At 70.2% G+C, this 57,671-nt stretch carries 40 protein-coding genes (2 of these 40 running past the window's edge); 19 read left to right on the top strand and 21 right to left on the bottom strand.

Features of this window, described 5'->3' with window-relative positions; all coding sequences use genetic code 11:
• Positions 1-4,922 carry the 5' portion of an RHS repeat-associated core domain-containing protein gene (locus G6O69_RS33580; protein ID WP_176397245.1) on the bottom strand. Its footprint begins 2,305 nt before the window's first position, so 4,922 of the gene's 7,227 nt are visible here — the first part of the coding sequence; it begins with the start codon at positions 4,920-4,922; its stop codon lies off the left edge, out of view.
• Between the two features lie 147 nt (positions 4,923-5,069).
• Positions 5,070-5,303: a hypothetical protein gene (locus G6O69_RS33575; protein ID WP_172307555.1), complete on the bottom strand. Its 234-nt coding sequence runs from the start codon at positions 5,301-5,303 to the stop codon at positions 5,070-5,072.
• Between the two features lie 125 nt (positions 5,304-5,428).
• Here G6O69_RS33575 and G6O69_RS33570 point away from each other — a divergent pair, with 125 nt between their 5' ends.
• Complete coding sequence (locus tag G6O69_RS33570) at positions 5,429-5,812, top strand: transposase (RefSeq protein ID WP_172307554.1); 384 nt, start codon at positions 5,429-5,431, stop codon at positions 5,810-5,812.
• Positions 5,760-6,383: an IS630 family transposase gene (locus G6O69_RS33565; RefSeq protein WP_172307553.1), complete on the top strand. Its 624-nt coding sequence runs from the start codon at positions 5,760-5,762 to the stop codon at positions 6,381-6,383. Before G6O69_RS33570 ends, G6O69_RS33565 begins: the two co-directional genes overlap by 53 nt.
• 26 nt (positions 6,384-6,409) lie before the next feature.
• Here the strand turns inward: G6O69_RS33565 and G6O69_RS33560 are convergent, their stop codons facing one another.
• Positions 6,410-9,043, bottom strand: coding sequence for a serine/threonine-protein kinase (locus G6O69_RS33560; protein ID WP_172307552.1), 2,634 nt, complete (start codon positions 9,041-9,043; stop codon positions 6,410-6,412).
• 288 nt (positions 9,044-9,331) lie between these two features.
• Here G6O69_RS33560 and G6O69_RS33555 point away from each other — a divergent pair, with 288 nt between their 5' ends.
• A complete protein-coding gene (locus tag G6O69_RS33555; protein ID WP_172307551.1) occupies positions 9,332-10,942 on the top strand; it encodes a caspase family protein in 1,611 nt (536 codons plus the stop codon).
• Between the two features lie 39 nt (positions 10,943-10,981).
• On the opposite strand, the gene G6O69_RS33550 is transcribed toward G6O69_RS33555, so the two are convergent.
• Complete coding sequence (locus G6O69_RS33550; protein WP_172307550.1) at positions 10,982-13,060, bottom strand: ATP-binding cassette domain-containing protein; 2,079 nt, start codon at positions 13,058-13,060, stop codon at positions 10,982-10,984.
• 243 nt (positions 13,061-13,303) lie between these two features.
• Between G6O69_RS33550 and G6O69_RS33545 the strand changes: the two genes are divergently transcribed.
• Positions 13,304-13,846: a hypothetical protein gene (locus G6O69_RS33545; RefSeq protein ID WP_172307549.1), complete on the top strand. Its 543-nt coding sequence runs from the start codon at positions 13,304-13,306 to the stop codon at positions 13,844-13,846.
• A 35-nt stretch (positions 13,847-13,881) separates the two neighbouring features.
• On the opposite strand, the gene G6O69_RS33540 is transcribed toward G6O69_RS33545, so the two are convergent.
• The 5 genes from G6O69_RS33540 to G6O69_RS33520 are packed head-to-tail and all read right to left on the bottom strand — an operon-like array spanning position 13,882 to position 21,814.
• Entirely contained in the window at positions 13,882-15,873 is a 1,992-nt protein-coding gene (locus tag G6O69_RS33540; protein ID WP_172307548.1) for a DNA methyltransferase, read from the bottom strand.
• 2 nt (positions 15,874-15,875) lie between these two features.
• Entirely contained in the window at positions 15,876-16,289 is a 414-nt protein-coding gene (locus tag G6O69_RS33535; RefSeq protein WP_176397244.1) for a cytochrome c, read from the bottom strand.
• Between the two features lie 25 nt (positions 16,290-16,314).
• A complete protein-coding gene (locus G6O69_RS33530) occupies positions 16,315-17,226 on the bottom strand; it encodes a hypothetical protein (RefSeq protein WP_176397243.1) in 912 nt (303 codons plus the stop codon).
• Positions 17,227-17,258: 32 nt separating this feature from the next.
• Positions 17,259-19,136: a ribonuclease H-like domain-containing protein gene (locus tag G6O69_RS33525; protein ID WP_255216750.1), complete on the bottom strand. Its 1,878-nt coding sequence runs from the start codon at positions 19,134-19,136 to the stop codon at positions 17,259-17,261.
• Between the two features lie 5 nt (positions 19,137-19,141).
• A complete protein-coding gene (locus G6O69_RS33520) occupies positions 19,142-21,814 on the bottom strand; it encodes a DEAD/DEAH box helicase (RefSeq protein WP_172307544.1) in 2,673 nt (890 codons plus the stop codon).
• A gap of 671 nt (positions 21,815-22,485) precedes the next feature.
• Between G6O69_RS33520 and G6O69_RS33515 the strand changes: the two genes are divergently transcribed.
• On the top strand, positions 22,486-22,947 hold the full coding sequence (locus G6O69_RS33515) for a hotdog fold thioesterase (protein WP_172307543.1): 462 nt from the start codon (positions 22,486-22,488) through the stop codon (positions 22,945-22,947).
• A gap of 66 nt (positions 22,948-23,013) precedes the next feature.
• Positions 23,014-23,334 carry a PilZ domain-containing protein gene (locus tag G6O69_RS33510; RefSeq protein WP_172307542.1) on the top strand — a complete coding sequence of 107 codons (321 nt, stop codon included), beginning with the start codon at positions 23,014-23,016 and terminating at the stop codon, positions 23,332-23,334.
• 130 nt (positions 23,335-23,464) lie between these two features.
• On the opposite strand, the gene G6O69_RS33505 is transcribed toward G6O69_RS33510, so the two are convergent.
• A complete protein-coding gene (locus tag G6O69_RS33505; RefSeq protein ID WP_172307541.1) occupies positions 23,465-23,830 on the bottom strand; it encodes a hypothetical protein in 366 nt (121 codons plus the stop codon).
• A gap of 371 nt (positions 23,831-24,201) precedes the next feature.
• Here G6O69_RS33505 and G6O69_RS33500 point away from each other — a divergent pair, with 371 nt between their 5' ends.
• The 3 genes from G6O69_RS33500 (at position 24,202) to G6O69_RS33490 (ending at position 30,227) form a co-directional block, all read left to right on the top strand.
• Positions 24,202-25,398: an efflux RND transporter periplasmic adaptor subunit gene (locus G6O69_RS33500; protein ID WP_172307540.1), complete on the top strand. Its 1,197-nt coding sequence runs from the start codon at positions 24,202-24,204 to the stop codon at positions 25,396-25,398.
• A gap of 16 nt (positions 25,399-25,414) precedes the next feature.
• Positions 25,415-28,591: an efflux RND transporter permease subunit gene (locus G6O69_RS33495; RefSeq protein ID WP_346017117.1), complete on the top strand. Its 3,177-nt coding sequence runs from the start codon at positions 25,415-25,417 to the stop codon at positions 28,589-28,591.
• Between the two features lie 67 nt (positions 28,592-28,658).
• On the top strand, positions 28,659-30,227 hold the full coding sequence (locus G6O69_RS33490; RefSeq protein ID WP_176397242.1) for an AMP-binding protein: 1,569 nt from the start codon (positions 28,659-28,661) through the stop codon (positions 30,225-30,227).
• Between the two features lies 1 nt (position 30,228).
• Here the strand turns inward: G6O69_RS33490 and G6O69_RS42520 are convergent, their stop codons facing one another.
• From G6O69_RS42520 to G6O69_RS33465, 5 genes are all read right to left on the bottom strand, one after another.
• Positions 30,229-31,872, bottom strand: a complete 1,644-nt coding sequence (locus G6O69_RS42520) for a MopE-related protein (protein ID WP_172307537.1) — start codon at positions 31,870-31,872, stop codon at positions 30,229-30,231.
• Between the two features lie 152 nt (positions 31,873-32,024).
• Complete coding sequence (locus tag G6O69_RS33480; RefSeq protein ID WP_176397241.1) at positions 32,025-32,531, bottom strand: hypothetical protein; 507 nt, start codon at positions 32,529-32,531, stop codon at positions 32,025-32,027.
• Positions 32,528-33,151: a hypothetical protein gene (locus tag G6O69_RS33475; RefSeq protein ID WP_217909967.1), complete on the bottom strand. Its 624-nt coding sequence runs from the start codon at positions 33,149-33,151 to the stop codon at positions 32,528-32,530. The genes G6O69_RS33480 and G6O69_RS33475 overlap by 4 nt, the downstream gene beginning before the upstream one ends.
• Before the next feature lie 45 nt (positions 33,152-33,196).
• Entirely contained in the window at positions 33,197-34,510 is a 1,314-nt protein-coding gene (locus G6O69_RS33470; protein WP_172307534.1) for a cytochrome c, read from the bottom strand.
• Between the two features lie 201 nt (positions 34,511-34,711).
• Positions 34,712-36,142 carry a cytochrome c gene (locus G6O69_RS33465; RefSeq protein ID WP_172307533.1) on the bottom strand — a complete coding sequence of 477 codons (1,431 nt, stop codon included), beginning with the start codon at positions 36,140-36,142 and terminating at the stop codon, positions 34,712-34,714.
• A gap of 294 nt (positions 36,143-36,436) precedes the next feature.
• On the opposite strand from G6O69_RS33465, the gene G6O69_RS33460 reads away from it, so the two are divergent.
• From G6O69_RS33460 to G6O69_RS33425, 8 genes are all read left to right on the top strand, one after another.
• Complete coding sequence (locus tag G6O69_RS33460) at positions 36,437-37,132, top strand: sigma-70 family RNA polymerase sigma factor (RefSeq protein WP_172307532.1); 696 nt, start codon at positions 36,437-36,439, stop codon at positions 37,130-37,132.
• Positions 37,125-37,913 (top strand): hypothetical protein, encoded by a 789-nt coding sequence (locus tag G6O69_RS33455; RefSeq protein ID WP_172307531.1) that lies wholly within the window; start codon positions 37,125-37,127, stop codon positions 37,911-37,913. Before G6O69_RS33460 ends, G6O69_RS33455 begins: the two co-directional genes overlap by 8 nt.
• A 38-nt stretch (positions 37,914-37,951) precedes the next feature.
• A complete protein-coding gene (locus G6O69_RS33450; protein WP_172307530.1) occupies positions 37,952-40,723 on the top strand; it encodes a CHAT domain-containing protein in 2,772 nt (923 codons plus the stop codon).
• Between the two features lie 75 nt (positions 40,724-40,798).
• Complete coding sequence (locus G6O69_RS33445; RefSeq protein WP_176397240.1) at positions 40,799-42,856, top strand: S8/S53 family peptidase; 2,058 nt, start codon at positions 40,799-40,801, stop codon at positions 42,854-42,856.
• A gap of 187 nt (positions 42,857-43,043) precedes the next feature.
• Positions 43,044-43,898, top strand: coding sequence for a hypothetical protein (locus G6O69_RS33440; protein ID WP_172307528.1), 855 nt, complete (start codon positions 43,044-43,046; stop codon positions 43,896-43,898).
• Positions 43,895-44,893 carry a hypothetical protein gene (locus G6O69_RS33435; protein ID WP_172307527.1) on the top strand — a complete coding sequence of 333 codons (999 nt, stop codon included), beginning with the start codon at positions 43,895-43,897 and terminating at the stop codon, positions 44,891-44,893. Before G6O69_RS33440 ends, G6O69_RS33435 begins: the two co-directional genes overlap by 4 nt.
• Positions 44,894-45,006: 113 nt before the next feature.
• The gene (locus G6O69_RS33430; protein WP_346017116.1) at positions 45,007-46,581 is read left to right on the top strand and encodes an FGGY-family carbohydrate kinase; all 1,575 of its coding nucleotides are present in this window, start codon (positions 45,007-45,009) and stop codon (positions 46,579-46,581) included.
• 98 nt (positions 46,582-46,679) lie between these two features.
• On the top strand, positions 46,680-48,176 hold the full coding sequence (locus G6O69_RS33425) for an aminotransferase class V-fold PLP-dependent enzyme (protein WP_172308390.1): 1,497 nt from the start codon (positions 46,680-46,682) through the stop codon (positions 48,174-48,176).
• A gap of 9 nt (positions 48,177-48,185) precedes the next feature.
• On the opposite strand, the gene G6O69_RS33420 is transcribed toward G6O69_RS33425, so the two are convergent.
• The gene (locus tag G6O69_RS33420) at positions 48,186-49,196 is read right to left on the bottom strand and encodes a diacylglycerol kinase family protein (RefSeq protein WP_172307526.1); all 1,011 of its coding nucleotides are present in this window, start codon (positions 49,194-49,196) and stop codon (positions 48,186-48,188) included.
• A gap of 370 nt (positions 49,197-49,566) precedes the next feature.
• Between G6O69_RS33420 and G6O69_RS33415 the strand changes: the two genes are divergently transcribed.
• Together G6O69_RS33415 and G6O69_RS33410 are read left to right on the top strand one after the other, a co-directional pair.
• The gene (locus G6O69_RS33415; protein WP_172307525.1) at positions 49,567-50,124 is read left to right on the top strand and encodes a sigma-70 family RNA polymerase sigma factor; all 558 of its coding nucleotides are present in this window, start codon (positions 49,567-49,569) and stop codon (positions 50,122-50,124) included.
• A 152-nt stretch (positions 50,125-50,276) separates the two neighbouring features.
• Complete coding sequence (locus G6O69_RS33410) at positions 50,277-51,317, top strand: glycoside hydrolase family protein (RefSeq protein ID WP_176397239.1); 1,041 nt, start codon at positions 50,277-50,279, stop codon at positions 51,315-51,317.
• 108 nt (positions 51,318-51,425) lie between these two features.
• On the opposite strand, the gene G6O69_RS33405 is transcribed toward G6O69_RS33410, so the two are convergent.
• The 5 genes from G6O69_RS33405 to G6O69_RS33385 form a co-directional block, all read right to left on the bottom strand.
• A complete protein-coding gene (locus tag G6O69_RS33405) occupies positions 51,426-53,315 on the bottom strand; it encodes an AMP-binding protein (protein WP_172307523.1) in 1,890 nt (629 codons plus the stop codon).
• A gap of 365 nt (positions 53,316-53,680) precedes the next feature.
• Positions 53,681-53,830, bottom strand: a complete 150-nt coding sequence (locus G6O69_RS33400) for a hypothetical protein (protein ID WP_172307522.1) — start codon at positions 53,828-53,830, stop codon at positions 53,681-53,683.
• A gap of 35 nt (positions 53,831-53,865) precedes the next feature.
• Positions 53,866-56,562, bottom strand: coding sequence for a ParA family protein (locus G6O69_RS33395; protein WP_172307521.1), 2,697 nt, complete (start codon positions 56,560-56,562; stop codon positions 53,866-53,868).
• 40 nt (positions 56,563-56,602) lie between these two features.
• The gene (locus G6O69_RS33390; protein ID WP_172307520.1) at positions 56,603-57,163 is read right to left on the bottom strand and encodes a hypothetical protein; all 561 of its coding nucleotides are present in this window, start codon (positions 57,161-57,163) and stop codon (positions 56,603-56,605) included.
• A gap of 16 nt (positions 57,164-57,179) precedes the next feature.
• Positions 57,180-57,671 carry the 3' portion of an FAD binding domain-containing protein gene (locus G6O69_RS33385; RefSeq protein WP_172307519.1) on the bottom strand. Its footprint extends 537 nt past the window's final position, so 492 of the gene's 1,029 nt are visible here — the last part of the coding sequence; its start codon lies off the right edge, out of view; it ends in the stop codon at positions 57,180-57,182.

The raw sequence follows: 57,671 nt of genomic DNA, 5'->3' as shown, positions 1-57,671 counted from the left end.
GTCTGGTTTGGGCTCCAGCCGTAGCGCAGGTTCTGGAGCGGATCCGTGTCGGTGTTGGCGTTTGGGTCGAAGGTCCGCAGGCCGATCAGCTGGCCGAGGGCCGGGTCCCACTCGCGGGCGCTGACCAGGCCGTTGGCGAAGCGCTCCTCGGTGATCCGCCCAGCTTCGTCCGCTTCGGTGATCGACCACAGGGCCTCGGGGTCGTCGCCGAGGTGCACGGCGCTCAGGCTGCCGTCGGCGGCGTAGCGGTTCTCGACGCGGATCTGCGGCAGGTTGGGGTGCTCGGGGTAGCGCAGCGCGCTCGGGCGGCTGTAGGCGTCGTAGTCGATCTCGAGCGCGAGGGCGTCGTCGTCGATCCACTGCTCGATCCGGCGCAGGCGGCCGAAGCTGTCGTAGTCGTAGAGATCCGCGACGCCGCCGGGAGTCTTGGTGCTGCTCAGGTGGCCGGGGAGCTGCGCGTCCCAGCTCCACCAGCTGTCGCCCTCGTCATCGCTGCGCCGGATCTGGCGGCCGAGGGCGTCGTAGGCGTAGGTCACGAGCTGGTCCTCGCCGTCGAGGGCGGCGATCAATCCGCCCCAGGCGTCGTAGGCGTAGTCGCGCAGGCCCTCGGCGGGGTCGTGGCTCGAGACGAGGCGGCCGAGGCGGTCGTAGGTGTAGCGCTTGACCAGCGCCGGGGCCTCGCCGGCGGTGGCCTCGGTGTTCGTGCTCTCGCCGCTCGGGTCGTCCTCGACGCAGCTGGGCCGGGCGGCGACGAGCCACGAGAAGTGGGCGTAGTCGAGGCACAGGCGCTCTTCGTCGGCGGTCCCCGGGGCGCTGATCGTCTCGACGACTCGACCGGCGCCGTCGCGGCGGATCTGCCTGCGCCGACCTTCGAAGCCGACGTGCTCGACCGCGAGGCCGGCGTGGTTCCAACGCTCGACGCTGCCCTCGGCGAGGGTGTGCTCGATGACCCGACCAAAGGCGTCGTGGCGCCAGCGCTCGCTGCCGAGCTCGGGGCCGTCGAGGCGGTGGGCGAGGCTGCGCTCGACGAGCTGGCCCTCGCCGTCCCAGCGCTGCCACTGCCGGCGCGGTTCACCGTCGGCGCCCAGCCAGCGCGCTTCGGTCTCGCGGCCCAGGCGATCGAAGGCGCGGGTCAGCTCGCCGTGGCCGCTGACCTTGGCGAGGATCTGCAACCCGCCGGCCGCGGGGTCGAGGGCCGGGAGGTAGTGGATGCTGAGGTCGTCTCCGCGGGCGAACCACTGCGAGAAGGTGCGCGCGCCGGTCAGCCGGCCAAAGCCGTCGTAGTCGAAGACCTGGCGCTGGCCGTCGATCGTCACCAGGGTGTGGGGGACGCCAAGGTCCTCGTGCCAGGCCAGGGTGCTGACGTGGCCGAGGGCGTCTTGGATCTTCACGGGGAAGAGCCCGCGCTCGTCGTAGGCGATCGTGCCCCCGCGGGCCTGCGCGTCGGCGTCGTAGCTGGTCACGGCCACGCGGTTGCCGAAGGCGTCGTACTCGTAGGTGGTGTGCAAGAAGAGCGCGCTGTCTTCGGGCTCGGGCTCGCGCAGCTCGCTGAGCAGCGCGCCGGTCTCGGCGGCGTAGCCATGGACCCAGCGCCGCTCGATCACCTGGCTGTCGTGGATCCCCGCGAGGCGCTCGTCGACGACCTGATCGAGCAGCCAGCGCTCGAGGTCGTGCTCGACCACGCGCCGACGATCGAGCACGAGGCTGGGGCCGTCCTCGACGGCCGTACTCATGCGCTCGTGGGTGGGGTGGGCGAGGGCGTCGCGGGTGAACACGGTGCTGACCTGGGAGGTCAGCGGGTCGTGGTCCTGGACCTCGCCGAGCTCGCAAAAGCCCGCGCAGTCCCACAGCTCCCAGGTCCGCGCGACGCTCTGGCTGTCGGCGGCGTGGTAGCGGCCCGGGCCGGTGTGCAGCACGTCGTGGACGATGGTGGCCAGGCTCACGCGCACGCGCCCGTCCTCGGGGTCGCGGCGCTGCTCGAAGATCATGGTGGTCAGCCCGGCCGTGGGCGCGGCGGCGAGCTCGGGGTCGTAGTCGAGGTTGCCGGTGTACTCGCTGCGCTTGGCCAGGGCGACGCGCTGGCCGTCGCGCCACACGAACTCGGTCTGGTCGTGGCGGTGAAAGCCGAGGCTGCGCCGCGCGAGGCGATCGCGGCGCAGGCCGGCGTAGCGATGCTCGAACTCCCGCGCGCCATCGTCGAGGCTCGCGCCCAGGCCGGCGTCGAGGCGGTGGCGGGCGACGACGACCACGGGCGCGCGGCCGCAATCAAAGGGCCACGCGCAGGTCGCTTGCGGGCCGTCCTCGTAGAGCTCGGGGCGCTCGTAGTCGGTGATCGCGGCGTACTCGAGCTCGATGACCTGGCCGAGGCCGTCGCGGATCCTCGCCACGCGGTCGGGCTGCTCGCCGCGGCGGCGCCAGATGTCCCAGACGCCGCCGAGCTCGTAGCTCCAGTACACCGGGTCGTGGAGCCCGTCGCCGTCGACGTCCATGGCCGCCAGGGCCCGGGTCGGGACGCTCGCGTTTGTCTGCCAGGCGGGCGCGTCGACGAGCGGGGCGTTGACGAGGGTGCCGTCGCCCAGCGGACGCCACTGCTGCCAGGTCCCGGTGGCGCTGTCGGGGATCATCAGATCCGCGACGCCGTCGCCCTGGAGATCCAGGACCGCGCTGCTCACGAATTCACGAAAGAGCGCGTCGCCGGCCTCGCCGGTGGTCAGCCAGCCGCCGTCGACGAAGCGGCCGCCCTGGTTGATCCAAAGCCGCAGGCCGCCGAGCTCCTGCGAGGGGGGATCCGCGGGCAGCACCGCGGCGGCGATGCTCGAGCTCTCGTCCACGTCGTCGCCGGACTGGAGCTGATAGCGGACCAGATCCGGGAGCCCGTCGCCCTGGACGTCGAGCACGCGATCGATGCCCAGGTTGGGGCCGTGGGAGGGCGCGCCCGCGTCGGGGACGTTGAGGGTGCCGTTGGTCAGCGAGGGCCGCCAGCGCTGGGCGACGTCGGGGGGCAGGCCGGTGTCGACGAGCGCGGCGCTGTCCCAGGTCGGGGCGGGGCGCAGGGCCTTGTAGTTGCCCCATTTGGTCACCGGCAGATAGTCCTGGGCCTGCGCGGACCAGCGCGGGATGACCAGCAGTGAAGCCACGCCGTCGCCGTCGTGATCCAGGATCAGCAGGGCGTCGCGGGCCGAGCAGCCGACTTGGGTGTCGACGCGCGCGGCCACGTCGAAGCCGAAGCCGGGCTCGTTGACGAGCAGCTGCCAGGTCCCCACCCAGGTGCTCTGATCGTCGATCTCGAGCTCGCCGCCCCAGCAGTAGAGGATGTCGCTCAGGCCGTCCCCGGTGAAGTCGGCGGCGGCGTAGGTGTAGGCTGGTTTTTGCAATTCGCCGACGTCGATGTGCTGCTCGACAACGCCCTCGAGGCCGGGCTCGACGATCGCGAATTCAGTGATCGCAAAGAGCATCGCGCTGCCGCCGAGCGGGGCGATCGCCTCGTCGCTGCCGTCGGCGTCGTAGTCGATCGCGAAGAGGGGCTGGTCGAGGCCGGTGAACTGCGGGTTTGAGGTCGAGAGGATCCCGGCGCGCGGGCCCTCGATCAGCGAATAGATGCCCTCGGGGCACTCGCTGGGATCGGGGAAGTCGTCGTTGAGGCTGCAGATCTTCCCGGTCACCGTCACGGCCTCGGGCTGGGTCCGCCAAAACTCCCAGCCGCGGTCCTCGGAGGCCGGGAGCCCGCCGTTGCCGTTGGCGGCGAGCAGGTCCGAGCGCCCGTCGCCGTCGCCGTCGAGCACGACCTGGCCGAGCAAGCTGGGGTCGTAGGTCTGGAGGTCGAAGCCGTTGGGGAAGGGGGCGCCGCCGAAGGACCAGGCCTCGGCGGGCATGTTGTCGGCCCCGTCCTCGCCGAGGATCCACTCGAAGGTGGTGGGCGCCCGGCAGACCCCGTCGGCGGCGCACTCGCCCACGGAGACCAGGCGCGAGCGCCCGGTGACGCTGGCGGGATCGGGATCATCGGGCGCATCGGGATCATCGGCGTAGGCCAGCGGCCAGCGGCGCACGAGGGTCTCGTCGACGAGGCTGCGCAGCGCGGCCAGGCGGTAGCTGCTGCGCGTGGGCAGGCCCGCGAAGTAGCCGCGGCGGGGATCCGGGCGCGGGGCCCAGTCGAGGACGATGGAGCGCGTGGGCGGGAGCGCCGGAGCCTGGGCGTGGGCGCCGTAGTGGATCGCCGCGAGCCGGTGGTCGACGCGGGCCCAGCCGTCGTCGAGGGTCTCGTGCTCGTAGGCGTATTCGTAGCGGATCGTGTTGCCAAAGCGGTCGGCGCGGCTCGAGCGAGCCCAGCGGCGCACGCCGAGGTGCGAGCTGAGCACGGCGTCGTCGCTGCACCCGTAGGTGTCGATCAGCCCGTCGCGGCGGCGGACCTCGAAGGTCAGCGCGCCCGGGCACTTGCTGGAGTCGAGGATCCGGACGCGGGAGAAGTCGTCGCGGCGGGGTCGATACTCGGCGCCGGGCTGCCAGGCCTGGCCCGCGCTGAGCAGCAGGCGCTCGCCGTCGAGGCACAGGGCGTCGTCGTCGCTGAAGTCGACCGGGGCCACGCGGCCGTCCACGGCCAGGGAGGGGGCGCAGCGCTCGATGGCGGACTCGCCGACGAGGCGCCAGCCGACGCCCAGGGGGCCGTCTCCGGCGGCGCTGTCGTAGCGCAGGGCGAGCTCGGGGACGAGGGCGCCGGTGGCCGGGGGGAGGCTCAGGGGGAGGTGGTAGACGGCTGCGCCGTCCTTGCTGACCTCGAAGTGAGCCTGGAGCGCGCCGACGGGGGCGGTGGGGGTGCGCGTGGGGGCCACGGCGCCCAGGGGCAGGCCAGGCAAATGTTCCAGTATTCTGTTTGTATATGTGCCTGATATTGCGTTGGCCGGTGAAGACGCGAGGAATGCGGCCATGCACAGCGTGAATACAGACGAGAGGTTGTGAAGTTTGCGACGCTCTACCATGGCAACGACGCATGCACTCTCTCAGAGGACAGGTGGTCGTGAATAGATGAATATTGAGAGTGAATTGTGAAAAATTAAAATCATCTGAGAGCTTAGTCATGGAGTGGCGCTCGCACTCGTGCTCGCGCAGGATGCTGACGCGATGCCCTCGAGTTGTCGTGGCGTCCTCGTGCCCTTGATTCGGATGCTCGATCCGGGGTCCTCGGCCTGGAGGGCGTCGCCGTTGTCGACGAGGTTGCCGCTGGTGTGGCCGATCTGAAGGAGATCATTGCTGTCGAGGTAGGGGGTCAACACGATCGTCGACTCGTTTTGAACGAGTAGGTACTCCATTTTTCGATTGTCCTTTCTCGCCACGCGCATGGTTGCGCATGGTCTTCTAGCGGGTTTGCTAGTGTCCGATCCAGAGGACCGGAAGGGGGATCGACATCGAGTCCCCATGGTGATCTACTGGCCGGGTGACGACGCCAATCTCCGTCGACCTCCGCACCCGGATCGCCGAAGCCATCGAAGCTGGCGAAGAAAGTCAGCCCCTCATCGCCGAGCGCTTCTCCGTCTCGGTCACCACCGTCGAACGCATCTCGCGGAAGCTGCGCCAAGGCGAGAGCTTGGTGCCGAAGAGTCCACCTGGCCGGACGCCCAAGTTGAAGGAGCGCCACCTCCAGTGGATTCGTGGCGAGATGGAGAAGGACCCCTACCTCGGCTCCTACCACCTCTCGGCGCGCTTCAATCGACGATTTCCCAAGAACCGGGTCCATCGCTCGACGATCCTCCGGGCGCTTCACCAACTTGGCCTCAGCTTCAAAAAAAACTCCCTACGCTCCCCAGCGGGACCGAGCTGACGTCGCCGAGGAGCGCGCCCAGTTTCGGTTGCGACAGCGGCGACTCGACATCGGACGTCTCGTCTTCGTGGACGAATCGGGCACGCATCCAGGGATTGGTCCGCGCCGGGGCTGGTCCCCACGCGGCGAGCCGCTCTACGGACCGCACGAGCCCTATTCCCGCGGTCGCAACGTCTCGATGATCGCGGCCTTGCGCGTCGACGGCATCAGCGCCTTGATGACGACCGATGGCGGGGTCAAGACCGCTGACTTTCTGCGCTTCGTCCGACAGCGCCTGGCTCCCACGCTCGAGCCGGGCGACATCGTTTGCTGGGATAACATCAACATGCACAAGAATGCAGAGGTCGTGGCTGCGGTGCTCGAGACGGGTGCGAAGGTCGTCCGCTTGCCCCGGTACAGTCCCGACTTCAACCCGATCGAGGCCGCTTGGGCGAAGGTCAAAGCTTGGATACGCCGAGCGATGCCCACGACCGTCAGCGAGCTCAAGAAGGCGATGCGTAGGTCCCTGCGTCGGATCCGAGCCTCGGACGCACTCGGCTGGCTCAAGTACTGTGGATATCGCCTTCCGTGATTCTGATCCGTACACTAGTGGTTTTTCTAGCGGTTGGAGAAGGGCGCGTGTTGGCAGTCGTGACGCTCACGATTGCCGCGCCAGCTCAGAAAGTCATCGTCGACGAGATCGTGCGCGCGGACATGGCCGTCGAGTTCGGCCAGGGCCGACGCGGCCTTGATGCAGTCGTCTCGGTCCTCGAGCGCGCGTACGCGGCTCTTGTGGAAGTCGAGGCTGCGGGAAGGTGTGTCCTCGCGGGCGAGGAGCTCGTCGAATAGCGCCTCGCCTTTGGGATCTGCGAGAAGGACGAGGGCCGTCGCCACGTTGGCGCGGGCGTGGCGATTCAGCGAGAGCTGGGACTCGTCGCGAGGCTCGAGCTCGGCGAGCGCGAGCACGCGCGGAGAGAGCGATCGGATGTGTGCCTCGTCGTCGAGGTTCAAGGCGAGCTGGAGCGCCTGGTTGAGGGCGCTGAGCTTGCGCCTGCCGTCGCTATGTTCGATGACTCGATCGAGGATCTCGAAGGCGAGGGGGTGGCTCGCTTCTGCCTCGAGGATGCCGAGGGCGAGCTCGACGTCGAGCAAGGTCGCGTGGCTGGGCGGCACGCCGGCGCTCTGCAGCTGCTCGAGCGCGCTGCGGTAGGCCTCTCGGGCCTCGTCGTTGCGGTCGAGCATGGTGAGCGCGTTGGCGCGGCTGATCTGAATCTTGGCGCGGAGCTCCGGGAGCTCGAGGTCGCCGAGCAGCGCGAGGGCGCGCTCGTGGTGGGCGAGGGCGTCCTCGTAGGCGTCGCGCTGGTAGTCGACGACGCCAGCCGCGTCCTCGAGCTCGGCCGCCAGCTGGGCGCGAAGGGGTTCGGGCTCGATTCCGGGAAGCAGCAACTGCTTGGCCCGGATGGCGTCGAGGGCCCTGTCGTAGTCGAGGAGGTCGCGAGTGGAGATTGCGAAGACCTTGGCCCAGAGCACCTGGTTGCTGAGCTCTTGTTCGAGTTCTCCGGACAGGTGTGCTTGGGTGTCGGCCATCTCGAAGCTGTGCAGTGCTTCCGTGTAGCGACCCGCGCGGGTGAGGACCTCTGCGCGGGTGGCGTATGCCTGAGCCAGATCGGGGGTGCCCTGGTCCCGCTCGGCGAGATCGACGGCCTCTCGAGAGAGGGCGTCGGCTCGCTCGCTGAGCCCGATGAGCGCGGCTGCGCGAGCCTGATCGGCTCGTACCCAGATGTTGAAGTCGACCTTCGCTGGCGGGACGAAGGCGCAAAAGTCGTTGGCCGGAGGGCGGAGCCGATCGATGAGCTGCCCCGCTCGAGCGGCGACCTCGGGCTCCTCGAGGTCGGTGAGGAGCTCGATGTAGCCCGAGGCCACGGAGAACCAGCGGCCTGCACATGCGAGGCGCTCGTCGTCGAAGCGCAGCCCGCCCGCCTCGGCGCAGATCTGCTCGGTGGCGCCGACCCACTCGTTCATGAGGTCGTCGAGCTGCTCGACGACGCCGGGCAAGGTGTTGGGGGCGAGCTCGGTGTTTGCGAGCACCGCCTGGCGCTGGTCCTCGCCCCAGACGCGCTCGGCCACGGCTGCGACGCCCGTGCACGAGACTTGGGTGTCGAGCTCGAGCTTGGCGGCGCTGCGGATGGCGAGCATGAGGCCGAGCAGCGCGAGCGCGCCGACGAGCAATGTGGAGATCAGGATGCTTCGTCGCCTGCGACGCAGCGCTCTGCGCCGCTCGATCGCGCGGATGAGCGCGTTCATGCTCGGAAAGCGAGCCTCGGGGTCGACCCGCAGGCCGCGACGAAGCAGCGGGCGCAGCCACGCGGGGATCTTGCTCGCCCCCGCTGGTGGGGCTCGAACCCGGGCGAGCAGCTGATCGATGGTCTGCGCAGGAAAGGGGGGCTCGAGGGCGATGGCCTCCCACAGCGCGACGCAGAAGCTGAACTGATCGCTGGCGGGGCTCCCGGACAGGGCGGCGCGCGCTGGGCCGGGGATCCGCTCGGGGGCGATATAGGGCAGCGTCCCGAGCAGCGCGCCGGTCCTGGTCAGGCGTTCGTCTCGAAAGCTGGGGGCGTCGAGGCCCTCTGGCGGCGTGTCGGTCTTGGTCACGGCCTCGGCGATGCCGAAGTCCGCGACCAGGGCTCGGTGGTCCTCCGTGCGGATCAGGACGTTGGCGGGCTTGAAGTCGCGGTGGACGATGCCGAGGGCATGGGCCGCGGCCAGCCCCCGCGCGGCCTGGAGGTAGAGATCGAGGAGTTGATCGAGATTGTGCGAGCCTCGCTCTTGCCAGCGGCGCAGGTCCTGCCCGCGGACGAAGGGCATGGTGAAGTAGACGCGCTCGCCCGTCCGCCCGACGTCGTGGACGCTGACGATGTGGTCCTTGCCCTCGAGCTTGGCGAGGGCCTTGGCCTCGCGCTCGAGGCGATCCTTGAGGCGCTCGTCGTCACGAAAGAGGCGGTTGCGGACGAGCTTCAGCGCGACCTCGCGGTCGAGGCGGAGGTCTCGGGCGCGATAGACCACGCCCATCCCGCCTTGGCCCTGGCGCGCGATGATCTCGTAGCGGTCGGCGATGAGCCGCTTGGGCGCGCCGTCGATCAGGCCGAGGGAGGCCTGGAGGCGCTGGAGCTCCTGCTGGGCCTCTTCGTCGAGGTCCTCGGTGCCGTCCCAGTCATCGGGTGGCGTGTCGTCTCTTTCCCCGTTGGCGGTCATCGGCTGTCTCGGGCGAGGCAGCCTAACAACCCTGGGGTTGCTGAGGGGGTCTGTCATCGTGGGTGGAGTGGTCGCTGGGCGCTGTTCGATCGAGGACGAAGTAAAAATAAATTCACGCGCTCACTGCGCGGGGATATTTCTTGGCTTGGGCGTGATCGAAGAGGGAGCACGGACCACTCCTCGCCCATGAAGACGAACAGGGACCCGCTACGGAGGCGCGCTTTTCTAGTTGGTGTTGGGGAGGAGAGGGGGTCCGGAGCGCTGGTCATCGGGGAGGCGATCGACTTGGTGGCGCAGGCTCTGGAGGCGCGTTTCGACTTCGAATTCGAGCGCTGCGTCGGGCCGAGCAGCACACGCGAGGGCATCTTGACGGGCCTCGACGAGTGGATCGATCGCTGTCGGCGAGATCAGGCCGAGGTGTGTCTCTTCTACTACTTTGGCCATGGGGGACGCGCAGAGTTCGGGGATCTCGAGGCGCTGGCCGGGGAGCGCCTGGGCTACGTGACCTGTCGCCGGGAGTCGGCTGGGGAGGCACAGAGCAGCTTCGAGGCGGTCTTGGGGATCGAGCTGAGCGCGAAGTTGAGCTCGCTCGCCGATGAGGGGAGGAGCGTCGTCTGCGTCCTGGACTGCTGCTATGCCGGGCAGGTCATCCGCGAGGGGCGGGGCGCGAGGACGCTGCGGCGCACGGACGCGCCGGCGTGGGCGCGAGCTGTCTTGTCGCGCGAGTACGCCCTCGCGGCCGACTCTCACCCGGGGATGATTCGACTCGTGGGGGGCAGCGCCAAGGCCGAGTGCTACGCGAAGGCGACCCCAAGCGGTCATATTGGCCACTTCACACAGGCGCTGCTCGACACCTTCGAGGAGTTTGATGCGCAGCGAGAGCGGCTGACTTGGGGCGGCCTCGCGCGACGGGTCCGGCAGCGTGTCTTCGAGAAGATTGGTGAAGGCCAGTGGGTGTGCTTCGCGGGGCCACACGAGCGCTTGCTCTTCTCCTCGCAGGACTCGCTGCGTGTGCACAGCGTGGGGATGAGCGCGGACGCGGAGGATCATCGGAGCGCTTGGCTGCGCGCCGGGGCGCTCCAGGGGGTCGTCGAGGGGCAGCACTGGGGCGTGCTCAGCCCCCTGGCAGAGGTCGGGGGAAGGCCAGCGTTGCTCGCCGAGGGGCAAGTGGTGAACGTGGAGCTCAATCGCTCGCGGCTTCGCTTTGCCGAGGGGATCGATGTGAGCGAGCTGAAGTCGAACGCGGCGATGTTGCTCTTCGATGTCGAGGGGGGCGAGGGGGGCGAGGGGGGCGAGGAGGAAGAGCGGCGGGCGCTGGAGGTGGCCTGGCTGTCGGGGCTGCGTGCGCTCTGCGATGGCGAGGGGCCCTGGCCGCGCAGCGAGCTGCCCTTCGCGTGGACCTGGGCCAGGGGAGACGGGCAGCGCCTACCCCACGAGGGCGCGCGCGTATCTGTGGACGATCGGATCTGGCTTCGCTTCGACGCCCGAACGCCACGGGCGACGCACTGGTTCATCAACGTGATCTACGTGGACGCGAGCGGGCGACCCTGGCAGCTCAACTCGCGCTTGCCTCAGGGGTTGGAGATCGAGCGCGGGGATCGTGAGGCCCTGGGTTGGCGCGTGGGTGCTGGTGAGCAGGGGTTGAGGCTGCCCTCGGCTCTGCCCGGTCGGGCCCAGCTCGTTCTCCTGGCCACGACCTCGCCCCTCGAGCTCGGACATCTCGTGCATGCGCCGGCGCACTCGAGCGAGGATGCGTTCGCGATGCAAGGGCTGCGTGTGCGGGCCTCTGGGCTGCGAAAGGGGCCCTCTGGGCGAGAGAAAAAACGGGGAGAGCCCGCCCCGCTCATGCACTGGGCCTGCGAGATTGTGCCCTTCGAGGTGGTCGCGCGCAGCCGCTAGAAGGGGGGTGTTCCCCACCGACGAGCCGCTCTGCTCCGCTCAGTCTTCGAGCCCCTCGCGCGCCTCCTCCAGCTCCAAGGACGCAAACTCCCACCGTCCATTGAGCTCCTCGAGCTTCGCCGCCCCCTCCTGGTACGCGTCCAACAACCCTCGCCGGCGCTCTTCGTCCTCATAGACGCCCGGATCCGCGAGCTCCACGGAGCGCTGCTTTTGGGCGTCTTCGATCTCGGCGATGCGGGCCTCGAGCTCGCTGACCTTGCGCTCCAGCGGCTTGAGGCGCTTGGCTCGGCGCGTGCGCTCTTCGGCCTCCTTGCGCTTGCGCTCGCGCTCGGCGGCGCGGTTGCGCTTGGGCTCGGGCTCCTGGGCCTTGGCGCTGGCTTTGGTGCTGGGCGCGGGCTCGCTGGTGGGCGCGACGGCGGAGCTGGGCTGCTGGGTGGGGCGCTCGACCTTGCCGGCGGCGACGGCCTCGAGCTCGTCGCCGCGCTCGGCCGCGCTGTGTAGATATTCGTCGAGGGTGCCGGGGTAGATCTCGACGGTGCCGTCGTGGACGTTCCAGATCTTGGTGGCCAGCTTGCGCACGAAGCTGCGGTTGTGGCTGACGAAGAGCAAGGTGCCGTCGTAGGTGGCCAGGGACTCGGCGAGGCTCTCGCTCGACTCGAGGTCGAGGTGGTTGGTGGGCTCGTCCATGAGCAGCAAGTTGCCGGGCCTGATCAGCAGCTTGGCCAGGGCCACGCGGGCCCGCTCGCCGCCCGAGAGCACGCCGACCTTCTTGTCGACGTCGTCGCCGGAGAACAAGAACGAGCCGAGGATGGTGCGCACGCGGGTCTGGCCGGCCTCGGGGTCGGCGAGGGCGACCTCTTGCTGGATCGTGAGCTCGTGGTTGAGGGACTCGGCGTGGTGCTGGGCGTAGTAGCCGGGGTCGACCTTGTGGCCGAGCTCGAGCTCGCCGCCGTCGTGGGGGATCTCGCCGGCGATCATCCGCAGCAAGGTGGTCTTGCCGGCCCCGTTGACGCCGATGATGCCGATCTTGTCGCCGCGGGCGACGCGGAGGTCGAGGCCGGGGAACACCACGTGGTCGCCGTAGGCCTTCTTCAGCCCGCGGATGCTGATGGTCTCGGCGCCGGAGCGGCCGCAGGGCGGGAAGCGAAAGCGCATGATCTGGCGGCGCTCGAAGACGGGGACCTCCTCGAGCTTCTCGAGCTGCTTGACGCGGCTCTGCACGGCCTTGGCCTTGTTGGCCTGGGCCCGGAAGCGCTCGATGAACTGCTCGGCCTTCTCGCGCTCGCGGGCGATGTTGCGGGCCTTGTTCTCGAGGATGATCTCTTCTTCTTCGCGGAGCTTGCGGTAGGCGGTGACGTTGCCCCGGGCCTGGCGCAGGCCCTCGGGCTCGAAGCTGATCACGCGATCGATCTGCTCGTCGATGAACTCGAGGTCGTGGCAGATCAGCAAGAAGGCCTTGCGGTAGCGCTTCAAGAACGCGCCGAACCAGGCCACGGAGGGCATGTCGAGGTGGTTTGTGGGCTCGTCGAGGAGCAGCAGGTCGGGGCGCTGAAAGAGCAGCGCCGCGAGCACGGCGCGCATCTTCCAGCCGCCGCTGAACTCGCCGAGGTCGCGCTGATGATCGGCGTCGGCGAAGCCGAGGCCCGCGAGGATCTGCAGGGCCTCGTGCTCGGAGTAGTGGGTCTCGAAGTGGGTGCGCAGCTCCTGGAGGTCGGCCATGCGCGTGGCGAGGTCCATGAGCTCGGGGTCGTCGAGGGGGCGCTCGCCGGCCTCGACGGCGCGCTGGGCCGCGTTGAGATCGGCCTCGACGGCGATCAGTTCCTCGTCGAGGGACTCGCGCCCCGGCACGCTGGCGCGGATGAATTCGATCAGCGAGCGGCCGCCCTCGAGGGCGATGTCCTGGGGCAGGTAGCCCAGGCGCAGGCCGCGGGCCCGGGTCACGCGACCCTCGTCGGGGCGCATCTGATCCGCGAGCAGCTTGAGCAGGGTCGACTTGCCCGAGCCGTTGGGGCCGACGACGCCAAGGCGATCGTGCTCGCCGATGCGCAGGTCGAGTTCGTTGACGATGGTCTTCTTGCCGAAGCCCAGCGAGACCTTTTCAAAGACGACGAGGCTCACGGCGGCCGTAGATAGCAAAGGACGCGGCCGGGCCAAAGTCGGGGGGCGCCAGGCTTCATCCGCGGGCTGCTAGTGTGCGCGCCAGAGGACTTGAAGGGTCTCAGGCGCCGGACCGCCGGTCGCTGACGAGGCGCGAGGAGGGAGTTTGTCGGGCACAAATGACTGACGAGCAACGAAGTCAGCGGCCGGTGCTCCAAGCCTGGGGCTCTTCAAGTCCTCCGGCGCGCACACTAGACTGCGACCATGACCGACGAAAGCGCGCCCGCGGCCCTCGGTGGCCTGGATCCCGCCGTGCTCGAGAAGCTCCGCCGAGGCTTCCCGCTGCGCATGGATCGCCAGGGGAACTTCAATTTCGAGGGCGACGCGATCACCCACCCCGGGGTTGTCGACTTCTTCCGCGCTTGCCTCGACGTGACGGAGGCGGGCGAGGTCACCCTGGGCTCTGGGCTGACCGGGGGCCAGTGGCTCTATCTGAAGTGTGACGACCTTCCGCTGCGGGCGCTGCGGGTGGACGAGGCGCGGGGCGAGGGCGAGAGCGGGCCGCAGCTGCTCCTCGATGACGGGCGGCGGGTGGCGCTGGATCCCGAGAGCCTGTGGGAGGAGCCCGGGGCGGGGCTGCGCTGCACGGCGCCGGCGCGCGAGAGCGGGCGGCCGCTGGGTGTTCGCTTGCGCAACGCCGCGGCCATGGATCTGAGCCGGTGGATGGTCTGGGAGGACGAGGACGCGCGGCCCGAGCTGGAGATCGATGGCCAGCGCCGGGCGATCCCCGAGGTGGCGCCAGGCTGAGCGAGGGGGTCCGGCGCCCCACGTCCCTCGCCAGCTCAGCGCGTCGCGCCGTGGACGACGCGTAGCTGGGTGCGGTGGCCGAGGACGTCCTCGATGCTCAGGCGCAGCTCGCTCGCGCTGGGGCCCGCGCAGGGGATGTCGAGCGTGGCGCTGAGCTCGAGGGGGCCGCGGCCGCGCTCGCGCCAGGCGAGGGCGAGGGGCGCGGTGGGAGCCTCGGCGAGGGCGAGGGACCAGCCGAGCAGGCGCTCGTGAAAAGGCCGCGCGCGCAGGGGCTCGGGCAGGTGCTCGGGGCGCTGCCAGGTGACCTCGATCAAGGTCGCGCGCGCTCGGCCGAGGCCCGCGCGCGGCTGAGCAGAGGGTGAAGACGAGTCCGAGTCCGAGCCATCCGGGGCCTCGGCGAGGGGCTCGAGGGCGACGCGGACGCGGGGGCGCTCGCGGATGGCCACGCCGCCGTGGATCCACGGGCAGGCGCGGACGCTGGCTTCGAAGAGGCCGCGGGTGGGCTCGAGCTCGATGAGCAGGGGGGCGCCCGTGCTGTCGGGGCTCGTGGGGGCGGCGGTCGTGGTGGGGGTGGTGGCGGTGGTGGTGCGCTCGGCGAGGGGGAGCGGCCAGTCGAAGGCCAGCAGCTCGACGCTGGCGCAGCCGAGGGCGCGGGCGTGTTCGAGGGCAGCGGCGCGCAGGTCGTCGTCGACGCGGAGCCCGGGGGGCGCGACGACGAGGGCGACGTCGCCGCGGCGAGCGAAGACCGGGGCGTCGGCGTCGCCCTCGAGCACGCTCGCGTGGTCGGCTGCGTCGGCGCCGGCAGGATCGCCCTCGCGCGCAGCGGAGGCGCCGCTGGGCGCGGCTGGATCCGCCCCGAGCTGGGCGAGCAGCCACGCGCGCAGCTGCCCGGGCTCGACCTCGGCGAGGCGAAGGCTGCGCTCGCGCGCGTCGAGCTCGAACACCCGCAGGTCCGCCACGCCGGCGTCGAGCAGGCGCGCGCGGGTGATCTGCACGGCGGCCTCGGCGTGGTCGCAGGTCCACACGCGCCGCCCGAGCGCGGTGGCGACGGCCGCGGTGGTCCCGGAGCCGGCGAAGACGTCGACGACGAGGTCCCCGGGGTTGCTCGAGGCCTCGATGATCCGCCGCAGCAGGCTCTCGTTTTTCTGCGTGGCCCAGCCGGTCTTCTCGCGCGAGAAGCTCTTGATCTGGATCGAGTCCAAAGACGCCTTGCCGCGCAGGTCGGCCTCGACGGCGTTGGCGTTCCACACGTCCTCCATGGGCACGCCCGGCGCTTTGGAGGGCTTGCCGTCGCGGCGCTTGTAGCCCTTGGGGTGCGGGACCCAGCGCTTGTTGAAGGTGAAGGCGCGCGGGTCCTTGGTGTAGAAGAAGATCAGGTCGTGGTTGCGGATCCAGTTGCGCGCGCGGGTCTTGAAGCCCGACAGCCAGCCGATCCGCCACACGATCTCGCGCTGAAAGCAGCCGGGGCCGAAGATCTCGTCGAGCAGCAGCTTGACCGCGTGGCCGACGGTGGGGTCGACGTGGAGGTAGAGGCTGCCGGTCGGGGCGAGCAGGCGGTGGAGCAGGCGCAGGCGCGGGTCGAGCATGCGCAGGAAGCCGGCGAGGCCGTCCTCCCAGGCGTCGTCGAAGGCGGGCAGGCGCAGCTCGCCGGTGTTGTCGTCCTCGCCCAGGCGGCGCGCGAGGGCGAAGCGGCTGCCGGTCGCAAAGGGCGGGTCGATGTAGATCAGGTCGGCGCGTTCGGGGTGGGCGCGGACGAGGGCCTCGAGGGCGAGGAGGTTGTCGCCGAGGATCAGCGCGGCGGGGCCGAGGGGAGAGAGGTCGGGCGCGGCAGGCTCGAGCTCGGCGCTGATGGGATCACTGGGCGCGGCAGGATCGGGCTCGGGCTCGGCGCTGGAGGGATCACTGAGCGCCGCGGGCAGCAGGTGCTCGCGCTCGCGCAAGGTCGCGCCGCGATCCTCGAGCGGGGCGCGCTGGCCGTCGACGTACTTGCCCGGCCACAGCAGCTCGACGCCAGCTTTGTCGCCCACGGCTACTTGCTGGGGGGCTCGAGGTTCGAGGGGCCGAGCTCGGGGTTGGACAGGCTGCGCACGTAGCCGATCAGCACCTGGAGCTCGGGCTCCGAGAACTGGTTGCCAAAGGCGGGCATGGCCGGGGGCTGCCCGGGGCCCATGGCGGGGCGGCCCGACATGATCGCCGCGCGGATCTTCTTGTCGCCGAGGCTGTCGATGTAGCTGCGGTTGCTGAGGTCACGGGCGCCGGGCGAGGCCTTGGTCGGCCGCCCGTCGTCGCCGTGGCAGCGCGCGCAGTGGCGGTCGTAGATCTGCTTGCCCGAGAGGGTCTGCTCGGGGCCAGCGGTCTGGCTGCATCCGGTGCTCAGCGTGGCGAGGGCGAGCGCGAGCGCGAGAGTCGACGAAGGTCGCACGTTGGGGGGATGATTGCGCACGTCCGGCCCAGGTCAAGGCTGGCGCTCAGAGCCGGGTCTGGCCGCGGGCGGGGCCGACGAGGCTGGGCTCGCCCGTGGGCGCTGCAGGCGTGATCGCGGCCGTCTCGGCGCCGGGCTGCGGGGCGGGGGCGGCCTCGGGCTGCGCGGCCGGCTGGGGCGCGGGCGGGTTTTGGGGCTGCGGGAACTCGAGGGGCGGGTTCTCGAGCTTGGGCGCGGGCCTGGGCTTGGTCTGGCTGCCACCGGGCGTGATCAGCTCGCGCTGGTCGAGGATGATGAAGCCCTCTTCGTCGACCAGGACCCCGGCGGGCGGGATGTAGCTGCCCTCGGCGTCGTAGATGCCCAGGCGCAGGCCGAGGCTGTCGTTGTAGATGTCGATGGCGCGCTCGTAGCCGCGGCGGGACTTGCCCCACATGACGCCGGCGCTGATCGCAAAGCCCAAGGTGAGGACGCCGCCGGTCAGCATGATCGCCCCGGTCCCGTTGAGGCGCGAGAGATCCAGGCCCTCGCGGGCGGAGGCGGTGAAGCCCCCGACGGTGACCACGGCGCTGGCGACGATCAGGCCGGTGAGCACCCGGGCCGCGCGGATCTGCTTTTCGGGTAGGGCGGCGGCGGAGTTGCGGTCGGACCGCAGGACGAGATCGAGGGACTGCCAGCCGCGGGGGCGCGCGCCGAGGCGATCACCTTTGACGTAGCGGACCCCGCGGGCGTCCTCGACCTCGTTGATGACGTTGTCGGCCAGGGCCTGCTCACGATCCTCGCGATCTTCGAGCTGCTCGAGGGCCTGGATGTCCGTGGGGTGCAGCTGCGGCTGCAAGCTGGTGCACCCGGAGCCGAGCCCAGCCGTGAGGGGCAGCGCCGCGCTCAGGGTCGCCGCCCAGAGCTTCGCCCTTGGACGAGGGCCAAGCTCTGGGCGGCGCGTGGTCGGGAGGCTGGGCACCGGAGGCTGGAAGGTATCACGGGGCCGCAGCCCTATCGGTAGAGCCGATAGACGCGAGAGTTTGGGCGCTCCTTGGCGAGTGGGGCGCCGAAGCTCTGGGGACGGCTCGCGGGTGGAGGCGTCGCGGGGCGCCTGGGCTCGCCAGCTCGCGCGGGGTCGATCTCCGCGGGGCGCTCGAGGGGGGCGCGCTGGGGGAGGCTCGGGGCGGAGATCGGCTCGGCGCTGCGCGTGGGAGCGCTCGAGGTCCCGGTCGCGAGCTGGGCCGCGAGCCGGGTCGTGTTCGTGGGCGGGTGTTCGCCGTGTTCGTGCAGGCGGCGCTCGAGCCGGGCGAGGCGCTTGGGGCAGGGGAGGCGCGAGCCTCGGGTGACGGCGAGGGCCTCGGCGAAGTCCCCCTCGTAGTGCTCGAGGTGCTTGGCCCAGGCCTCGGCCGCGGCGGGCGAGCGAGGATCGCAAGTCCACGCGAAGCGCCACAGCTTGGCCGCCCGGGGTCGCTCGCCTGCGCGCCGGTGCAAGCTGGCGAGCTCGAGGGCGGCGGTCATGAGCTCGGCCTGGGTGGGCTCGCCGCGGCCGGAGCGTGGCGTCGCGCCGCGGGCCTGGCCGAAGGCGGCGACGCGCGGGCGAGCGACCCCGGGCGCGCCCTCGTCTTGATTGGGACGCTGCGCGGGCTTGGGGCGCAGCGCGGGCTCGACCCAGCTCGCGAGCAGCTCGCGGGCCTGGTCCTCGAGCCCCATGGTCTGGAGGTGCCGGGCCGCGCGCATGGCCGCGCCGAGGTCCGCCGGGGCCGAGATGGCCTGGGCCAGGCGGGCGGCGATGGCCGGGAGCGTGAGGAGATCGGCGAGGTTGTGGTCGCAGACCTGCTCGAGCGGGCCGAGGTCTCCACGCAGGGCCTCCCAGAAGGCCGCGGGGATCTCCGAGGAGGGCAGGTCGCCGCGGCGCTCGAGGCCGAGGACGTGGCGCTCGAGGGTGCCCAGGCGGCAGTCGGGGAAGTGGCCGCGCCACATCCGGCGGGCGCGGTGGAGGAGGTCGAGGTGCGGGCCGTCGAGCTCGGGGGAGGCGATGTGATGCCGCTGCGCCCGCAGGCGCAGGAGCGGGAGGTCGAAGCTGGCGCCGTTGAAGCTCAGCAGCGGCGCGGGCTCGAGGCGGCGCAGGGTGGTCAGCATGTCCGCGAGCATCGCCCCCTCGCCGCCGACCCGACCGAGCACCCACTGGCAGCTGCGCAGGCGCGTGCCCTCGTGCCAGAGCAGGCCGATCACGAAGGGCTGGGAGGCGCTGGCCAGGCCGGTGGTCTCGCAGTCGATGAACACCGGCCGCTCGCCTCGGTCGGCGCCCAGCTGGATCAGCGCGCGGCCCAGGGCGGAGAGCTCGGGCAGGCGCAAAGACGCGAAGGAGCCGTCGAGGAGCGGCTGGTCGCGGCCCGGGGTGAGGCTCCAGCTGTGCTCGCGGCGGGTGAAGCCGAGGCCCTGGGTGGCCAGCTCGAGGCCGCTGGGAGCGGGGGGAGTCGAGGCGAGGGCGCTGGAGGGCGCAGCGAGAGCGCGCTCGAGCCCCTGGGGGGCACGGTGGGGGACTTGGGGGGCTTGGGGAGCGCGGTGGGAGGGCGCCGTGTCGGGCCGGAGCGCGGGCTTGGGGGCGCCGGGGAGCTGAGCGCGCAGTCGCGCGCGGAGCTGGGGGAGGCGGCGAAGGGCCGCGTCGGCGCGGGGGTCGTGGCGAAGGTCCGCATTGCCGAGCTCCGTGCGGCTGTCGGCCCGATGCCGCGCGTTCCCTCGCGGGTCGATGCCCACATCGTCCTCGGCGGCGAGCCGCGGGGCGAAGCGTTCTTCGCTCGCCGCGTCGCTGCCAGTGCTGGCCGTGGCCGCGGCGCGCTGCCCCGTCGCGTCCGAGGACAGCGCCCGGGCGTGGCGAAGGCGCATCATCAGGCTCACGCCCACACCTCCGCGGCCGGCTCGAGGCCCTCGCAAAAAGCCTCGAGGGTGGCGAGGAGGTCGGCCCGGGCGTGGCGGCGCGCGTGGAGCTCGAGGGCGGGATCGGGGGCGGCGCCCATCGTGGGGGGGTCGAGGGCGACCTCGGTGCCGATGCAGGTCGGGCAGCCGTGTCCGCAGCCGCAGCCACGGGCGACGGCGAGCACGTGCTCGAAGAAGTCGCGGCCCAGGCCGTGGATGCGCGTGGCCAGTCCGGCGCCGCCGGGGAGGTCGTCGTAGAGGTAGATGGTGGGCCGGCCGCCAGCGACGAGGCTCGCCTCGGGCTTGGGTCGACCGAGGCCGACGGGGGCCCAGGCCGCGACGCCGTCGGGGCCGGGCACGCCCGAGGTGACCGCGTGGCGGAGATCGCCGACCTCGCACATCAGCACCATGGCCGCGACGTGGTGGATGGCGTGGGCAGCGGCGAGGGCCGCGTTGGCGCGGCGGTGGGGATCCCCGAGCTGGGCCAGCAGCGCGTCGGGAAAAGCCCAGTAGGCGGCGACCGTGTGCAGCTCGAGGTCGGGCAGGCGCACCGGGCCAAAGCCGATGTTCTCGTGGGTTCGAAAGCGCAGCTTCTTGAAGCCGGGCACGGCCCGGACCACGTGGGCGTAGCCGGTGCCGGCGTGGACGCGGCGCGGATCTCCCGGCGGGAGCGCGGTGAGCTTGGGCCGAGCCTGGGTCCCGTCCGCGTCATCGCCCTCGAGCATGCGCACCCGCAGCTTGCAGACCGCCTCGGTGTAGTAGTGCGCGCTGACCTCGCGGACGTAGGCCTTGCGCTCGTCCCAGTCGAGGCGGCGGACCTCGAAGGTCTTGCCCTCGATGGGATAGATCGCGCCGGGGTGCAGGTAGAGGGGCGCGTCCTCGAAGTCGACCTCGGCGAGGACGCGGCCGTCGGCGAGGTCGCCGGGGCGCTCCTCGAGCACGCTGAAGTTTTCTTCGATGGTGCCGCGCAGATCCACGCCCTCGGCGGGGAAGGACGAACCGATCGCGTAGAAGCGGCGGCCGCCGTCGGGGTCCTGCTCGCGCAGCAGGGCCCCGCGCTCGGACAGGTAGTCGAGCGCGCCCGAGAGCTCGGCGGGATCGAGGCCGCCCCAGCTTCGCCACCAGTCGGGGGTGGCCTGAGCGGCCTGATCAGGCTGATCAGGCTGATCAGGCTGATCAGCATCCGAGAAGCCAAAGGGCAGCTCGTAGGCGGCGCAGCGCAGGTGCGGGATCAGCACCTCGGGGTTGAAGGCGTCGACGCGCGCGTGCTCGGGCGGCTCGGAGAACAAGAACTCCGGCGCGGCGGCGAGGAACTGATCGAGGGGCCGCGAGGAGAGCACCATGACGGTGAGCGAGGGCGCCTGACGACGGCCCGCGCGGCCGGAGCGCTGCCACGTGGCCGCGCGCGTGCCGGGGTAGCCAGCGAGGACCACGGCGTCGAGGCTGCCGATGTCCATGCCGAGCTCGAGGGCGTTGGTCGAGGCGACGACCTCGGCCTCGCCGCGGCGCAGGGCGTCCTCGATCTCGCGGCGGTGCTCCGGGAGGTAGCCGCCGCGGTAGCCCCGGATGCTCCGGCGCGCGCGCGCTGCCGCGCCGGGATCGATGGGCGTGGTGGACGAGGGCGCGGAGGCTGGCACGTCGAGACTCTCGGCCGCCGATGCGCCGGCAGCCGTGCGAGTGGAGGCGTTGGGGCGAGCGCGCATGCGCGCCCACGGACCCACGGCCTGCGAGGGGCCAAAGCGGGGCATGTCCGGCGTGGTCATGCTGGGCTGTTGGGCCAGCGCGTCGCTCGGCGCCAGCGGTGAGCGCTGCTCCTCGCGGACGCCGGACTCGTCCTCGCGCAGGTAGCGGGTGAGCAGCTCGACGGCCTTGCGCGTGCGGCAAAAGGCGAGGGTGGTCATCCGCTCGCGGCGGAGCTCGGCCAGCACCGTGCGCGTGGCCTTGAGGTAGTCGCGGCGCACCCCGGTGAGCGGGTCGACCACGGCGGGGTTCATGATCACGAAGGTGCGCGGCCCGAGGGGGGCCGTGCTCTCGTCGACGAGATCGAAGCGATCGCGGGCGCACAGCGCCGACGCGAGCTCGCGCGGGTTGGCGATGGTCGCCGAGCACCCGATGATCTGGGGCTGCGAGCCGTGGAAGGCGCAGGCTCGCCACAGGCGTCGCAAGACGTTGGCCACGTGGCTGCCGAACACGCCGCGATAGCAGTGCAGCTCGTCGATCACGACGTAGCGCAGACCGCCGAGGAAGGTGGCCCAGCGGTCGTGATGCGGCAGCACGGCGCGATGCAGCATGTCGGGGTTGGTGGCGATCACGTGAGCGCGAACACGGGCTATGCGACGCTGATCCGGCGGCGTATCGCCGTCGTAGGTGCCCGCGCCCAGGCAACCCGCGAGGCTCGTGCCGGGGGCGACCAAGCTGCGCAGCGCTTCGATCTGGTCGCGCGCGAGGGCCTTGGTGGGGAACAAGAAGAGCGCGCGCGCGCTGGGGTCTTGGAGCGCGGCCTGGAGCACCGGCGCCTGGTAGCAGAACGACTTGCCGGAGGCCGTCGCCGTCGAGAGCAGCAGATCTCGACCCGCGAAGAGCGAGTCCAGGGCGCTGGCCTGGTGCGCCCACGGGCGCTGTACGCCGCGCAGAGCGAAAGCCTCGCGCACGCGCGGCTCGATCCACGCGGGCCAGTCGGCGAAGCGTGCCGGCCTCGCGGCTTCGCGGCGGATCGTGGTGAGCTCGAGCTGCCGGAGCGCGCCGAGGCGCTCGATCAGTCGCTCGTGCTCGGGGGTCGAAAAGGCGGCGGCCGAGTCCCCGCTCGATGGCGCTGAACTCGGCCGCCTGAAAACATCAGGCTTCCCCGCGCGCGCAGAAACGCTTGATTTTGAAGGAGGATCCGGCGTTTCTGGAAGGAGGGTCCGTGCGCGGGGAAAGCCTGATGAGTGCTCTAGCATTGAAAGCGGATCTCGCCTGCACTGAACGAGTGACCACTCGTAGCACTCGTTCAGTCCTGCCGTCAAGGTGCCCGCGAACGCTCGTTGATCCACTTTCGCAGGCCGCGCGATCGGCTCGGAAAAATGGCGCAGGTGACGCGGTCGCGTTTGCGGGTAGAGCGCCGGGCTCTCAAAGGTCCGATGTGCGCTCCGCGCACCACCCTAAGCCATTGTGATCGCCTCGCTTTTCGATGGGGAAGGGATCTTCTCGGGGCGAGCGATGGCGTCGCGAAGTGCTCGCGCCGCGACCAAAATTTTCATCGCGCGAGCACGAGCTCGTCCCGATCTCGAGGCGAGATCCTTGCTCGCTTGCGCAGGCAGTTCGCGCGTGGTGCTTTGCGTGCGTGCAGTCGAAAGACGTCGCCCCCGAGTTCGCAGGTCTCGCGCGCTTCATGGAAGCAGGCATCCCCTTCAACGCCATGTTGGGCGTGCACGTCGATCGTCTCGTGCGTGGCGAGTGCGTGCTGCGGATCCCCTGGAACGACCGGCTAATTGGCGATCCGACGCGTCCTGCGGTGCATGGCGGCGTGATCTCGATGCTCGCGGACACCTCCGGTGGGGCGGTCTGCTTCTCGATGCTCGACAACCGCGACGACCGCGTCTCGACCGTCGACCTGCGCGTCGACTACCTGCGTCCCGGTCCGTCGCAGGACCTGTTGTGCCGCGCGAAGGTGATTCGCATGGGCAACAAGGTCGCGGTCACGCGCATGGAAGTCTTCGCCCACGCGTTGCCCGCAGCGGGTGAAGAGGGAGAGCCCATCGCCACGGCGCAGGCCGTCTACAACGTGGTGCGACGCAGCGAGTGAAGCTCGCGGACCCGCGAAATTCGCTCAAAAATCGGTAGTTAGAGGCGTGGAGCCTAAACTGATCCGGTGTCGGATCTGCGCACGCGGCCACGGGTGGCCGTGAACTACGAGCTGGCGGTGCGCCTGGGAGAGCGCGTCGGTCGAGGCGAGACCGAGAACGTCAGTGACATCGGCGCGATGATCTCGGTGCAGCTGGAGCCACCGCCCGAGGCGGGCGAGGTCTTGGCGCTGGTCGTCGACATCCCAGCGCTCGGCGCGATCGAGGTCGAGGCGGTGGTCCGCTGGGTCTCGACGGTGCTGCCGGGGATGGTCGGCGTGGAGTTCGAGCAGCCCGTGCCGACGGCGCTCGCGGTCCACGTCGAGGGGCTGCTCGCGCGGGCCAGCTGAAGCGCCGGGGCGAAGTGCCCGAGCTTCGAGTCCGCGTCGAGAGCGAAGCGGATGCATCCGCGAAGCAAGCTCGAGGACATCCCCTTTGGTGGGCCGAGGAGGCCGAGGAGGCCGAGCGTAGCGAGCGGGCTCAGGCGAACTTATCGAAGCGCGCCTGGACCACGAACCACACGTCGCGCGCAAAACCACAGCGCGGACACTTCACGCGGGCGACGCGGTAGCGGTTGTCCGCCAGGACCTCGGCGCGGTGCTCGACGCAGCGGACCGCGCTGCCACAGACGGGGCAGGGAGAGCGTCGCGCGCGGCCCTCGATCACCGCGGGCGACTCGACCTCGATGGCGCGGCTGGGATCCCCGCCGGGGAGCGCGCTCGCGGGCGGCAGCGATGGCGCGTGGCCTCGTCCACCCTCGATGGCGCGGGCCCGGTTTGGGGTACCGAGTCCAAAGAAGACCCCCGCGAGCAAAGCTGCGAGGACGAGGGCGAGGAGCGTGAACACGCGCCTCGAGTCTAGAGCACCAATCGGTTCGATCCCACAGCCCAGGGTGCGTCTGGGGACCTCGCTGGCGTTGTCATTCGGCGCTCGCAGTGGGCCCAGCACGGCTTCGGCCAGACGCGCTCTAGCAGCCAGCGGTGAAATCCAGCGCGGCTCCTCGTGCGGCAGACGAGTCGAATCCATGCCCCGATGGCTGCCTGAGCGCGCTGTGGATCGCAGTGCGCCACGTCGCGCCTGGACCTCGGCATCCGGCGGCGGCCTCGCCGGGCTCCTGCACCGCACACCAGTCCGCTTCCGCACATCGCGTTGAACATGGATCTTCAGTTCAGCTGGTAGGCTCTCGTCCTCGCGTGCCTCGTCAAAGGACATGGGCGGTGGCCCTCGTCTCGACCCTCGTGCTGGCCGGAGGCCTCGTCGGCCTGAGGTACTGGCGGAGCGATGACGCTGGGGTCGGCGGCGCCGAGGCGGGCGCCGTCGCGGTCGAGCTCGCCGCCGTCGAACACGGTCCAATCGCCCGTCGACGCGGCTTCACGGCCTCGGTGGAGGCCTCGGCCGCGTTCACCTTGGCGCCGCGAGTGGCGGGGCGCGTGGCCGCCATCGATGTCGACATTGGGGACCCGGTTCGCCGCGGTCAGGTGGTGGCGACCCTCGATGACGCGGAGCTCGGCCAGGCCGAGGCGGGGGCCCGGGCGGACATGACCGTCGCCAACGCGCGCTCGAGCGCCGCCGCCAAGGCCCTGGAGATCGCCGAGCGCGACCGGGATCGCGCCCGCAAGCTCCACGCGCGGAGCATCGTCTCGGCGCAGGATCTGGACGAGGCCGAGGCCGACGCGCTCGCGGCCGCGGCCGATCTCGAGGTCGCGCGCGCCGAGGCGATCCGTGCGAAGGCGACCCACGCGGCCGCGAAGATCCGCCGCGGCGAGGCGGCGATCACCGCGGACTGGGAGGCCGGCGACGACGAGCGCGTGGTCGCGGTCCGCTACGCCGACGAAGGCGACGCGCTCGCGGTCAACGCGGCGCTGTTCGAGATCGTCGAGCTCGATCCGGTGATCATCGGGCTGTCGGTGACCGAGGCCGACTACGTCGCCCTGCGCGAGGGCATGGCCGTGACCATCGTCGCCGACGCTTTCCCTGGCGAGTCCTTCCCCGGCGAGATCGCCCGGATCGCGCCGGTGTTCCGCGCCGAGTCGCGCCAGGCCCGGGTCGAGGTCGAGGTCCCAAACCCAGACCGGCGCCTCAAGCCCGGGATGTTCGTGCGCGCCGAGGTGGTGCTCTCGCGCATCGAGGACGCGACGATCGTCCCGGCCGCCGCGGTGGTCGAGCGCGAGGGCGAACACGTGGTCTTCGAGGTCCGCGAGACCGGCGAAGGCGAGCGACGGGTCCGCCAGCGAGCCGTGACCCTCGGCGTCGAGGAGGGCGAGCGCGTCGCCGTGGCCACCGCCGACGGGGAGCCCCTCGTGGGGCCGGTGGTCGTGCTCGGTCAGCAGCAGCTCGCGGATGGGGCCAGCGTGGTCGTGCCCGCGGGGGTCGGCGGCGGCCCGACCGTGGACGCGGGGCAGGGGGCGCCATGAGCCCGAGGGGGACGCGGTGAAGCTCGCCGAGGTCAGCGTCCGGCGTCCGGTGCTGACGCTGATGCTCACGCTGATCGTGGTCGTGCTCGGCGGCGTGTCCCTGGCCCGGCTACAGATCGACCTGCTGCCGAAGATCGAGCTGCCCACGGTCACCATCCAGACCGAGTACGAGGGCGCCAACCCGGAGGTCATGGAGCAGCGGGTGACGACAATCGTCGAGGAGATCGTCGCCACGGTCCCCGGGGTCGAGAAGCTCGAGTCGACATCCTCCGAGGGCGAGAGCCGGGTCAAGGTCAGCTTCGGCTGGGGCACCCAGGTCGACCTCGCGGCCGTCGACGTCGACGCCAAGCTGCAAGACGAGATCAACGAGCTGCCCGAGGACATCGTCCGCCCGCGGGTCAGCAAGTTCGACGTCGGCAGCTTCCCGGTGGTCGTGCTCGGGATCTCGAGCGGCCTCGACCCCGTCTCGCTCACGACCTTGGTCGACGAGCAGCTGCGCAACCGCTTCTCGCAGATCCCCGGCGTGGCCCAGGTCGACCCCTGGGGCGAGTTTCGCCGGGAGATCCGCGTGGAGCTCGACCCCGCCCGCGTCCGCGCCCTCGGCATCCCCCTCGACGACATCCGCCAGGCCCTCGTCGACGCCAACGTCGACCTGCCCGCGGGGAGCATCGAGCGCGGGCAAGAGGCGGTCAGCGTGCGCGCGCCGGCGCAGTTCAGCGACCTCGAGCAGATCCGCGCCACGGTGATCGCCGTCCGCGGGGGCGACCCCGTCGCGCTGCGCCAGGTCGCCGAGGTCCGCGACACCTACGAGAAGCTCGACCGCCTGGCCCGGGTCAACGGCGAGCGAGGCCTGCGCCTGGCGATCCGCAAGCAGTCCGACGCCAACACCGTCGAGGTCGCCCAGCGCGTGCTCGCCGAGGTCGAGGCCATCAACCGCGACTTCCCCGAGGTCCGCGTCGTCCCGGTCATCAACCAGGGCAACTTCATCGAGCGCTCGCTCTCCAACGTGGCCCAGTCCGTGGTCTATGGCGGGCTGCTGGCGATCGTCGTGCTGCTCTTCTTCCTGCGCAACCTGCGGAGCACGGGGGTGATCGCCGTGGCGATCCCGGTCTCGCTGATCGCCAGCTTCGCGCTGCTCGAGTTCTCGGGGCTGACCCTCAACCTGATGACCCTCGGCGGGCTGGCCCTGGGCGTGGGCATGATGGTCGACAACGCGATCGTCGTGCTCGAGAACATCTTTCGTCGCCGCGACGAGCACGGCGAGGACATCGCCGTGGCGGCGATCGCCGGCACCGCCGAGGTCGGCCCGGCGATCGTCGCGAGTACGCTGACGACCCTGGTGATCTTCTTGCCCCTCGCGTTCGTCGGCGGCGTGTCGGGGGTGCTCTTCGTCGACCTCGCTCTGGTCATCGCGTTCACGCTCAGTTGCTCGCTGCTGGTCTCGCTGAGCCTGGTGCCGATGCTCGCGGCCAAGTTCTTGCGCGGGCGCGGACCGGGCGAGGGGGCAGGGACGCGCGAAGGGGCGGAGAAGCGCGAGGGCGATGATGATGAGGGCACGGGCGAGAGCGTGAGCGAGGGTGAGGGCGCGCCCTCACAGCTGCGCTCGGGCCTGGGCGCGCGCCTGGCCGATCGCGCCCAGCGGGCCTTCGAGGCCGTCGAGACGCGCTACACGGCGGTGCTCGCCGGCGCCCTCGAGCACCGCGGACGGACCATCACCGTGGCCTTCTTGGCGCTGCTCGCCAGCCTCGCGCTGATCCCCACGATCGGGACGGAATTCTTGCCGCCCAGCGACGAGGGCGAGGTTCGGGTCACCGGCGAGATGGCCGTGGGCACCCGCCTGGAGCTGCTCGATCGCCAGACCCAGCTGCTCGAGGCCCGGGTGTACCCGCAGGTGCCCGAGGCCCTGTCCTCGGTCACGAGCATCGCCGCGGTGGCCCGCGACACGAGCTCGGCCTACCGCGGCGAGCTGCGCCTGACGTTGGTTCCCGCCACGCAGCGCGAGCGCTCGAACGTCGAGATCGCCGACACGCTGCGCGAGCAGCTCCGCGGCGAGATTCCGGGCATGGAGATCCGCACCCGCGCGCCCCAGGGTCAGTTCCTGCTCGAGCGGGTGCTGGGCGGCGACGAGGGTCTGGTCGTCGAGGTCCGCGGCTTCGACATCGAGACCCTCGACGCCCTGGCCCAGCGCGCGTCCGAGCTCGTCGCCGAGGTCCCCGGGGTCAGCGATGTCGAGCTCAGCCTCGAGGCCGGCGTGCCCCAGGCGAGCATCGAGGTCGATCGGGCCAAGGCGGCGAGCGTGGGCCTGAGCCCGCGCGACGTCGCCGAGGTGCTCGAGATCGCGGTCGCGGGAGCGCGGGCGGGCGAGTACCGGATCCGCGGCTACGCCTACCGGATCTTGGTCCAGCTCGCCGACGCGGAGCACCTGCCGCTCTCGGAGATCCTCGACCTGACCCTGACCACGCCCAGCGGCGAACAGGTCGCGCTGCGCAGCGTCGTGCGCGTGGAGCAAGGGCGCGGGCCGATCGTCATCGAGCGCAAGGACCAGCGTCGCCTGGTCCGGGTGAAGGCCAACGTCGCCGGCCGCGACCTCGGCTCGGTGGCGCGTGACATCGAGGCTCGCCTGTCCGAGCTACCCCGCCCCGAGGGCTACGAGCTGCGCGTGGCCGGCAGCTTCGAGGAGCAGCAGGAGGCCTTCGGCGAGCTGATGATCTCCTTGGTCCTCGCGCTGGCCCTCGTCTACATGGTCCTGGCTGCGCAGTTCGAGTCGCTGCGCGACCCGCTGATCGTCATGCTCTCGGTCCCCGTCGCCGCCATCGGGGTGCTGGTGATCCTCGCGGCCACGGCCACGACCCTCAACGTCCAGTCCTTCATCGGCTGCATCATGCTCGGGGGGATCGTCGTCAACAACGCGATCTTGATCGTGGATCAGGCCCGGCGCCTGGAGGAAGAAGAGGGGCTGGCGGCCATCGACGCGGCGCGCGAGGCCGGGCGCCGGCGCCTGCGGCCGATCTTGATGACGACGCTGACCACGGTGCTGGCGCTGCTGCCCCTCGCCCTGGGCATCGGTGAGGGTGCCGACGCCCAGGCGCCCATGGCTCGGGCGGTGCTCGGCGGGCTGGCGGCTTCGACGGCGCTGACCTTGCTGCTGATCCCCGCCGTGTTCACGACCGTGCGCAGGCGTGGTCGCACCTAGCGGGCGCGCCCTGTGTTCGCGGCGTCGCCTTGCGTCAGCGCGCACGCAGGCATAAACCAATCCAAGCATGCGTAGGTCCTATCGAGCACTGACGGGGGAAGAGGCACTCAGCGAGCAGCTGCGAGGGCTAGCGGGTTCGCTGGAGGCAGGCTTCAACGTGGCAGAGGAGTGTGTCTATCGCCACCCGGCCGAGCACGACGCGCTTGTCTGGCAGTCGGGGGATCAGCGGGCGGTGATCCGCTACGGCGAGCTCGCCGAGCGCACCCGGGCGATGGCGGCGGTGCTCCACGCCGAGGGCGTGAGGCCGGGCTCGCGCGTGGCCATGCTGCTGCCCAAGCGCCCGGAGCTGCTCGCGACCTGCATGGCGATCTGGCAGCTCGGCGCCACCTTGGTCCCGCTGTTCACGGCCTTCGGTCCGGCGAGCATCGAGGCGCGGGTGAGCGCCGCCGACGCGAGCTTGGTGGTCACCGAGGCCGCGCTGATCGAGCGCCTGCCCGCGAGCTGCGAGCGCGTGCTCGACGTCGACGCGCTGCCCCAGGTGAAGGGCGAGGCGCCCGAGTTCCAGCGCCACGGCGCCGACGAGCCCTTCATCTTGATCTTCACCTCGGGCACGACCGGGCAGCCCAAGGGCGTGCCCGTGCCCCTGCGCGCGCTGCCGGCCTTTCGCGCCTACCTGGAGTACAGCGTCGACCTTCGCCCCGAGGATCGGCTGTGGAACCTCGCCGACCCCGGCTGGGCCTACGGCCTCTACTACGGCGTGGTCGGGCCGATGCTGCTCGGGCACACGATCCGCTTCTTGCAGGAGAAGTTCGACGGCGAGCGAGCGGGCGCCTTCGCCCGGGCCGAGGGGATCACCAACTTGATGTCCGCGCCCACGGCCTACCGCGCGCTCGTGCCTCACCTCGAGGGCGTGCCGCTGCGCGTGGCCTCGAGCGCGGGCGAGACCCTCTCGGCGGACCTCGCCCGGGCCTTCGAAGAGAAGACCGGCGCGGCGCTGCGCGATCACTACGGTCAGTCGGAGCTCGGCATGGTGATCGGCAACCACCACGGCCTCGAGCACGAGGTCCACGCCGGGGCCATGGGCCTGCCCAACCCCGGCTTCGCTGCGGCCGTGCTCGACAAGGAGCGCAAGCCCGTGGTCGGCGTGCCCGGTCAGCTGGCCCTGCACCTGCCCTCGTGCCCGCTCAACTTCTTCGCTGGCTACCACGCCGGCCGCGACGCCGAGCGCATCGGCGAGGACGGCTGGTACCTCACCGGCGACGTGTGCATCCACTACCCGGAGGGCCACTTCGCCTTCGCCTCGCGGGCCGACGACGTGATCCTGACCGCCGGCTACCGCGTGGGCCCGGCGGAGATCGAGGAGCCGCTGATGCGCCACGCCGCGGTCCAAGACTGCGCCGTGGTCGGGCGACCCGACGAGACTCGCGGCGAGATCATCGTGGCCTTCGTGGTCCCGACCCCCGGGCTCGAGACCACACAGGAGGCGCTCCTCGACCAGCTGCGCGTGTACATCAAGCGCGAGGTCGCGGCTCACCTCGCGCCGCGGGAGGTCCACCTGATCGACGAGATCCCGCGCACGCCCAGCGGCAAGTCTCAGCGCTTCGTCTTGCGCGAGCGCCTGCTCGCGGACGGCTGACTCACTGGGGCACGACGCCGGGCGCGGAGGCCTCGAGCTCCCAGCGCCAGTTGTCGAGCAGGACCAGGGCGTCGGCGAGGCCCGAGCCCGACTCGCCGGCGTCGAAGACGAACATCTGGATCGTGAACACCTCGCCGGGGACCACGTTGCCGCGCATGGTCAGCCAGCCGGTCGCGCCGCCGGAGTAGGTGTGCCCGCCCCCGCAGCCCGGGTCCGAGGCGCCGTAGGGCGTGTCGACGAGCTGGTCCACGCCCTCGCAGGCGACCGCGTCCTCGCTGCCGCTGCCCTGGCAGCCGAACTTCGAGCCCACGGCGCACTGGCGAAACAGCCCGCTGTCCCGGGCCAGGTTGACGCCGATCGGGTACTGCCCGCCCTGGCCGTCGTCGTAGATCGCAATGTTGCTGTCCTCGGGGTTGGCGTCGCTCTCGCTGGCGATCAGCGCGACGAACATGTCTTGATACTGCCCGCACACCCACTCGGGGTACTCGGCGTTGAAGAAGTCGAGGTCGACGCTGAAGGACAGGGCGTTTGTCGGGGCGCGGACGCTCAGCTCGAGCATCGCGGGATCGCGGATCTTCTTGCCGTTTTGACCGCAGCCGGGGTTCTTGGGCAGGTAGCCGCCGTGGAAGCTCAGCCACTCGCTGGGCGCGTCCTGGTAGGCGCCCCAGCCCTTGCCCCACTCGGCGCTCGCGGCCGTGTCCGAGGCCCAGCCAGACGAGAGCACGACCATGGCCGCGTTGGCCGGCGGGAGGTTGGGGCCGTACTCGGTCGGCAGGCCGACCTGCTGCCAGCTCGCCAGCGGGGCGCCGCCGGGCTTGGCCACGCTCGCCGAGATCACGCCCCAGACCCGCGACTCGAGCGGGGCGTCGGCCTCGGTGAACGAGCACAGCTCCATGGCGCGGGCGAAGTCCAGGGGGTCCGTGGAGCCCTCGGACAGGCCGGCGTCACAGGCGAGCGGGGCCTCGTCGAGCTCGCCGTCGCAGTCGTCGTCGACCTCGTTGCCCTGGACCTCGAAGGCGCCAGGGTTGACGAGCTCCGGGTTCAGGCAGCCGCCGCCGGCGATGTCGCAGCAGTCGCCGCTGCAGCTGCCCCAGCCGTCGAGGTCCTGGTCGAGGTCGTCGTCGATGGCGCCGTTGCAGTCGTCGTCGACGCCGTTGTCACATTGCTCGCTGACCGGGGTGAGCTCGCCGATGCACGCGCCCCAGGCGGTGCCGTCGTCGAGGCAAGTGCGCTCGCCTCCGGTGCAGGGGCCCACGCCCTGGGTGCCAGCGCTGCCGGAGTAGCAGGCCTCGACGCTGCCCGGGAGGCAGTGCACGCAAAAGCCAGAGTCGGGGTCGCACAGCTCGCCAAAGGGAGAGTCTGTGCACTCGCTGTCGCTGACGCAGGCGTCGTCGCTGGTGTCCGCGCTCTCGGAGCTGCTCGTGTCACCCGTGCTCGTCGTGCCGACGCCCGCTTCGCTGCTCGAGTCGCCGGCGCTCCCGCCCTCTTCGCTGCCCGCGTCCTCCGAGCCGTCGGCGTCGGCGTCGTCGGCGAAGCCCGAGCCGCTCGCGTAGGGGGAGGGCTCGTCCTCGCTGGCGCAGGCGCAGGCGAGGACGGACAGCGCGGTCAGGCAAAATTTAGTGGGGACGCGAGCGAGATGGACCACATCGCCAGGCTAGTCCTGGCCAGTCACGAACACGCGACAACCAGGATGCCCGGCGTGTGAACTCGCCGCGAGGTGGGGACCGCGGAGTCGTCGATGCGAACGATCTCCGTCAGCGGCGGGCTGACGACCGTGGCGCAGGGCGGTTGTCGAGCTCAGGGGGCGCGGAGACGTCGGGTCGGGAGCCCAAGGCAAATAGCGGTGAGCACGAACATGCTCCAGGGTGATGACGGGGTGTTGTTCATGGCGCAGCCTGCTTCGTTGGTCGACTCCGCGCAGCTGAGGCCTTTGCCACTCGTCAACCATGCGTTGTCGCCCGTGGCGGGCAGCATCAAGAGCAGCCAACCGCCTTCGTCGTACATCTCCTGGCAGTCGTTGGTCTGGAACGCCGCGCCCAGCGAGAGGCACTCTTCGAGCGCCTGTTCGTGAAACTCGTCGAGGCGAAGGTCTTCGTCGAGCTCTTCTTGGGTCAGGCAGTCGCAAGTGCGGCCGGTCGAACCGTCGAGATCGCGCAGCAGCGTTGGATCTCCATGTTCGTCGTACCCCTTTGCTGGATAGAGCATGCAGACCGGGAGCAGCTCGGAGTCCGGCCCGGCCAGCTGTCGTTCGGCGCAGCCTCCGAGAGACAGCAGCGCGAAGGCGAACATGATAAAGCGCCTCATCGTGGGTGCTCGATCTTCGTGAAGCCAGTCGTCGTATCGTCTTCCGAGTCTTCCGAGTCGTCCGAATCTTCCAAGTCTTCGGTCTCCCCCGCCTCGTCCGTGCCATCTCGATCATTGCATTCGAAAGGCGCAGGGTCGTCGGGACAGTCTCCGAAGGGGGGCGGGCTCACGTATGCGCAGGAGTCGATACAGCTCCCGGACTTGGTCGGCCCGTCGTTGGTGAAGATGGGGCCAAACTCAATCTCGTCTTCGTAGCAGTTGTGATCGAAGCCTGACGGCACTGAGGATGCACACTCGTCCCGTGCCGCGCTCTGGATCTCTGCGACGAGCGCGAGGAACTGTTCCTCCGGGACCTCGTCTTCGATCCACTGGGCTTCGGTTGCGTTCAAACATTCACAGCCGACGACGGCGGCGCCGTCCTCGAGCACTGGCCTGGTGAGCTCTGGTGAGCCGATCGGCCACATGACAGGGGCGGCGGCGGCGGTGCAGTAGTCATCGCCCACGATGTTCACGAGGATGCAGTAGTCGGGGATGATGCAACCCGATGACTGGAGTAGCGCTGCGCACAGCCCGAGTGTTCCGCCGACGCAAGCGCTCCAATACAGGGCTCTCTCCAACATGGGAGAACATGGTAACAGCCTGGGTGAAGAGGGGGCAACGAGGGATCAGCCCTCGTCGCCGATCTCGAGGATGTAGTCAGCGATCAACGCGAGCTTGTCGTCGCCCAGGCTGGCGAAGGGAGGCATCTGCGGCATGTCGGCGCGCTTCTTCCCCGGCGCGGTCGCCCAGGTGACGATGCCCTGGGGATCTCCACCATAGATGCCAGCGATCTCCGTCAGCGGCGGGCCGACGACTCGGCGATCGAGGGCATGACAGCCGCTACAGTTCATCTTGAACAGGTGCTCGCCCTCGCTGACGCCGGAGGCGGCCCGCGAGATGCCCATCTCCTGGTCGTAGGCGGCCTGCTCGGCCTCGGCGAGGTAGCGCTCGGTCTCTTCGGCCATCGCCCGGCGGTGGTCGTCGAGGGCCGTGGCCCGGGCAAAGTGGCGACCCAGGCCCATGCACAGCACCGTGAGGCTCAGGCAGGCGACGATGAAGGGCAGGCGCGCGCCGCTGGGCTCGCGGGAGCTCAGCTCCTTCCACATCATCCAGACCGCGGGCACGGCCAGGCTCGCGCCCAGGAGCACGGTCAGGACCACGCTCGCGTGCGTGGCCTGGGCCGGCAAGGTCAGCAGGACCAGCGGGCCGATCAGGAACTGGGCCAGGGAGACCACGAAGGCGATGGCGTAGAAGCTGCGGATGATCCGCCCGCGGGTCAGGGTCTCGAAGGGGCCGTATTCCTCGAACTTGGGCCCGCGGACGAGGTGCACGCCGTAGAGGCTGGTCAGGATCAGCGAGGCCGAGAGGAAGTGGAAGTAGCGCGGGAACACGTTGGGCAGGGCCAGCGTGCTCAGGAAGCCGTGGACCTCGGTCCACTGATCGGGCAGCAACATCAAGTTGACGTTGGCCAGGAAGATCAGCGGGATCATCAGCAGCAAGAGCACCGCGAGCGCGAGGATCGCGATGTGCACGACCTCGAGCTCGCGCAGGCGATCCCAGCTGTACTTGTGCAGGTAGATCAACAAAAAGGTCAGCGCGACCGTGGGGATGACCATGATCCACGCGGCGCCGGTCAGCGCGTTGGCCGTGTAGAAGTGCACGGTGTAGAGCACGTTGATCAGCAGCAGCGGGGCCACGCCGAGGACCACGGCCAGGCTCTTGTTGACCGTCACGGTCGCGGCCAGCATGCGCGCGAGCTTGTCGTAGTCGCGCACTCGCAGCCCGCGGATCTCGAAGCCGAGCACGAGGATCGAGCCGCCGACCATGAGGTTGACGAAGATGATGTGGGCCAAGAACGCGAGGACCAGCAGGACCTCGAGGAAGTAGGGGTTGGCCGGCAAGGGCAGGGGGATGTCGCGGGGGATGGGTGTTGCGATCATGACAGACCTGTCTGGCTAGGAGCCCGTGGTGGAACCCAGCGCGGCTCCTCGCGCCGGGGTTTTTGTCGAGGGCGCGAAGCCAAAACGCCGCTGTACCGGGCGTACCGCAAGTTTTGGCGACAACGCCATCGGCGGAAGGACCAAGCGAGGTGTCGTGTTGGGTTTCACCACGGGCTCCTAGGAGTCGCGGACGAGGCAGGCTCAGCCGGCGTCTTGGACCTGGGCGCTGTCGAGGCCGAGGCGCTTGCGCCCCGGGGCCGCGGTGACGCCGGCCGACTGCGCGCCCTCGATGACGTCGCGGTGCTGCTGGAGGGTGACCAGATAGGCCGCGAGCGCGGCCTGCTCTTTGGGGCTGCCCGGGAAGGGCGGCATGAAGGGGCGGGCGGCGTGCATCGAGCCGACGTAGGCGTCGATCGCCCCCGCGTCCCAGGGCTGCTCGTCGCCGTACATGTCGACCAGCAAGGTGCGCATGCCGTTGACGCCGTCGGCGGTGTGGCAGCGCGTACACGCGATCTTGAACACCTCGCGGCCGGCCTCGACCTCGTTGTCGTCGGTGATCTCGCGGACCGAGGTGTAGGTCGCGTGGGTCAGCAGGCCGTCGCGCTGGAGCAGCGGGTAGTCATCCTTGCGGATGCCGTTGGCGTACATGTAGTTGGCGATCGCGTAGGGCTTGCGCACGAACTCGCGGACGCGCTCGAAGCTGGCGATGAGCGCGACGGAGAGCAGCGCCGGGAGGATCAAGGCCCACGGGCGCAGGCTCTGGGGGCGGGTGAAGCCCCAGGCCGCGATCGCGGCGATCAGCACGCAGGCGACGGCGAGCACCCACAAGGCCACGGTCGACCACTGCGAGAGGGCCTGGGTGAGCAGCGCGACCGGGAGGTTGCCCTGCATGGCCTCGGGGACCACGGAGGCGTACCAGCTGCCACCGATCACGCAGGCCGGCGTCCACAGCAGCATCCACTTGGACACGGCGCGGACCACCCTGGCGCGCTCGGTCGATCCGCGCTCGGTCGAGAGGTGGACGATGGGCAGGCTGAAGGCGCCGGCCATGATCATCGCCAGCGGGGTGCGGAAGGCGAGCTGCGGCAGATAGATCGGGTTGAGCACGCCGCTCAAGAAGGTCTTGTCGGTCAGCCACGCGCCCGGGTCCATCATGAAGCCGAGGATCGAGACGATGATCGCCATGGTCCCCCACGAGGCCAGGCTCAAGCCCACGCCGAGGCGTAGGTGGGCGCGCTTGCGTGGCCCGACCCAGGTCTTCCAGGTCAGGTAGTAGGCCAAGATCAGCGCGACCTCGGTGACGAAGACGATCCACTCGGTGAACCATCCCCAGAAGAACACGCGGATCAGGCTGCCGATCGCGTAGGGGTTGACCAGGCTGGTCGAGAACCAGATCCCGACCCCGGTCAGCGCGCCGACCGTGGTCGTGACGATGAAGAAGACCATCAGAATTCGCTGGGCCAGGCGGTCCCAGCTTGGATCTCCGGTCTTTTGTCCCTTGTGCTCGAGGTAAGAGACCAGCGGGATCCCGCCCACGGCCATGCCGTGGTTGATGACCACGTGCAGGATCGCAATGATCGCGATCAGCATGCGGTTGTTGAGCAAGTCGAGGTGGTAGATGGGGAGGTCCATCGCGTGTTGGTGTAGAGCGCGGGCGTCGACGCGTCACCGCGACCAACGGTCGCGAGACGATCGGGCGCAGCTCGAGGGCGCGAGCTGGAGTGATCGCTACCGACGTCCGTGTTGGCATCAGGCTGCGATCACCGCTGCGATCGCCGCGTGCAGACGCGAGGCCGCGCGATGCTTCGCCGAGTGTCGACGACGTTGGAACGCGGGCGGGTGATCACGAAAGACGCAGCCAGACCGCAGACTGGGGCCGTGGGGCGGGTCATCGACACCCTTGGGTGTGGGCGATAACCTGCCCCGATGTCGCAGGGGGCGAACGCGAGGGGGACCTCGGAGGGGGACACCGAGCTCGTCGAGGCGGCGCTCGGCGATGGCCCCGGCGCGCGCCGACGTCTGGCCGAGCGCTTGCTCGACGTGATCCACCGCGAGGTCGTGTTCGTGCTTCGCCGCCACGCGGCCAGCGTCGGGCGCGATCCGGGCCAGGAGGCGGGCGACATGGTTCAGGAGGTGCTGGTCTCGCTCTTCGAGCGCGACGCGCGAGAGCTGCGGCGCTGGGATCCGCAGCGCGGCCGCTCCCTCGACAGCTTCGTCCGCCTCGTCGCCCGCCGCCGGGTGGCGCGGATCTTGGGTCAGCAGCGCGGGAACCCCTGGGCGGAGCTGCCCCGCGACCCGCAGACCATCGACGACGACCCCGCGGCGATGCACGAGGCCGAGGGGCTGGCGCGCCAGCTCGAGCAGCGCGACGAGCTGGGGGCGGTCCTCGATGCGCTCTACGCCCGGATGAACGAGCGCGACGCCGAGCTCTTCGACCTGCTCTTCGTGCGCGAGCTCGAGCCCGGGGAGGTCGCGGAGGCCCTCGGTATGACCCGCCAGGCGGTCAACGCGTGGAGCTATCGGACCCGCAAGCTCGCGCGCAGCCTGATTTTGGGGGATCCGCGTCGAGCTTCGTCATCGACGCGAGAGCCACCGTCAAAGGAGAAGCTGGGCCATGGATGACGAACTCCTGCGCCGCCTCGGGCGGTACCAGCGTGAGGCGCTCGAGTCTGAGCCGGCGAGGGAGGAACTCCCCGAGCCGCTCGCCGGGGAGGCGCGCGCGCGACTGCTCGACGACGTGTTCGCGCGCCTCGAGACCGAGTCCCCCGAGACCGAGACCGAGACCGAGGCCCCCGAGGCCGAGGTGGTCATGGCCGAGACCCCCGAGCCGACCTCGTCCTCGCCGCCGCGCTCGAAGAGCGAGGCCGGCGAGGCGGATGGGGGGGTCGTCGAGCTGCGCGCCCGCTCGCGGCGGAGCTTGCACTTCATGGGTCCCGCGCTCGCTGCGGCCGCGGGCTTGCTGCTGTGGTGGGGCGTCCGCAGTGACCCCGGGCAGGAGGTCGCCGCGCTGCCTCGTTACGAGCTCTCGCGCTTCGAAGGGGGCGTCGCTAGCACGCGCGGCGCGGCCGAGGTGCAGGCGAGCCTGCGCTTGCGGCCCGACGACGCGATCGACTGGGTGTTCACGCCAGCGCAGCCGATCCATGGGCCGGTCGCGGTAGCGATCGCGGCCGAGTCGAGCGCTGGCGAGCAGCGCTTCGCGGGCCCGGTCGACGCCGAGATCTCACCGGAAGGTGCGATTCGTCTACACGGCGGCTTGGATGGCTTCGTGGCACTAGATGCAGGTGAGTGGAGGGTGCAGGTGTTGGTCGCGACACCCGGGCTCTTGCCCGAGAAATTCGTGGCCGAGGAGGCGCAGGGGGCTTGGCAGCGGATCGTCGTAGGCGTCAAGATTGAGCCCTTCTGAGAGGAAGACTGACAGCAGCTCGTGGCTGGGTGGGGCTCTTGCTGTGCCCAATCCTGGCGGGGCTGGGCTGTGAGCCGAGGGAGGGCGCGAGGGGGGAGGACGCGAGGGGGGAGGCCGAGCTGCCTGCGATCGCCTCGCCGCGCGTCGAGGTCGGCGGCTGCCGGGACCTCTCCTCGCCCGAGCTCGGGCCGCCACGCTGCGCGCTGAGGGCCGAGGCCCCGGGCCGGCTGTGGTTTTGGATCGACATCCAGGCCGAGGCCGCGCTCGAGGTCCGGGTGGATGGTGAGCCCGCGGAGCTGCTCGAGCGCGCCTCCGTCGACGGCGGGCTGCGCCTGGCCGTGGCTGTCCCGGCGTCGGCGAAGGCGGCCGTGGTGCTCGCGGGCGTCGACCCGCCCTGGCGCGAGCCCTTCACCCTGGCGCTCGATCGAGAGCGCGACCCCGAGGAGGTCCGCGTCGCCAGGCGCATGGTTGGGCTCGACGAAGCGGCGGGCACCCTCGAAGATCCCGCGCGGGTCGGCGAGGCGCGGGCGCTGCTCGAGGGCGCGCTCGACGGCTTGGCCGGGGCGGATCGCCTGGCGGCCCTCGAGACCCTGCGTCGCCTGCATCGCGGTCGGCCCGAGGCGCTGCGCTACACGCAAGAGGCGGCCGCGCTCGCCGAGGACCTTGGCCGCGAGCGGGCGCTCGCCGAGCTCGCTGGGGTGGCGGCCTACCTTCAGCTCTACACCCGCGGGGATCGGGTGGCCGCGCGGCGCTGGGTCGAGGTCGCGGGGGCCCTCGAGGGCGCGGAGGCGCAGACCTGGGCGGGCTACTACGGCGGGCTGCTGGCCCTCGAGATCGGAGACCTGGGCGCGGCGCTCCAGGCCTTCGAGCAGGCTCGGCGCGCGGCGGTGCGGGTCGGCCTGCTGCGCGACTACGTGGCGGTCAGCGAGATGTACGGCTCTTTGCTCGCCGAGCTCGGGCGCAGCGAGGAGGCGCTGAGCAGCGCCCGCGAGCTCCTCGCCCAGGCCGGCGCGCCGGGCCTGCGCTGCGAAGATCGGGCGCTCCTCTACGGCAACCTGGCCTGGACGCACCTGCTGCTGGCCGAGGCCGGTCACCCGCACGATCCGCCGCGGCCGCTGCTGCTCGACGAGCTCGAGCTCGTCGACGCCGAGGGGACCTGCCCCGACGCCGACGCGGCCAGCCTCGCCCGGATCAACCTGGCCTATGTCGCGCTGGCCGAGGACGAGCCCGAGGAGGCCCTCGCGTGGTTGGAGAGCCTCGAGCTCGAGGCGATGCCCGCGTGGCTCGACCCCGGCTGGCTCACCCAGGCCCGGGCGCGCGTGGGCCTGGAGACCGGCCGCGACGAGCTGCTGCCCAGCTTCGTCAGCCGACCCGAGCCGAGCGCGGAGATCGGCCTGCGCTGGACCGCGGCGGTGCGCGAGGCCGAGACCCTCGAGCGCTTTGGCCTGCTCGAGGCGGCGACGCGCAGCTACCTCGACGCCGAGGGGATCCTCGACGAGGTCAGCTCGACGCTGGGCATCGACGTCGGCCGCGAGCTCTTCTTTGCTGGGCGCTCGGCCAGCGTCCGCGGCCTCGTGGCGGTGCTGATCCGCCGCGGTCAGGTGGACGAGGCGCTGTGCCGGATCCGCCTGGCTCGCGCCCGAGAGCTGCGGGTCTTGGATCAGGCGGCACGCATCGCGGGCTTGTCGGCGGCGGATCGCGAGCGCCGACGCAGCATCCTCGAGCAGGCGCTGACCTTGCGGGATCGCGCCGTCGCGGAGGCGCGCGAGGACTGGCGCTACTCTGCGCCCCAGCGCGTGCGTCGAGAGCAGCGGCGCAAAGAGCAGCTCGCCGAGGCCGAGGCGCTGCTCGACGAGGCGCTGCGCCTGGTCGGGGGAGGGCAGGGCGCGCTCGGCTGTGAGGGGCTGGCGGCGCCGCGCCCAGGCGAGCTGACCTTGCTGCCCTTCGAAGGCGAGGACGCGGCTTGGATCTTTGCCCGCGACGTGGAGGGGGTGAAGGTCGCGCGCGCCGAGCTCGGTGCGCTCGGGCGGGTCCTCGACGACCCCCAGCTGCGCCCGAAGATCGAGGCGGCGCAGCGCGTGCGGGTGCTCGCCGGCGGCGAGGTCTGGGCGCGGGCTCTACATGCGCTGCCCTTCGCCGAGGGCGTGCTGCTCGACGCCGCGCCGGTGATCTACGCCCTCGATCTGCCGACGCGCGCGCGATCTGAGGAAGGCGCTGGCTCGGCGCCGGAGCGCGCCCGCGCGGTGGTGGTGGCGGATCCTTCAGGGGACTTGCCCCAGGCCAAGGCCGAGGCGAGGGCGGTGGCGGACTCGCTGCGCGCGTGGGGCTGGTCGGTCGCGCTGCGCGAGGGGGATCGAGCCACGCGCGCGCGCCTGAGCGAAGACCTCGGCGCGGCGGACTTGCTGCACTATGCGGGCCACGGCGCGCACCGTGGGCTCAGCGGCTGGGACGCGGCGCTCTTGCTCCACGACGGCGACACGCTCAGCGTCGCCGACGTGCTCGCGCTCCCGCGTGTCCCAAAATTGATCGTGCTCACGGGCTGCGAGACGGCCACGCTCAGCGCCGAGACCTCGGCTGGTGGGATGAACCTCGGCCGCGCCTTCATCCTCGGCGGGGCCGACTGGGTCGTCGCGGCCGAGGGCGAGGTCGACGACACCCTCGCGCGCGCGGTGGGGGAGGCGTTTTATGCGGCGCTGGGGGAGAGGGGAGCGCCCCTCGACGCGGCCGCGGCCCTGCGCAGGGTTCAGCTGGAGCTGCGCGCTCGCAGGCCGGACGCGGCCTGGCGTAGTTTTCGTGTGCTCGCCCCATGATGGGTGCGCGCGTGGGCCGAGGCGTCATCGCGCTGGCGGTGACCGGCAATGGGAGGGCAGAACATGAGCTGCCAAATGCGATACGAACTGCGACACGAACTGCGACTGATTCTCTCCATCTCGATCGCCTCGAGCTCGCTCATCGCTTGCGTGGACGAGGGCATGGAGGCCGACCTCGACGCGCAGACGCAGGTTCTGCGTGCGACGGCCAGCGAGATCGCGAAGGTGCGCGACGAGGCCTGCGTCGACTACCGCCAGATCGCCTGGATAGGCATGGACCAGTCTTGCCCCAGCGTGCCGGGCTGGGAGGAGGGCTCGCTCTTCCCCAACGCCAGCGGTGAGCTCGAGCGCTACTGCGTGTACCAGACCGTCAACGCGCCGGAGGTCAGCGCGATACAGCTGCAATACCTCGACGCTGCGGAGCTCGCCCACGCGCCCGATTGCGAGGCGATCTTCTCGCAGTCGGGCGACGACGTGATGACCGACGCCCTCGCGCCCACGCTCCAGGCTGTGTTCTACGACGCGCTCAACCGCGCCGACGCCGAGGACCTCGGGCTGCCCGCGAACGAGAGCCTGCGCCAGCCGGTCGAGGTCGCCGTGGTCGATACGATCCCCGACCCGATCCCGACGCAGGTCCGCTCGGAGCACGGCGAGAGCATGACGGCCTTCGTGGAGGACATCGCGTGTCCCGGGGACAACGACTGCGCGGTCGATGTCTACAACGTGCTGGGCATGCCACGCACCCAGACCCGCAAGCGAGACATGGTCCACGGCGGCTTCTATGGCTCCTTCGCCGACCTCGCCTTCGGGATCTTTCAGGCCGTGGAGTCGTCCTCGAACCCGGCTCGGTTGGTCATCAACCTCAGCTTGGGTTGGGAGCCCGAGTTTTTTGGTGACGACGCCTCGACCTCGCTCCCGGTCGACTCGGTACATACGGCGCTCGAGTACGCCCGCTGTCACGGGGCCGTGGTCATCGCGGCCGCGGGCAACCAGGGGCACCTGTGCACCGAGGGGCCGCTGATGCCGGCGGGCTGGGAGAGCGAGGACGTGCCGACCGTCGCGCGCTGCATCGCGCTCGGGGTGGCCCCGGGGAGCCTGCCCACGGCGAGCTACAAGCCGCTGGTCTACGCCGTGGGGGGTGTGGACATCGAGGGGGAGCCCTCGGCCAACGCGCGCGTCGAGGGCGAGCCGCGCCTCGTCGGCGTGGCGATGCACGCCTCGCCCGATCTCGACGACCCGCGCGCGCCGATGACGGGGACCTCGGTGTCGACGGCGGCGGTGTCCGGGACGGTCGCGCTGATCTGGTCGCTGTTCCCCGATCTCGACGGCGCGGCCGTGATGGCCTCGGTCTACCGCAGCGGCGCGGAGCTGGGTCGAGACGCGTCCTTCGTGGGCAGCGGGATCTCGCAGACCCAGGTCCGCAGCCTCGACGTGTGCGCGGCCATCGACTACGCGCGCAGGACCTTCTCGAGCGCGCCTTTGAGTGAGATCGGGAGCATGCCCTTGGCCTGCGCCGATGATGAAGACGCGGCGGAGGAGGGGACCACGGCGGAGGAGGGGACCACGGCGGAGGAGGGGACCACGACGGAGGAGGGGACCACGACGGAGGAGGGGACCACGGCGGAGGACAGCCCGGAGGAGGAGGGATCGCTGAGTTCGCAGACGCTCCTGGCGCTGATCGAAGCGCTCCCAGAGGAGGACCCGATCGCGCTCAGCTTCAGCGCGGAGCCCGTGGACTGCGAGGCCAGCTGCGTGCTCGGTGAGGCCTATCTCGGCGACGAGGCCTCGGGGGACGCCTGCCCGACCCCGACCCTCCCGGAGCTCCCCTTCACCACCCCGCAGCCCAATCACCCGGCCTGCCCGAGCTGCACCTTCTACACCTCCGAGTCCACGGTGACGGCCGCCCTCGACGAAGACTACGTCGACTACCCGATCACCGAGCTCGCGGTCATCGTCCAGGGGGTGACGGGTGCGAGGACCTTCAGCCTCGGCGCGGTCACGCTGTCGACCGAGAGCGTGACTCGGATCTTGCTCGATGACGATCTGATGCCCGAGGGGATCGAGGCGGCGACGCTGCGGATCACCTTCGATGGGATCGAGCAGGCCAACGAGAGCCGGCTGAACATCATCTAGCGAATTCACCAGGGGCTGTGCTCGGCCACTGGCGAGCCTCGAGCAGGGGTGAATGCCCGCGGTGAGACCGCGGGCATTTTTTTATCGCAGCTCGTCATCGTGTCGCTGGTGCTTGGCAATGGGGGGAGCGAGGTGGCGGACACGACCACCGAGGAACAACGAGTACGAACACATGAAGAGGACAAGGATGCCTAGCAAACCCATGCTCAGCCTGCTCGCGCTGTCAGCCGCGCTGCTCGCCTCGGGCCCGGCCGACGCGGCCAAGGAGGGCACGCTCTACTACGTCAACGACTTCGACGGTCCCGACGCCTGCGGCGGCTCGGACCTCAGCTGGGGCGACGACACCGTCGGTCACCTCAACGACAAGCTCGACGACTGGAGCTTCGACACCTCCTACTACCACGGCAACCTCTGGCTCGATTTCCGGGACGTGGCCGACGTCGACGAGGACGCCAACGGCGAGGACGAGGTCGCGAATCGGGGGATCGACAGCGCCGACATCGGGATGATGTACTCGCACGGCAGCAAGCTCTGCTCCGGCGGCAACTACTACAGCTCGGTGCTGTTGGGCGACGACAGCTCGACCTGTCGGCTGCGCTACGGCTCGTCGTACGCGGGCAACGACGCGTGGTGGGGCGACACCGATCTCAACGCGATGATCGTCGACACCTGCTACTCGGCCCAGTTGTGCGCGTGGAACAACGATGCCTACTACAACGTGGATGGCAACTTCGCGGCGCTGCTCGGCTTCCACGGGATCAGCTCCGACGGCCGCTCGCACACCAACAACTTCGAGGACTTCGTCGATAGCTCGCGCTACAACGGCCTCGGCGACAACTGGGTCGATGACTTGACCCGGCGCCCGATCGGCTCGAACAACGACGAGTGCGCCGTGGCGATCATCTACGCCGACAACCTCAGCGACGCCAACTTCATCTACGACTACATGGGCTTCGACGACTGGAAGTCCCCCGGCTCACATACGGTGAGCTACTACTACTACATCAACGGGTGTAACCCGAACGGAGGCAACCAGCTGTGAGCGCGAACGAGACGACCATGACCACCTTGCTGCGCCGCCGCTGCCTCGCGCTGCTGACCGTCACGACCATGGCCTGGGCGGGCCTGGCCTGCGTCGAGGACTTCGACGGCGAGGCTGGCCTCGGCGAGGACTTCCGCGCCGAGGACGGCGGGGCGATCGAGGACCCCGAGACGGTGCCCGGGCCCGAGGACAACGAGGGCGACGAGACCAACGCTGGCGTCGAGGGTCCGCTGACCATCGACGAGCAGGGCGTGGGCTCGCTGCTCTCGGCTGGCGGGGTCGGCAGCGATCTGCTCGAGCAGGCCGAGGTCAGCTACACCGGGGCGGCGATCACCGCCAAGCCCGCGATCAAGATCGAGGCGCTGACCGGTGAGGAGATCGTCGACGCCGAGAGCATCGACGGGGAGATCCTCGGCTCGACCAAGAACTACAGCTTCCGGGTCGACCAGTCGCGCAACCAGATGCATGTCCGCCACAGCTGGCGCGCCTTCGATGACGTGGTCGCCGGGACCGAGGTCGACGAGGCGACGATCCTCCAGACCGCGAGCGCGGACCTCCAGGCCCTCGGTGTCAGCCTGGGCGCCGGTCAGGTGCTGAGCGTGGACAAGCTGATGCGCGCGTCCTCGACCAACCCGCAGCAGCCCGAGGTCGTGGCCTACAAGGTGTTCGTGAACCTCGAGCTCGACGGCCACCCGGTCTTGGGTCCCAAGCTGGTGCTGTCCTACTACCTCGACGGTCAGCTCCATAAGCTGTCCGCGCGCTGGCCCGCGGTCAACTCGGGCCCGCCCAGCCTCCCGACCGCGGCGGCGATCCAGAGCCAGGTGTTCACGGCCCTGGCCGCGCATCCGCTGGGCGCCGAGACCAACCCGCTGTCCGCCTCGGCCCAGCTCGGGGTCGTCAGCGGGCAGCTGCGCCACGTGATCATGATCTCCGGCCTGCTCGACAACGGCGAAGGCAGCGGTCGCCAAGGTGAGCTCGACGTGATCCTGCCCTGATCGAATTCCGATGGGGACATGCGCGCGGCCGCGGCTCGCCAGAGGCGAGTCCGGTCGCGCGCGCTTTGTTTGGGGCTGGTCCCCGCGCGCGTCGTCGGCGACAATGGCGACGCGTGAGCGAGGCGAGCGACTGCGTGCTGGCCATCGACCTGGGCACCTCCGGGCCGAAGGTGGCGCTCGTGACCCTCGACGCCGAGGTCCTCGGCTGGCAGACGCGCCCGACCACGCTCGTGCTCAGCGAGGGCGGCGGGGCCGAGCAGGACCCCGAGGACTGGTGGCGGGCGATCTGTGCGGCCACCCGCGGGGTGTTCGAGCAGACCGGCGTGGATCCGGGGCGCGTGGCCGCGGTCGCCGTGACCTGTCACTGGGCGGGGATCGTGGCCGTCGACGATCACGGCGCCCCGCTGCGCCCCGCGATCATGTGGATGGACTCGCGAGGCGCGCGCTACATGGATCAGCACTGCGGGGGCGCCCTGCGGCTCAGCGGCTACGGCGTGCGCAAGCTGGCTCGCTGGCTGCGCCTGACCGGCGGCGCGCCGAGCCTGGCCGGCAAGGAGCCCACCGCCCACCTGCTGTGGCTGCGCCACGAGGAGCCCGAGACCTACGCCAAGGCGGCGCGCTTCCTCGAGCCCAAGGACTGGCTCAACTGGCGGATGACCGGGGTCTACGCCGCGACCTATGACTCGATCGCGCTGCACTGGGTCACCGACAACCGCGACATCGACAACGTGCGCTACGACCCCGCGCTGCTCGACTGGCTGGGGGTGCCGCGGGCCAAGCTCCCGGATCTGTGCGCGGCCACGGACGTCGTCGGTCGGCTCCAGGCGGACGCAGCCGCTGACCTCGGCCTGCGCGAGGGCGTGGCGGTGATCGGCGGGACGCCGGACGTGCAGTCGGCCGCCGTGGGCTCCGGGGCCGTGGGCGACGGCGAGGCCCACATCTACGTGGGGACCTCGTCGTGGCTCAGCTGCCACGTGCGCTTCAAGAAGACCGACCTCTTCCACAACCTCGCCGCGCTGCCCTCGGCGGTGCCGGGCCGCTACTTCGTGGCGACCTCGCAGGAGACCGCCGGGGCCTGCTTCGAGCACCTGCGCGACTCCCTGCTCTTCCCCGATGACGGGCTCACCGGCCCGGCGCCCGAGGACTTCTGGGCGCAGATCGAGGCCCTCGCCGGCCGGGCGAAGGCCGGCAGCGGCGGGCTGATCTTCACGCCCTGGCTCTACGGCGAGCGCTGCCCGGTGGCGGATCACACGATCCGCGGGGGCTTTCACAACCTCTCGCTGCGCACGGGCCGGCCCGAGCTGCTGCGCGCGGTCTACGAGGGCGTGGCCTTCAACAACCGCTGGCTGCTGACCTACCTCGAGCGCTTCGTGGGCCGGCGCTGCGAGCCGATCCGCTACATCGGCGGCGGGGCGAGCTCGCGGCTGTGGTGCCAGATCATGGCCGACGTGCTCGGCCGCGAGATCCACCAGGTCGCCGAGATGCGGGCCTGCAACGCCCGCGGCGCCGCGCTGCTCGCAGCCCTGGGCCTCGGTCATCTGCGCCTCGAGGACATCCCCGCGCGGGTCCCCGTGGCCGAGCGCTTCACGCCCACGCCCGCGCACCGCGAGACCTACGACCAGCTGTTCGCGGCCTACCTCGACATCTACGCGCGCAACAAGGCGATCCACCGCCGGCTCAACGGCTGAGACGAGATCCTGACACGCCGGGGGGTGAAAGCCGGGGTCGCCTCGGTTATGAGTTTTGGGTGAGCGAGAGCCTCAAGGACCGAGCCAAGCAGCGGATCATGGACACGGGCGAGGGCCTGGCCTCGAAGATCTTCGAGTACGCCAAGCGGATCCCGGCGGTCAAGCGGCGCGTGGACGCGGAGTACGCCAAGATGATGGGAGACCTGCGCGCGGCGGCCAAGCCCTACGGCGACGAGTTCCCGAGCTGCGCGACCTTGCCCGAGGAGGGCCGCGAGCACGCAGAGATCCTCGCGCAGATGCAGGCCTTTCGCGAGCGCGAGGCCTCGCGCTGGCAAGACGGCTACGTGTCGGGGGCCGTCTACCACGGCGACCCCGAGCACATCGCGCTGATGGAGAAGGCCTACTCGCTGCACTCGCAGACCAACCCGCTGCACTCGGACCTGTGGCCGAGCATCACCAAGTACGAGGCGGAGGTCGTGTCGATGACCGCCAAGATGCTCGGCGCGGACCTTGCCGGCGACGACGCCGAGGTCTGCGGGGCGATCAGCTCCGGCGGCACGGAGTCGATCCTCCTGGCGATGAAGACCTACCGCGACCAGGCCCGGGCCGAGCGCGGCGTCACCCGGCCCAACATCGTGGCGCCGATCAGCGCGCACGCGGCCTTCGACAAGGCCGCGCGCTACTTCGGCATCGAGCTGCGCAAGATCCACACCGGCCCGGACTTCCGCGCCGACCTGCGCGCGATGAGGCGGGCCGTCGACCGCAACACGATCTGCCTGGTCGGCTCGGCGCCCTGCTTTCCCCACGGCGTGATCGACCCGATCACCGAGCTCGCCGAGCTCGCCCTGGCCAAGGGCGTGGGCCTGCACGTCGACGCCTGCCTGGGCGGCTTCGTGCTGCCCTGGGCCAAGCAGCTCGGCTACGACGTGCCCGACTTCGACTTTCGCGTGCCCGGCGTGACCTCGATGTCCGCCGACACGCACAAGTACGGCTACGCGGCCAAGGGCACCTCGGTGGTGCTCTATCGCAGCAAGGCGCTGCGTCGGCACCAGTGGTTCACGCTCACCGACTGGCCCGGCGGCATCTACTTCTCGCCGACCTTCGCCGGCAGCCGCTCTGGGGGCGTGAGCGCGGCCTGCTGGGCCGCGATGCAGTCCATGGGTCGCAAGGGCTACCTCGACGCGAGCAAGGCGATCGTCGAGACCGGCCAGGCGATCCGCCGGGGCATCGCCGACATCCCCCAGCTGAAGGTGCTCGGGGATCCGCTGTGGGTGATCAGCTTCGCCGCCAGCGACCCCGCGGCCCTCGACATCTACCGAGTCAGCGACGCCATGAGCCACCGGCGCTGGAACCTCAACGGCCTGCACCGCCCGCCTTGCGTGCACATCGCGGTGACCTTGCGCCACACCCAAGAAGGCGTGGTCGAGCGCTTCTTGGCGGACCTGCGCGAGTCGGTCGCCGAGGTCGAGGCGTCCGGGGCGAGCAGCAGCGAGGGCGGGATGGCGCCGGTCTACGGCCTGGCCGGGACGATCCCCGCGCGCGGGGCGGTCAGCGACCTGCTCGAGCTCTACCTCGACGCGCTCTACGAGGTCTGATCAGGTTGATCAGGTGCGCGGCGCCGCCCAAAAGGGGATCGCCGGCCCTGCCGAGATCGTGCACGCCCGCGCACCCTCGACGACGATCATCTCGCCGTCGATGGTGTAGCCCTCGGGCATGGTCATGCGCAGCTCTCCCACGTTGTCGCGCGCGACGATGGGATAGCGGCCCTCGAGCTCGCGCTGGTCTCCGCGGGCGAAGAGCAGGGGCATGGCGTGGCGGAAGACCTGCGTGGGGTGCATGCCGTTGCCCGAGAGGTGGAAGCGGCGCGGGTGCACGGGGGCAGGGGGCAGCGGGCGCAGGCCCATGGTGCTGCGCTCGAGCACGCCGACGATCAGCGAGTGCAGGGGCGGCTGGCTCGCGCCCAGGGCCTCGCCGTCGATGACCAGCTCGAGGTCGCGGCGCGAGAACAGGGGGAGCTCGGTCGCGCGCGGGTGCAGGCTCTGGGCGAAGGTCTGGGCCATGGTCACGCTGGCGTCGACGAGCGTCGGGTGCGGACGGCGGCCGTAGTAGGACTCGAGCACGCGATAGCCCACGCCCCAGCCGAACATGAACCCGTAGATCGGCGCGTGGCCGTCGACGGCGATCTTGATCGAGGGCAGCAGCCGGCGCTCGAGGCGACCGGCCTCGCCGAAGCGGGCCAGGGTCTGCGCGGGCGCCTCGGACAGGCCGAGGTACTCGCTCATCACGTTGATCGTCCCGGCGGCCACGGGGAGGATCGTCGGCAGCGCCGCGTCCTCGCCCAGGCGATTGATCATCGCGCTCAGGCCCCGGGCGATGGAGCCGTCGCCGCCGTAGAAGCAAAGCGTCTGCTCGCCGTCGACGGGGACCTCGGTGAAGAGGGCGTCGAGCTGCTCGAGGCTCCCGGTCAGGTGGAGGCGGGGGGTCTGCTCGGACGCGATGCGTGCGGCAGGCGATGCCATCTGCCGGCGCACGCGGCCGGCGTTTGGGTTGAGGACCACGAGCAGGCTCGGCGCGCGTCGCAGGTGGCGGTCCAGCGTCGTGGTCAGTGCGTGCACGGCGAGGTTCTCGGGTCTGGGTGCAGGGCTGTCAATGCGCGGTGAGTCCGCGGCGTCCGTTGGCAGGTGCCGGGGAATTGGTCGCGGTTGCAGCGGTGAGCCTGCCTACTTCGTGACGCGGGTCGACGAGGCTGACGCGCGGTGTCCGGGGCTGGACTCGACTTCGGGCGGGCTGAATAGGGCCGCAGGCCCGCGCGTCGTTGGGCACCGTGGATGGAGGCCCGATGATCCGCGCTGGGACCCGAGCTGACCGTGCATCGGGCAGCAGGCGCGGCTCGGGCTGTCACCCAGGTCCAGGTCCAGGGCTAGGAGCCCGTGGTGGAGCCCAACACGGGCTCCTGGACGCGCACGAGTCCGAGGCGGTTTTGTCATGTCGCTGAGGTGGACCGAGGACGAGGAAGACGAGCACATCGCTCGGGTCGTCCACGACAAGTACGAAGACGTGGTCGAATGCATGCGCCGATGGGTGCGCGAGCCAGACGCCGAGGAGGTCGCGGAGGCCAGCTTGGCGGTCTTCCTGGCCAGGGACCTCGAGCTTGCGAGGACGCCGGATCGCCTGCTGTGGATCGTCGTCTGCGACGAGGTCCGCCGCTACTACGAGGGTCGCTGTCGCGAGGTCTTCGTGCGCTGCGTCGTCGATGTCCTCGACCTGCCGGTGGCGATGATGGACGCGGACATGGTCGCCTCGCTCGGGTCAGCGCGGGAGCTCGACGCGGCGCTGCTCGGGCTCCCGCTGCGCCAGATGATGGCCTTCGATCTTCGCTACGTGCTGGACTTCTCCCTCGACGACGCCGCCTCGGCGTTGGGTCGCTCGCTCGCGGGGATCAAGCGGGACCTCGACGCGGCTGGCAAATGGATCACCAAGGCCTTGGGTCTGGTCGAGCGAGACGAGACCACGCTGCGCGCACTCGCCAAGCGCGAGCGTTGAGCGCTCGGCGCAATTGATCCTTTGGTGATCCACATGGGGTGGCTGTGGCGTCACCTCGCGCGGCCCAGCCAGGGTGCTATGCCTGAGTTCTGGAGTTGCAAATGGCACGACGAAAGCTCGCTGTTTGGGTTGTGATGATTGGTTCGCCGCTGGTGGCTATCTCTTGCGAGGGAGGGGGAGAGACGTCGTCCGCGGGCGAGATGGACGGGGCCGAGGCGTCGGAGGAGACGGCCGAATCCGAAGCGGACGTGGGCGAGGCCACGGACGCAGACGACTCGCAGAGCACGGACGAAGGCACGAACGCAGACGAGGGCGAGAGCACGAGCTCGGACGAAGGCGAGGGCACGAGCGCAGACGAGAGCACGAGCGCAGACGAAGACACGAGCGCAGATACGGGCGAGGGCGAAGGCGAGAGCACGAGCGATACGGGCAACGAGGGGACGGCTTGCAAGCGCGGTATGGCTTACGGCTATCACTCGCTCGCCGATCTCGAGGTGCTCTCGCCCAGCGTCTCGTGGTGGTACAACTGGGCGACGACGCCCGACGAGGGCACGGATCCTGGCTACGCCGCGCTCGGCTTCGAGTTCGTGCCCATGGTCTGGGGCAGCTGGTTCGACGTCGACGAGGTGCTCGCGGCGATCCCCGACGATGCCGAGGCGCTGCTCGGCTTCAACGAGCCCAACTTCTTCTCTCAGGCCAACATCTCGGCCGAGGAGGCCGCGGCGCTGTGGCCTTCGCTCGAGACCATCGCCGACGCGGGCCAGCTGAAGCTGATCTCACCGGCGGTGAACTACTGCGGCGGGGGGTGCTGGAGCGAGGACCCCTTCGTCTACCTCGACGCCTTCTTTGCCGCCTGCGAAGACTGCCGAATCGACGCGATCGCGGTCCACTGGTACGCCTGCGACGGGCCGGCGCTCGAGTGGTATCTGGGCGAGATGGCCCAGTACGGCAAGCCGATCTGGCTGACCGAGTTCTCCTGTGGGGACGGCGACGACCTCAGCTTGGAGACGCAGCTGACGTACATGGCGGACGCGCTGGCGATCCTCGAGGCGGATCCGCTGGTCGAGCGCTATGCATGGTTCGCGGGGCGGACCGAGGTGATCCCCAACGTCAGCTTGCTGGGTGCGGACGGCGAGCTCACCGAGCTCGGTGAGCTCTATGTCTCGGCGCCGGCGGCCTGCGACGAGGACTGATCGCCGACTGAGCGCTGGCAGCTCGCCGGCAGAGCGCCAGCAAAGAAAGCGGGGAGGTCCGCGCGTGGCGGCCTCCCCTCGAGCTTGGCGCTCGGCTGTTCGCGCGGATCAGGCCGGCCCGAAGCGGCCGACGCCGCGGGCGCGCAGGGCCGCCGTGACCTCGGCGAGGATCACCGGATCGTCGATCGTCGCGGGCATCGGCACCTCGACGTCGGTGGCCAGCTTGCGCAGGGTTCGACGCAGGATCTTGCCGGAGCGGGTCTTGGGCAGGCGCCCGACCACCACGGTGCGCTTGAACACCGCGATCGGCCCGATCTCCTTGCGGACAGCCGCGACGAGCTCGTTCTCGAGCTCCGTGGGATCGAGGCGGAAGCCGTCGGCGAGCACCAAAAAGCCGATCGGGACCTGGCCGCGCAGCTCGTCGTCGATGCCGACCACGGCGCACTCGGCCACGGCCGGGTGCTTGGCGACCACGGCCTCCATCTCGCCGGTCGACAGGCGGTGGCCGGCGACGTTGATCACGTCGTCGATGCGCCCGAGGATGAACACGTAGCCGTCCTCGTCGATGTAGCCGCCGTCGCTGGTCAGGTAGTAGCCCGAGTAGCGAGACAGGTAGCTGTCGAGGAAGCGCTCGTGGTCGTTCCACAGCGTGCTGAAGGCGCCCGGGGCCAGGGGCAGGCGCACGGCGATGTCACCGGTCTCGCCGGCCTTGCACTCGCTACCGTCCTCGTGGAGCGTGACCACCTCGTAGCCGGGCACGGACTTGCCGGCGCTGCCGGCCTTGACCGGAGGTGCGCCGAGCTTGCGCCCGTAGGCGACCATCGGCCAGCCGGTCTCGGTCTGCCACCAGTGGTCGAGGATCGGCTTGCCGGTGCGCTCCTCGAGCCACGCGAGGGTGGGCGGATCGAGGCGCTCGCCGGCCACGAAGATCGAGCGCAGGGCCGAGAGGTCGCGGCCCGCGAGCCCCTTGGCCTCGGGGTCTTCCTTGCGGATCGCCCGGAAGGCCGTGGGCGCGGTGAAGAACACGTTGACTTTGTGCTCCTCGATCACCCGCCAAAAGGCGCTCGCGTCCGGGGTCTTCACCGGCTTGCCCTCGTAGAGGATGGTGGTGCAGCCGGTCAGCAGCGGGGCGTAGACGATGTAGCTGTGGCCCACGACCCAGCCGACGTCGCTGGCCGCCCAGAACACCTCGCCGGGCTCGACGCCGTAGATGTACTCGAGGCTGTAGCGCAGGGCCGTGGCGTGGCCGCCGTGGTCGCGCACGACGCCCTTGGGCCGGCCGGTGGTCCCGGAGGTGTAGAGCACGTAGAGGGTGTCGCCGCCGGCCACGGGCACCGGGGCCGCGGGCTCGGCCCGCTGGACCAAGGTCCGCCAGTCGAGCTCGCGCTCGCCGAGGGTCACGGGGACCTGATCGCGCTCGAGGACCACGACGTGGTCGGGCTGGTGCTCGGCGTGGCCGAGGGCCGCGCGGACCAGGGGCATGTAGGGGATGACCTTGGCGCCCTCGATGCCGCAGCTGGCCGTGAGCAGCACCCGCGGCGTGGCGTCGTCGATGCGCGTGGCCAGCTCGGGCGGGGCGAAGCCGCCGAACACCACGCTGTGGATGGCGCCCAGGCGAGCGCAGGCGAGCATCGCCATGGCCGCTTCGGGGACCATGGGCATGTAGATGATCACGCGGTCGCCCTTGGTCACGCCGAGGCTCTGGAGCGTGCCCGCGAGCCGAGCGACCTCGTCGCGCAGCTGCGAGAAGGTCCAGCTGCGCTTGGTCTCGGTGACCGGCGAATCGTAGATCAGCGCGAGCTGGTCGCCGCGGCCTTGCTCGATGTGATAGTCGAGGGCGAGGTAGCAGGTGTTGAGCGCGCCGTCGGGGAACCACGTCCACGAGCCGTCTTCGTGGCGCTGCAAGGTGGTGGAGGGCCGCTCATACCAGGCCAAGCGAGCGGCCTGTTCGGCCCAAAAACCCTCGGGATCGGATTGCCAGCGTTCGAAGTCGGACATGGTCTAGCTCCGCGCCGAGTCTACTCCACGCGAGCTCTTGGATGCGCTTCGCTAGCGCGCGCTCGTTGGCGATCGAGTGCGAACGAACGTGCACGATGACGAGAGCCAAATGCAACGATGTGTTCGTCCACGGTTTTCGACGGGCTTCGAGTCGCCTGTGAAGATCGCCATGCTCGGTCGCAAACATTGTTCATTTTGATTCTGAGCGGTTCGAGGCGAGCGGCCGACGAGCCCGTGGAGATCAGCTCGTCGCCGCGGCTCGACGCCGTCTTGGAGACGACAACCGTCGCGCTTCGCCCCGCGACGCGACGCCGAAATTTTTTCAGGCGATCGGTCGAGCCCGTGGATGGCTCCACGTGGATGACTCAGAGGTGCTTGGCGGCCTCGCGCCGCGACAGGCCGCTGAGGCGATCACCCATGCGCGTCGGCCCGACGCGCTCGCGCAGCCACAGCCCACCGACGAGGTGCGCCGCGAGCTCGTCGACGAAGTCCCACCACGCGTCCGCGCGGATCATGTCGGCGTAGATCGGCAGGATCTCGAGGGGGGCGATCAGGAGTCCCGGAGGATTTTGCGACGCAAGGAGACGATCCGTGGCCGCGCGCCGTTGCCCATCGTGAACCCGAGGCCATGGCGGACGAGCTCGGTGATGTAGATGTCTCCGCTGTCGTCGAAAGCGATGCCGCGGCTGCGCAGGTACTCGAGACTACTTTCGTCGAGGTTGAGCTTTTTTGCTTTAAAGGGGATCTGTTTGTTGCCGGGTGGTGCAGCTTCGATCTTGGAGAAGATCCCGGCGAGGCGCTTGTCTTCTTCTTTGAGCTCCTCGACTTTCTCCTTGCCCCAGTCCTCGAGGGCTTTGCGCATCGCACGAGGATCGAGGATGCGATCTTCGAAGCGCGCGTCTTCGTCGATCGATCGCTTCGCGGCGTGGTGGACCATTCGGACGACGTCGCGGGCCTGGATCTGCCCCTGAAAGTCACTGAGGGCGCCGGTAACCCAGGCCGTGGAGCGAGCCTCGCGAGAGCGTGCACCTCCTAGCTTCTTGCCCCACAGCTGCTCGAGGAGCGCGTCGCGCTGCGGCTCGGGGAGCGCTGCGACGGCGGAAGCGCCATCGTCGAGGTGGAGGACCTGGGCCTGGACGGCGAGCCAGATGGCGAGCTTGAGCGCGGCGTCGTGAGACCAGCGCAGGGCGTAGTTTTTGTAGCGATCGAGAAACTGGAGCGTGTTTTGTGGAATCGCAGGGCGCACGAGATCAGGCCGGATCAAGACGATGAGGCCGACCTGGTTGCCGAAGGTGTGCGTGAGCCGCTCGGGGACGTTTTGTAACAGCGCACGAAGGGCCATGCATTCGCTGGTGTTGTCCATGAAGTCCCCAAACAGGTCCTCGAGGCCGTCGACGACGAAGACGACCTGACGGGCGCCATCCGTGTTGAGAAATTGGGGGAGCTGTTGCCCTGCGCCCGCGACATTGGGCTGACAGCCGAGGCGCCAGGCCATGACGTCGAGCCAGAGGTCGCGCCACTGGCTGACCTTCTCGCTGCCGGATTCGACCTCGTCGCGGATGCGTTCGCTGAGCGTGTAGGTATCGACGCGCCCGTCGCCAAATTGACGGTCGAGCTCGTCTTCGAGCTCCTCTAGGCGGTTGCGTGCGGTCTCGTCGATTTGCCGCGGGCTGACGAGCGGGACGATCATCGGCCCGTCGATGTCGGACTCGGACGTTGGCTGATCAGATGCCTGCGCGACGAAGCTGGGCCAGGTCCGCGCGAGAACGAGCTGGAAAAAAGTATAGGTCTTACCGGCCCCTTTTGCGCCCGCGATGACCACGAGGGGGAGCTTGGTGCGGTGATCGAGCGCCAGGCGCGTGAGCGGGTCGATACGCAGGAACCCCGCGGCCTCGCCCCGCTCAGCGAAGATCTGCTGCTCGGCGCGGGCGGCCAGCTCTTCCCGTGCCTTGGTGATGGTGATCGGGAGGCTGTCGGGTTCTGGCTGGGCGTGCTCCCCTACGATGGGGGAACGCTCGAGGATGACGCGCAGGCGCTCGCTGAGGCCGGCCTTGCGGAGTGTTTCGAGGGTGCTGTTCCACTCGAGAGGGAGGGTGACGAGGTCCAGCTCGTATCCGCTGACGACGATCTCGGGCAGGTCTCCCTCGGACGAGAGCGAGCTGTCCTCATCGCCGGACTCGGGCTGGACGAGGACCGCCGCGCTCAGAGACTCCCGGGCCCTGACGAGTCGATCACTCTCGCGCAGTTCCGCGGGCACGTGGCTGATCACGAAGTGCGTCGTCGAGGAGGAGCGTGGGCCGAGGTCGTGGGAGAGGTGCTTGGCGACTCGCTCGATCCCGAGCAGAGACTGTTCACTCATGCTCGTGACGAGGACCCGAAAAACGCGGGGATCGAGCAAGATCCCCGCAGAGAGCTCGCTGAGACCCGCGCGCAGGTCGATGATGATGGCGCTGACGCCAAGCTTGGCGCCGAGGCTGACGAGGAGCTCCGAGATAGCGAAGGCCGAGCGCCCCGCGACGAGCTGATCGGGCCGGATGTCGAGGGTCTCCCAGCGGAAGTCATCGCGGAAGGAGGGCAGGACGTAGATGCCGTGATCCTCCTGGTTGGCGAGGCGATCGGCGACGATCTTTACGCTGGTCTTTGCCGCGGGATCCTCATCGCCATGGGCGAGGACCAGCAGGTCGGCATAGCTGACCGCAGGCTCGGGGTAGCGATCTCGAATGTGCCAGCTCAGCCCGGGCGCTTCGAAGTCGCCGTCGATGAGCAGCACCTTTTGTTTTGTCTGCGAGACAGCCTCGAGGGCGAAGGCGAGAGCATGGGTGGTGCGGCCGACTCCACCTTTGTAGCTGTGGAAGGCGACGATCGGCGGATCGTAGAAGTCGTCGTCGCTCTCGTTCGAGAGCGGGCTGGGAGCGGGGAGATGCAGCGGACGCGCGAAGCTGGGGATGTAGCGCGCAGCGGGGGGCGAGGCCTCGGGGTCTTCGCTGACCTCGACACGCAGCGGGAGGCGAATGCCCGAGTCGAGGCGAAGCTCGTTGTTTTGTGCATCGACACGCTGCGCGAACACCTCTTCGGTAGCGAGCCAGCGCAGCACCTCGCGTTCGCCTTCGGCCGAAGCCACGTGCAGGCGCAGGCTCATCCAATAGGCTTCGACCCAACGCAGGGCTGACGGCCAGTCGCCCGAGCGGTGGAGCTCCTGGAGCCTCTGTTCGACGTCGACCCAGGTCATGAGCTCACGGCGGGTCACTGGACGCCTCCTTGCTCGTCGAGCCAGGTGATCGCCTTCGCTAGTGTGCGCGCCAGAGGACTTGAAGGGTCTCAGGCGCCGGACCGCCGGTCGCTGACGAGGCGCGAGGAGGGAGTTTGTCGGGCACAAATGACTGACGAGCAACGAAGTCAGCGGCCGGTGCTCCAAGCCTGGGGCCCTTCAAGTCCTCTGGCGCGCACACTAGCCAGTCATCGAGCGCGTCTCGGTCCTGGGGATCGAGGTCGGCCCCGTAGCGCAGCGCCTCGTGGGCCCGATGGATGGGGACATGTGTTCCCTTCGACCTTCGGCGTAGCCCTGGGACTGCGCCGACTGCCGTGGCCGGGAGCTTCAGCGCCTTCACACCAGACTCGAGGTCGTGGCCGTTTTTGCCGAACGCGCCTTCGGGAATGTCCTTCGTCGTCGAGCGATGGTTGTCGAGCAAATACTTGGCCTTGAGCCCGCACTCGAGCGCGTAGACGCGCAGCAACACGGCGCTGCGGCTAGGCTTGGACGTGCCAGAGACGAGAGAGCGAGCCTGGTCTCGATGGCCCTCGAAGGCGCTCTTCAGCTCACCCAGGGTAGCGTCGATACGTGCTGCCATTGCCGCTGCTCCTCGCTCAGCCCGCCTCGACCAGCGCCGCGATCGCCCGGCGGGCGTGGACGCGGAGCATCTGGCGGCGGTAGGGCGCCTCGTAGGGCACGTTCTCCAGCGGCTTGCACTGCTTGTGCACGGCCCCGGCGACGATCTGCGCCACGGCGGGGTCGCGCAGGGCCTTGCCCACGGCCTCGTCGAGCCGGGCGACCTGGCGCGGCTTGGCCCCGAGCACGCCCGCGACCACGCGCAGATCGGTGATCGCCGCGTCGACGGAGTCCTCGGCGAGGTCGAAGCGCAGGGCCAGGGAGATCAGGGGAAAGTCGATGCTCTGGCGCACCGTCCACTTGGCGTAGGCGCAGCGCCGGGCCGCGGCGGGCAGGGGCAGGCGCAAGCCGGTGGTCAGCTCGCCGTGTTCGCGGACCGTGTGGCGCAGGCCGTCGGCGCGGAAGTAGTCGGCGGCCGGGACCACGCGGGTGCCCTCGGGGCCGGCGAGCTCGACCTCGGCGTCGAGGCT

It is taken from the genome of Pseudenhygromyxa sp. WMMC2535 (assembly GCF_011083025.2).
This window is presented reverse-complemented; position numbering and strand designations above follow the sequence as displayed.

Excerpts from the sequence above, each read along its gene's own strand:
- G6O69_RS33465 (WP_172307533.1), bottom strand. The coding sequence starts at position 36,142 with ATGGACCTCCCCATCTACCACCTCGACTTGCTCAACAACCGCATGCTG.
- G6O69_RS33475 (WP_217909967.1), bottom strand. The coding sequence starts at position 33,151 with ATGTTGGAGAGAGCCCTGTATTGGAGCGCTTGCGTCGGCGGAACACTC.
- G6O69_RS33390 (WP_172307520.1), bottom strand. The coding sequence starts at position 57,163 with ATGGCAGCACGTATCGACGCTACCCTGGGTGAGCTGAAGAGCGCCTTC.
- G6O69_RS33480 (WP_176397241.1), bottom strand. The coding sequence starts at position 32,531 with ATGAGGCGCTTTATCATGTTCGCCTTCGCGCTGCTGTCTCTCGGAGGC.
- G6O69_RS33400 (WP_172307522.1), bottom strand. The coding sequence starts at position 53,830 with ATGATCCGCGCGGACGCGTGGTGGGACTTCGTCGACGAGCTCGCGGCG.
- G6O69_RS33455 (WP_172307531.1), top strand. The coding sequence starts at position 37,125 with ATGGATGACGAACTCCTGCGCCGCCTCGGGCGGTACCAGCGTGAGGCG.
- G6O69_RS33525 (WP_255216750.1), bottom strand. The coding sequence starts at position 19,136 with ATGATGCGCCTTCGCCACGCCCGGGCGCTGTCCTCGGACGCGACGGGG.
- G6O69_RS33470 (WP_172307534.1), bottom strand. The coding sequence starts at position 34,510 with ATGATCGCAACACCCATCCCCCGCGACATCCCCCTGCCCTTGCCGGCC.
- G6O69_RS33460 (WP_172307532.1), top strand. The coding sequence starts at position 36,437 with ATGTCGCAGGGGGCGAACGCGAGGGGGACCTCGGAGGGGGACACCGAG.
- G6O69_RS33440 (WP_172307528.1), top strand. The coding sequence starts at position 43,044 with ATGCCTAGCAAACCCATGCTCAGCCTGCTCGCGCTGTCAGCCGCGCTG.
- G6O69_RS33405 (WP_172307523.1), bottom strand. The coding sequence starts at position 53,315 with ATGTCCGACTTCGAACGCTGGCAATCCGATCCCGAGGGTTTTTGGGCC.
- G6O69_RS33575 (WP_172307555.1), bottom strand. The coding sequence starts at position 5,303 with ATGGAGTACCTACTCGTTCAAAACGAGTCGACGATCGTGTTGACCCCC.
- G6O69_RS33545 (WP_172307549.1), top strand. The coding sequence starts at position 13,304 with ATGACCGACGAAAGCGCGCCCGCGGCCCTCGGTGGCCTGGATCCCGCC.
- G6O69_RS33560 (WP_172307552.1), bottom strand. The coding sequence starts at position 9,043 with ATGACCGCCAACGGGGAAAGAGACGACACGCCACCCGATGACTGGGAC.
- G6O69_RS33415 (WP_172307525.1), top strand. The coding sequence starts at position 49,567 with ATGTCGCTGAGGTGGACCGAGGACGAGGAAGACGAGCACATCGCTCGG.
- G6O69_RS33445 (WP_176397240.1), top strand. The coding sequence starts at position 40,799 with ATGCGATACGAACTGCGACACGAACTGCGACTGATTCTCTCCATCTCG.
- G6O69_RS33425 (WP_172308390.1), top strand. The coding sequence starts at position 46,680 with ATGGACACGGGCGAGGGCCTGGCCTCGAAGATCTTCGAGTACGCCAAG.
- G6O69_RS33490 (WP_176397242.1), top strand. The coding sequence starts at position 28,659 with ATGCGTAGGTCCTATCGAGCACTGACGGGGGAAGAGGCACTCAGCGAG.